We start from the raw sequence: 57,671 nt of genomic DNA, 5'->3' as shown, positions 1-57,671 counted from the left end.
GTCCTGGAACACATAGGCGACGCGGGCCCCGCGGCAGGAACTGAGCTTTGCCTCGGGCATTGAGAGCACGTCCTCCCCATCGAGATAGATCGCGCCGTTTCGGATAAGCCCCGGCGGCGAGGCGACGAGGCCCATGATCGAAAGCGCGGTGACGCTCTTGCCGGAGCCGCTTTCGCCGACGAGGCCGAGACACTCGCCGCGCCTCAATTGAAGCGACACGCCGTTGACGGCGGGAACGAAGGAGTCTCCACCGGTAAAACCCGTCTCCAGCCCTTTTATGGCGAGCGCAGCATCCGGCGCCGAATTGGCTGGCGCCTGTCGATCCTTCGCGATCGCCGTCATCGGCCCGGGACGGGCGAGCGTACCGGATCTGAGGCGCGGGTCGAGCACGTCGCGGATGCCGTCGCCGAGCAGGTTGAGGCTGATGACGATAAGGAAGATCGTCGCGCCCGGCACGATCGAAACATGCGGAGCAGTGAAGAGCTGGGCGCGTCCTTCGCCGAGCATCGAGCCGAGATCGGCCTGGGGCGGCTGCGCGCCGAGGCCCAGAAAGCTCAAGCCCGCCGTCTCGAGGATCATCCAGCCGGCGGTCGTCGATATGGTGATGACGATGACCGGCAGCACGTTCGGCAACACCTCGGTCAAGACGATCGAGAGCTGGCCCTTGCCGGAAAGCCGCGCCGCGTCGATGAACTCGGCATGGGCAAGCCCCAGCGTGACGCCACGGACATTGCGCGCGAAGAAGGGGATGTTGACGACGGCGATCGCATAGAGGGCATTCATCAGCCCCGGTCCGAGTGCTGCTACGATCGCAAGCGCCAGGAGCAGGTAAGGAAAGGCCATCAGCATGTCGACCGCGCGCATCATCAGGTTGTCGGCCCGCCCGCCGGCATAGCCGGCGACGATGCCGATCGTGGACCCGATCACGGCGGCGATCAGCGTTGCGGTGAAGCCCAGCGCCAGCGAGACGCGCGTGCCCCACAGCAGCCGGCTCAGGATGTCGCGGCCGAGCTGGTCGGTCCCGAGAAGATGGCCGGCGGTCACCACGGGCTGCAGCCGCTTGGCCGGCGCGGTGGCATCCGGGTCCGGCAGCGGCAGGAGCGGCACGAGCAGGATGAGCAATGCGATCGCCAGCAGCAGGAAAAAGCCGGCGGCGGCGAGTCGGTTCTTCATGAGCAGCCGCCAGGACGTGAGCCGCTCCGCGGCCGCGGGCCTTGTCGTCATTTCGGCAAGCGCGCTCACATGCGGATCCTCGGATCGAGCATAGACTGGACCACGTCCGCCATGAGGTTGAAGAGGACATAGCTGGCGGCAACGATCAGCACGCCGCCCTGCACGAGCAGGATGTCGCGGGTCGAAATGGCTTTGACCAGCATGGCGCCGATGCCGGGCCATTGAAAAACGGTCTCGATATAGACCGCTCCGCCCAGCACGAAACCGGCCTGGATGCCGATCACCGGGATGACGCTGACAAGGGCGGCACGGAAGGCATGGTTATAGATGACACGGCGTTCCGGAAGCCCCTTGGCCCGCGCGGTGCGCACGAAATCCTGGCGCAGGACCTCCAGCATGGCGCCACGCGTCAGCCGTGCGATCACGCCCGCAGCCACCACCGCGAGCGTCGCTGCAGGCAGGATCAGATGGATAAGAAGGTCCTTGAGATCGCCGCCGCCATAGACCGCATACATGCCGGAGGCCGGCAGGATGCGCCAGTGGACGGCGAAGAGATAGATGAGCAGCAGACCGAGCCAGAAGGACGGCGTGGAGATGCCTGCGAGCACGACGAGGGTGACCACGCGATCGGCCCAGCTGAACTGCCGGACGGCGGAAACGATGCCGGCAAGAAGCCCGACGAAGGAGGCAAGCACGAGCGATACGCCGGCCAGGATCAGCGTCGCTTGAAACCGCTCCAGCACCTCATCGAGAACGGGCCGGTTGAGCGCGTAGGAGCGGCCGAAATCGCCCTGCAGCACATTGCCGATCCAGATCAGGTATTGCTGCAAGAGCGGCTTGTCGAGCCCGAGGTCGCGGTTGATGCGCTCGACATTCTCCGGCGTCGCATAGGGGCCGAGGATCGCCGTCGCCGTGTCTCCCGGGATCATCGCCATGACGAGGAAGACGATGACCGAGAGGCCGATGAGCACGGGGACGACGGCGATCAGCCGCTTCAGAATGTAGGTCTGCATGGAGCTCCTCCGCCGCCGGCATCGCTGCCGGCAGCCGATTGCCTCGAATCCTACTGCTTGGCCACGCCACGAAGATGCAGGAGAAAGGATGGCTGGAGCTTGAAGCCTTCGACGGCCGCGGTCGTCACGGCATTCTGCTTCCAGTTGGCGACGAAGAGCCAGGGTGCGTCCTCGTGCACGATCGCCTGCACCTCGCCATAGAGCTTGCCGCGCTCCGCCTGGTCCGTGGAGGCGCGGGCCTTCTCCAGAAGTTCGTCGACCTTCGGATTGGAGTAATAGCCGGAATTGAAGCCGCCCTTGTCGGGCATGGCGTCGCTCCTGAGCGTCAGATAGGGAACCGTGTCCGGATCATTGGTCATCCAGGCCATCTCGGCCATATCCGCCTTTTCTTCGAGCCCCGGGTTCACACGGCCGAGAAAGCTGTTCCATTCGTAGGTTTCGATCTTCACGTCGAAGCCGACAGCTTCAAGGTCTGCCTGGATGGCTGCACCCATGGTGACCGGATCGAGCATGCCGGACCCTCCTTCGGTGACGTAGAAGGTCACAGCGGGACTTTCGGCGCCGGCCTCCTTGAGCAGTGACTTCGCTTTGGCGGGATCGTAGGGATAGGGCTCGACAGTGCTTTCGACCCAGTTGAAGGCCGGCGGGATCGGGCCGGCCGCAACCGTTGCCGTGCCCTGCAGCACGTCGTTGACCAACGTCTCCTTATTGACCGCGTAATTGGCAGCCTGGCGCACGCGCTTGTCGGCGAAGGGGCCTGCCTTGGCGTTCAAAATGGCAAACCAGACATGCGGCCCCGCTTGTTCGACCACCGCGAAATTGTCGTCCTCCTTGAAGGTGGCGAGATTGTCCGGCGGTACCTCGACCATGACGTCGATACCGCCCGCCATCATCTCCGCGACCCGCGTGTTGGCGTCGGTGATCGGCCTAAAGACGACCGCCTCAAGGCTCGCCGGGCCGCCCCAATAGTCCGGATTACGCTCGACGACGACGCGCTGGTTGGAGACCCATTCGACGAATTTGAAGGGACCGGTGCCCGACGGATGGCGACCATAGTCCTTTCCATGCTGCTCGACCGCTGCCGGCGAGACGATCAGGCCGGTCGGATAGGCGAGATTGGAAAGGAAGGGGGCAAAGGCTCCATCAAGCCTGAACTCGACTGTGCGATCGTCGATGACGTTCACGGCTTCGATCGAGGAGAAGTTGAAGGAGAGCGGGAATGGACCGGTGTTGTAGAAGGGATGATCCTCCTTCAGCATGCGGTCGAAATTGAATTTGACGGCCTCGGCATTGAAGGGCGAACCGTCATGGAATTTGACGTTCTCGCGCAGCTTGAAGGTGTAGGTCCTGCCGTCCTCGGAAATCTCCCAGCTCTCGGCAAGCGCCGGCTCGACCTCCAATGTCCCGTCCTTGAACCGGACAAGCCCGTCATAGACGTTGACGAGAATGCGAAAATCATTGGTGGCGGTGACCGTATGCGGATCGAGCGATTGCGGCTCGGCGATCTGACCGACAACCAGGACATTGGGGGGAGTCTGCGCCTTAACCGGCGTTGCCGCGGCGGCGAGAAGAACGGCAGCCGCCGCTATGGCGCCCCGAAATAGCCTCTTCATGGGGAAGATCCTTTCGATTTGGCTGAATTCGTGAGAGCGCAGTTAATACTGACAAATGTTACAGAAGCAAGAATTTATCATTATTAATTTGGGCGCGGCGGCAGGAGGCACGGCAACAGCCGGCGCCGGAGCCTGCGTAGGAGGGCTGCCCTCCCGCCGGTCGCGGCCATCGATGATCGAGATGGCCTTGCTAACTCTCCTGCCCATCCTCCGGCGTCAGGGCCTGTTCGGCTTCTGGGACCTTCTGGTGCGTGAAGCCCTTCAGGCCGACTGCCGTTTCTTCGGCGTCCCGTTCAATCTCGATCTGGCTCGCGAGATAGTGCACCACCAGCTTGGCGACGGAAATCAGCGCGTGCAGGTGGATGCGCTCGTAGCCGTGCGAAGCGTCCACCCCGAAGGCGAGGAGGGCGGTGCGCACGTCATGGCCGGCCTCGACGGCGGACGCGGCATCGGAGCGGTAATAGCGGAACACGTCCTTCTGGACGCGAATGCCGTTCGCGCCACAAAGTTCGAACAGCTTCTTGCACAAATGATAGTCGAACGGGCCGGTTTGGTCGGCCATGACCAGCGTGACGCCGAATTCCGAGGAGTTCTGGCCCGGCGCTGTGGTGCCGTTGTCGACGGCAACGAGCGAAGCGATGTCGGGCGTGACCACGGCCGAGGCGCCGACGCCGACCTCCTCGCCGATGGTGAAGAGCCAATAGGTGTCGACCGGCGTCTCCACCTTTTCACGGTTCATCGCTTCCAACGCCGCCAGCATCACCGCGACCCCCGCCTTGTCGTCGAGGTGCCGCGAGACGATGAAGCCGTTCTCCAGGAATTCCGGCGCCGGATCGATCGCCACGATATCGCCGACGTCGATCCCAAGCTGTGTGAGGTCGTGTTGATTGCGCGCCAGCGCGTCGACGCGCAGCTCCACATGGCGCCAGCCGCTCGGCTGGGTGTCGACCTCTTCGTTGAAGGTGTGACCGGAGGCCTTCAACGGCAGGATCGAGCCCCGATAGGTGCCTTTGACGGAAAAAATGGAGGCCCGGGCGCCTTCGGCAAAGCGGGCCGACCAGTGGCCGATCGGCACCAGTTCGAGGCGCCCGTTCGGTTTGAGCAGCTTGATCTGCGCGCCGAGCGTGTCGAGATGCGAAACGATGCCGCGTGCCGGCCGCCTTGCCGCGCCGGGCCGGCGGGCGCGAATGGCGCCACGCCGTGTCAGCACCACTTCCAATCCCAACCGCTCGAGTTCGCGGGCCGTGTGGCGAACCGCCTCGTCGGTGAACCCGGTGGGACTCGGGATCGCCAGCAGGGCTTTCAGGCGAGCAACCAGGTAGTGGGGGTCGATCGATATGGCCGAACTCATGCCGCCTTTGTCGCAAGATGAGGCCGAGGCGTCAACCTTGGGTGCTGCCGCCGAAAGCAGGTTTCCAAAAGGCGCCCCACGGCTTTGCAATCGAAACTGCGACAAAACCAATGCGCCGCAACTGATCGTCAGCGTCGGTTTTTGCGTGTAGCGACCGCGCCGATCGCCTAACGCGTGCAGGAATTTCTTGCGGTGCAGCAATTCTCTGATAAGCTGCGCTAGAGTCGATATGCGCCTATTGGATGTATCAGGGTCTGCCCGCTGCGCACCGACGTCGAGCTTCGCGATGCCGACGACGGCTGGCCATTGCCTCCGTTGAAGGCCGGCAGGCTGGTTCCAAGCCATGGAATTGACCACTCGTCGCTTATAAGCGGTTCCGGTCGAATTCGTCATGGCGTGGAGAGTTTGCCGCGCCCGAATTCGAGTTGTGCTGCTTTAGAGGAGAGAGTCCCATGGCAGAAAGCCTGTTCTTCGGCGGTCCGGGCCGGGACGTTTTCTATGACGATGATGCGCCGAACTCGTTCAATGGCGGCGGGGGTGCGGATACGGTCAGTTATGCTCGCTCGTCGCGCGGGGTCGTGGCCGACCTTCAATCCGGTCAAGCTTACAAATTGCTCTCGATATTGCCTTTTGGCGATTCCATCACCTACGGCGTGATCGGCAGTACGACCGATACCGAGAGTGGCGGATACCGGAAATTCGTGCTGGATCACCTGCACGCGCTCAATGTCCACGTCGATTTCGTCGGATCGCTCGCAAACGGTCCCGCCGATATGGAGGACCGTGACCACGAGGGGCACCGCGGCTGGACGCTCAATCAGTTGAATGGCATCGATGAAAGCGCCCTGGCCTCGACCGCGCCCGACGCGGTGCTTTTGATCGCGGGTACAAATGACAGCAAGAGCGACAGTGTGCAGGCGATGGTTCAAGACCTGCGCAACCTTCTGCTCAGCATGACAGCCGCGGATCCCGACGTGACGGTCTTCGTTGGTTCTATCCCACCCGTGCGGGTCGGGCAGCAGTCGCAGGCGCGGGCTGACACGGTCGACGCCTACAATGACGCAATGCCTGCGCTCATTGAAGAACTGGTTGCGCTGGGGCTCGATGTGGTCTTCGTCGACATGCGGGGCCTGACGCCCGACGACATCACGGCGCCTCCGCTCGACAGCGGCTTACATCCGACGGCCGAAGGTTACGAGAAGATCGCCGCCTACTGGCTGCAGGCGCTGGAGCAGCATTTCGGCCTGGACGATGGGGGCATCGGCAGCGACCGCGACACCTTCATCAGTATCGAAAACCTGACCGGCTCAGCCTTTGACGATCGGCTGGCCGGAAATGATGGGACCAATACACTGGAAGGCGGTGACGGGAGCGATGTGCTCGAGGGACGCGGCGGCGCCGACGTGCTGATCGGCGGGACCGGCGCTGACGTAATGATCGGCGGCGCGGGCAACGACGTCTATTATGTCGACAGTTCCGGCGACAGCACGATCGAGGAGGCCGGCGGGGGCATCGACGAGGTGCACGCCTATGTCGACTGGACGCTTCCCAAACACGTTGAGAACCTGTTCTTGCGGTCGGCGGCCGGTCTGGCTGGCGTCGGCAATGCCGGAGCCAATACCATTATCGGCAACAGCGGCGCGAACAGGATCGAAGGACGCGATGGTGATGACACTCTCGACGGACGCGGTGGCGCGGACCGTATCATCGGCGGTACCGGCAACGACACCCTGACGGGCGGCACGGGCGACGACACATTCGTCTTCGCGATCGGCGACGGCCAGGACGTCATCACCGATTTCAACCTTTCGGGAAACGATGTCCTGGAAATCTCCGGTTACCAGAGCTACAGCGAGCTCCGCCAGATGGGGGCCGACACGCTTGTCGTCTTCTCTGCCAGCGACAGTCTACTCCTCAAGGGGGCCAATAGCGCTTCACTGAGCGCCCAGGACTTCGTCTGGGCGGATGGGTCCGGTGGCGACCAGCCCCCGCCGGGTGCGATCGTCGGCGGTGCGGGGAACGATACGCTTGTGGGCGGCAGCGGCGCAGACCAACTCTACGGCATGGGCGGAAACGATGTGCTCGATGGAAGGGCCGGTGCCGATAGGCTCGTCGGCGGGATCGGCAACGACGTCTACTACGTCGAGAACATCGGCGACGAGACCCTTGAGGAGCCGGGCGGCGGGATCGATGCAACCCATGCCTACGTCAACTGGACGCTGGCGGACAACATGGAAACGCTCTACCTGCGCTCGGCCGCCGGGCTGAATGGCCGGGGCAATGCGCTTGCAAATACCATGACCGGCAACAGCGGCGCCAACGCGCTCGAGGGGCTCGCCGGCGACGACATCCTGGACGGGCGCGGCGGGCATGATAGGCTCACCGGCGGAACCGGTGATGATAGTCTGGCGGGCGGGACGGGTAATGACGTCTTCGTCTTCGCCGCTGGCGACGGTCGCGACACGATTAGCGACTTCGACCTTTCAGGCGACGATCTGATGGAGATATCCGGCTATGTCGGCTATCAGGAGCTGCGCCAGATCGATGGCGACACGCTCGTCGTGCTCTCCGGCAGCGATACGCTCCTGTTGAAAGGCACGCTTGTGGCGAGCCTGTCGAGCAGTGATTTCTTCTTTGCATAGCCGCGTCTGAATTCCCCAAATTAATGAGGGTTGCTAATCCTTTTGGGCTACCCACAATCCTGCTGGCCTTAAAATCGTCCATCGAACGACTTATTCGATCGGGGCACTGGAGGCTAGCAATGCGTCAGACTTGGCTCGACGTGGCCAAGGGCGTGGGCATCGTTCTCGTCGTCCTGGCCCACGTCCTGACCCACAGCAAATGGCAATGGGCACCCGAGGTCTTTTTTGCGATCTCGTTGTTCTATATGCCTTTTTTTTTCGTGATCTCGGGATATCTCTTCACCGCGTCCGACCGACAGACCCTGCTCTCCAAGCGAGTACGTGGTCTCATGATCCCGTATATCGCCTTTCTCGGCCTCCTCATCGCGGGCATGCTGCTCGTCGACCTCCTTCACGGCGAGATACCGGCTCCCTGGCAAGTCAGGGAACTGATGACCAACGCCGCTTGGGGTGGACGAAACCTTACCCGCGAACTCGGTGTCTTCTGGTTCGTGAGCTGCCTCTTTGCGACCCAGCTTCTCTACAATGAGGTTGCGCTGCTGACCAAAAGGCCCACCGATCCTGTGATGCTGATCTTCGTGGCAGGCGCTGTCGCCCTTGCTTATGTCATCCAAACCTCCTGGCCGGATATCCGCTCGCCTCTTGCCCTCAGCAATGTGCCTCTCGCCATCGGCGCCTTCTGGTTCGGGCACCTGCTGCGTGAAGAGAGGCTGGGCGCCATTGCGATTGTCCTGGCTGCTCTTGCCGTTTTCGGCATCTCGAGTGCCGCTGCCTTGGCAGGCTCCGACTTTACCTTCAGCATGAAGAACACCAAATTCGGACCGCCGATCCTCGGCCTATTGCTCGCGCTTGCCATCTCCGCGACCCTGCTCGGCCTCGTACGCCTGGTCACGCGTGGTCTTACTGAGCCGATGGCGCCGGTCGCTGAACTCGGCAAGGCTTCACTGGTCATCATGTTCGCTCACCAATTCGTGCATTTCACTTTGCGCGAATCGGGACTGACCTCGGATATTCCGCTGATTGTTCTTTCGGTCGGACTACCCTATCTCCTCTATCGGCTGCTGAAGACGTCGGCGGTTCTGTCACCCTGGTTCCTCGGGCAGGGATCGCTGTCGCTCAGTATCGACCGAATGCGGCGGACACTCGCCAGCCGCGCGAGATGAGATTGGCGGCGGCGAGGTTCGCGATTGCGGGCAACAATCGCAACCTGGGGTGGATTGCTCTTGACCTTCGCACCGCTTTGAGCAAGATTGTGCAGCGCACAAGGTCAGCGGCGGGCGCTTGGCTGCCGTTTGCCTCCGATGGCACCAGATGCCTCGACTCAGCAGGGGAACGAACCGGATGTTTCGGGAGATGCCTGTTTACAAGAAACTGATTGCCCTCGGTGCGATCCTCCTCACCTTCGTCGGCGTTCTCGATGCGCTCGCCAACCTGCCCGTCGTCTCGGGCTGTTCGTTCTACGGCAAATGCGCCTTGCGCGACGCCTCGACGCCGCCGACGGACCTCGGCACCGATCCGGTGGCGCAATGAGCAGCCCGGAAAAAGCGGCACTCATCGTGTATGACGGCGAGTGCGTGTTCTGTCAGAATTACGTGCGCTTCTTGCGGCTGCGCGAAACCGTGGGTCCGGTCGAACTACTCGATGCCCGCTCAGGCGATCCGCGCGTCGCGGCTTTTCAACGTGAAGGCTATGATCTGAACGACGGCATGCTCTTCGTCTTCGACGATCGCGTCCATCACGGAGACGAGGCCGTCAATCTGCTGGCAATCCTCAGTTCCCCGTCTTCACTGTTCGGCCGACTCAATCGCGTGATCCTTTCAAGCCGGGTGGCCGCGCGGCTGATCTACCCCGTGCTCAAGCTTGGGCGCCGCATCACGCTTCGTCTGCGCGGTCGGCCGCTTATCCCCGCCGATCTCGATCGCTCGCCCGAACGGGGCTGGTGACCCGAAACGGACTGCGGGCGACGTGCAGTCGAGTCATGGCAGCACTTCGCCGGGATAAACACCCCAGATGTCCTGCTGCCTGACATAGCCGCTCCACCCGCCGTTCTTTCCTGAGACACGGCACCAGGTGCCACTGCAGGACCGCAGACGAACGACAAGTCCCGTCTGCAATCGAGCGGCGACGGGCGCAATCGACGAAGCATGATCGCGCATGGGAACGTAGCCCTCTTTCCAAGGAGCGATCGCACCGGTCCGGCGACCCGACAGCAGTCCGTGATACATCCACCCGACCGTGCCGTCCTGATCCCTCACTTTTCGCCAATTGCCATATTCGGCAAAGATCTCCAGCGGTAGACCGGGCGAAAGGTATACCCATTTCACCATGTAGTCCGTTCCGGGCCCGACGCGCATGTTTGCACGCTGGGCGCCGAGCGAGACGTAGCGAGGTAGGGGCAGACCCGTTACGCGGCCTGTAATGGGAGTGGCACTCGCAGGTACGGCGGAGATGGCAGCAAGGAATAGGAAAACAAACACTCTGAACAAGGCTGTCACTGGGCAATCAAGGATTTGGTGTCAGGCAACGGCACGTCCCCGAGCGGGACGAGGAGAGGGTGCCTCAGTTTGTTAGCGCGGTTGGGGGCTTCAGAACACGGCTGGTGACGTGGTGTCAATGCTCACAGTCCACAGGTGCTTCAGCTTCGGTGCGGTGAATTGCGGCGCGGGCAAGTCGTGCAGGTTCCAGTCGGCTCGGCCCGCACCTGGTTTGGTCCAGGCAGACGTGTGGCTCAAAGCCGGTGTCCTGCATCGGGCGACGAGCCTCAATGCGTGCAAACCTTCGGCCGCGAGAAGTCCACCAGCTTGAAGATCAGCAGCTTGCGCTCGAGGAGGTTCGGCATTTCGTCGGCGAGGCTGGCCGCCGTCGCCCGTGTGACGATGGCGCCGTCCTTCTCGTAGGTCACCCATGCTTCCGGCTTCCAGCGGAGCCACAGCTTCAGATCATGCAGGATGTGATGGTTGCCGGCCTGCGACTGACGCACCCAGAATTCCTTCGAGGAATCGACGACCTTCACGACCTCGTTCTGATAGTCGAAGAGATAGGGCGGCTTGGTGAAGAGCAGGTGGTTGGTCCGGCCGGCCTCCGTGTGCAGGTTGCTGAACATGTTGATCGAGCTTTCCGTCTTCAGCCCGACATAGGGCGAAAGGCAGGAGAGGAAGAACAGGCCGGGCACCACATAGATCCAGGCGGGCGCGCGCGGCGCGGCAACATTCTCGCAAGGCAGGTTTTCGAGCGCCACATAGGTGAGCACGACCATGGCCGCTCCGCCCACGACCGCCCACACGAGGATCCAGACGGAATGGACGACCATTTCGAAGGAGCGCTCCGGGAAGACAAGAGTCAGGAGCATGACGATGGCCGCCGCAATGAGCATGAGAGCGAGACCCGGGAAGATCGTCCCGATCCGCCCGTAGTTCTCGCGTAGCCTGTTGGCCACCTTCAGCGAAATGCCATAGAGCATATGGCTCGCGGGCTTTGGGATGCTCAGCACGTAGAGCGCGAAGACCAGGCTGGAAAAGTCCATATACCAGGAATAGGCGGAAATCGGGATAATATAGTGGAAGACCAGCGCCAGGATGAAGCCCACGGCGAAATAGCGCTTCCAGTAAAGCGATATGATGGCGATCCCCTCGATGATGAAGGTCGCGTAAATCGCCAGATATCGGCCGAACAAGTTGTCCTCTAGGCCGAACGGTCGGGCGAGCGGCACGTAAAGCCCCACCGCGCAACTGACGGTGGGATCGAGAAAGTCCGTGTTAATCTTGTGGAAGATGCCGTAGAAATACATGATCGCGAGCAGAGCGCGGGCAACGATGCGTACCTGGTCGTAAAGGGCAACGCGGTCGATCGGACCGCGACCGGCCCTCAGGTACAGCACGGCGGCGCTGAGCAGGATTGCGCCGTCCATAACGGCGGTAATCGTCTTGTTGTTGGACGCAACCGGCAGGCGAAGGGCGAATAGTGCCACCGTTGCCCCGGCAAGAGCGACGAGAACCCAGGTACGACGCGGGTACAGGAAAAGCAGGAGGCTGAACAGGACGATCGCCCACGCGAGCGCCATATAGATCTGGCCCTTGTAGCCGATCAGCCCGTAGGTGTCGCCGGCGATGCTGAAGATTGCGGCCATGGCCCAGAAGGGCGTGAATGCGGTCAGACCGTCGTAGCTGTAGGCCAGTTCTCTGATGTTGGTGGCCTTGCCGCGGCCTATATTCCAGAAAGGTATCGCATCTGCCGTCATCATGAGTTCCACTTCAAGTGACCGTGGGTTGTCCGAACGCGGAACGCAGCCAAGGCTTGGCGCAGGCAGTCCAAAGTGCATGCGCAGCCATGCGGTGCGTCACGACAGTGTCGCCGTCCGGCGCGGCTGCCGCGTATTGGGAAAATTGCCCGGTCCTTATGTCTCCCGCTTTTCATCTTCGACGTGACTCGCCACCGGCGAAAAACCTTCCGGAGAGGTGTGCCCTTGACAGTCCGCGGCTGGGTTTGGGTCTAGCCTATGCTGCAACGAAAAATTGTAAACAGCCTATCTGCCACCATTGAATTCGTGTGTCAATTACGTGGGAGCGCCCCTCGCCGGCTGTCGACGACGAGCTACCTAGCCGCTGGACATGCTACGGTCAGTACGACCTATGGTTCAGTTGCGGCGAATCTACTACGCATGATGCTGTGTTGCAACATGGATTGTGCGGCGCATCAGAGGTTGTGTATTTCTGTTGCGCTGCAAAAAATATCTCGTTATTGCAGGTGCTCGTGGAAACCGGGAATGAGGGTAGGGACTTGGACGCCAGCCCATTCGATCCGCCCGAGGGTTCGCTTCGCAGGTCCGTCGGCCGCGGCGCCGTCGCAACCGGCATCGCACAAGCCCTCAAAGTCGCGACCCAGATCCTGTCTGTCATCGTTCTTTCCCGTCTGCTGTCGCCTGAGGATTTCGGTATTGTCGCCATGTGTGCGCCGGTGCTCGCCTTCATCGCGCTCTTTCAGGATTTCGGCCTGACGCAGGCCACCGTGCAGAAACACGCGATAACGCATGATGAGGTGAACTACCTCTTCTGGGTCAATGTTGCCGTCAGCACGGCGCTCGCCTGCCTGATGGTCGGTGCGGCGCCGCTGATCGCTCGCTTCTATGGCGAGCCGCGGGTCGGCCCGCTGATTGCTGCCATGGCCGTGCAGATCGTCGCTTACGGCCTGGGCGCCCAGCATCTCGCCCTCCTCAACCGACGCATGGCCTTCGGTCGTCTCGCATTGATTGAAGTCGCAAGCGCCGTCGCCGGCTTTTCTGCTGCGGTCGCCTGGACGCTGATCGACCGGTCCTATTGGGCGCTTTACGCGGGCACCCTCACGAGCTCCCTGCTGCCGAGCCTTTGCTACTGGGCGAATTCGCATTGGCGCCCGGGCGTGCCGCGAAAGGTCCAGGGAATCGGCGCGCTGCTCAATTTCGGCGCCGGCATTACCGGATTCAATTTCGCCAATTTCTTTGCCCGCAATCTCGACAACATCCTCATCGGTCGCTACTGGGGCAATACGGAGCTTGGCCTTTACGACCGGGCCTACAAGCTTCTCCTGTTCCCCCTGAGCCAGATCGCAAACCCGCTCTCGAAAGTGATGGTGCCGGCGCTCTCACGCCTATTGGGCGAGCCCGACCGCTACCGCAGCGCCTATCTCCGCGTGATCCCCTTGATGCTGGTCGTCGCGCTGCCGGGGGTGGCGACCGCCGTGGCGACTGCCGATCGGCTCATTCCTTTCGTGCTCGGCGAACAATGGCGGGAAAGTGCCCACATCTTCCAGGCGCTCGGCTTTGCCGGCCTGCTGCAGCCTCTCAACAATCCGGCGGGCTGGCTGTTCATCAGCCAGGGCCGGTCCGGCGACTTCATGCGTTGGGGAATTGTCACCGCCGCAACCTCCGCCCTGGCCTTCATCATCGGCTTGCCTTATGGGGCGCTCGGTGTTGCGGTCGTTTATGCCGCGAGCGAATATTTGCGAACGCCCTTCCTCTGGCTCTATATCGGCCGAAAGGGTCCCTTGGGCGCCCGGGACATGGTCCGCGCCGCGGGCCCTTTCCTTCTTGGGGCGCATATCGCGCTTGCCGCCCTGTGGCTGGTGCGGTCGCATCTGCCCGATCAGGCGATCGTCGCCATCGCAGGTGCGGCGATGCTTTCATACGCGGTGACGGTTGCCGTGGCGCTTCTCTTCCCCTACGGCCGCCGTTCGCTGCGCGAGGCGCTCGATCTCCTGCCAAAGAGAAGAAGCGGCCAAAGCTGAGAGAAGCTATCGCATGTCTCCTTACAGCGCCGCGCGTCTATTCAGACGCTTTCAGACGCGCAAAGGTTGCTGCAACTCGTTAATCTGCGCATCGAGCTTTCCGAAAATCGGGTACAATACTTGGCCGATGCGCGAGATTGGGCGGAACATGCAGCAGTTTGAAGGTCTCTGCACGTAACTGAACTCGCCGTTCAGGCCGGCTTCCTGACCTTGCTCTTCAATGCATTGTAGCCTCTTTCCCCGAGCATCGCGCGGGCCGCTGCCTTCAGCAGCGCGTGCCTACCCTCTGCCGTCTTCGCCTGGTTCAGCCGCTCGCGCACCAGGGCCGATGCGGGTGTGATGATCTCGTGCGTCTCCACGCAAAGGACCGGCTTGCCTGAGACCTTCGCGATGTTGACGGCCTGGCCGTGTTCGCTTTCGATGAACAGGACGGCATTCGAGCGCCGGTAGACCTCTGCCTTGAAGCGGCCGTGTGCGGTGAGGCGCTGGCGCTCTTCCTTGCTCGGCAGGTCGAGCATGACGAGCTCGTCGTACTCGATGCCCCGCTTCGCCAGCCAGGCCTCCGTCTCGGAGCGATATTTCTCCAGCCGGCTGGTCACCAGAGAGGCGATCTTGCGCGTCGGTACGTAGAGAGGGTGTGCTTCCGCGAGAAAGCGAAGATAGGCGGGGCCGTCATCGTTTTCGTCGTTCGTCGGGTCGAGGCACAGAACGCCGTCGATATCGACGCAGCTCTGCCCAAGGAACTTGTGGTGCATGAAGTTCCATTGGAACAATCGCGGTTGCTGGACGAGCTCGAACACGAAGTCGGTCTCCTCGTAACGCTCGTAGCTGCCGTAAACGGCGGCGAAGATCAGCCGGTCGCGCGGAATGCCCGCCGCTGCCGCCTTCACCCTTGCCTCCCTCATGGCACTGCCGCCATTGATGCTGTCGTCGAGGATGAGGATCCTTCGCATTTCGGCCATGCTGCGTCCGAGCGCGGCGGAACGCTTGGTGATCCCGCTCGAGAAAATCTTGCCGGCGACGAAGCTGTCGAGATCCGTCATCTGGATATTTGCCGTCAGGCTGAGGAGGTTGGCGGCCAACATGCCGCTACGCGGGATGCCGACGACCAGATCGATATCGCCGGGCAGGCGATGCAGGTTTCTGGCAATCGTGGCATTCATGTCGGCGATCGATCGATACTGCATCTCGTTGCACCTCTGAGTGGTATTTGCGGCCACGCTAAGCCGATTCGAAATTTGCAAATGGGTTTACGCAGTGCTGGCTCCCGGCATAGGTGATGGGATCGTCCGGCCCGCGCCGCCATGCATAGTCGGTCAAAAGATGAAAATCGGCGAGCAGCAGGCGTTCGAACCGCTCCAGACGGTGCGCGGGATCGTCGGGCAGGAGAGGCCGCGCCACGTCTGCGATGTGTAGCCTTTCGAACAGCGTCGTCGCGTCTGCCAGTTTCGCCGTCGGGAAATCCCATGGGTTGCGTCTTTGGAACTCTAACACAAAAGCGCGCAAGTGGTCGTCCGTGATATTGAGCTTGCCGAGGTATCGCTCGAGCGTAGCGCGAGCCGTGTCCAGATCCGAAAAGGATCGCATGGCGGCATAGGCAAGGCCGGTCGATGCGAGCCCGCCAGCAGCAAGCGCGAGCACGGTGCGCCTCGAAACTCCCCTCATTCTTCCCTCCTTCACGCGATGTGACTGGCGGCTCTCAGAGAGAGTGCCGCCGCGGTCAGGCTCGGATTGGCGCAAGAGCAACTGGGAAAGGTGCTCGTGCCGACGATCACAAGGTTGCGGAATTCGTGATGAACCAGGCCCCGGTCGACGACGGAGTCGCTTCGATCCCGGCCCATGCGAAGCGTCCCCTGGACATGCGATTCCGTGCCGCGGATGCCGCGATCCATGATCTTCTCCACTGGCAGCGGCGCCAGAACTTCGGGCAGCTTCTCCAGCGCCCGCGCCATGCCCGCGACCGCATAATCAGCCGCTCCCTTGTAGTTGATGAAGGCGTTTTCGCTCTCGTCGAGACTGACGAAGTTCTCCGCTTCCAACAGGTCTTCGGTGACGATCACAAGCGGTAGGGTCTGGCGCAGCCGGCCCTTTTCGGCCCGCAAGCCATGCTGCCAGCGATTTTCGAAATAGACGAGCGCGGCGCCTTGTTTCGACCGGTGTTCTCCGTCATAGAGGCCGAAATTCAGGCCCGTGGTGATCGTACTGCCATCGAAATTATCGACGCCATCGAGATAGGCCTCGAGGTTGCGGCCATAGGATTCGTGCAGGCCGCGCCCCACGAATTCGCCGCCAAGGCCGGACCTGAGCATGATCGCTGCGCTCTGGATTCCATTGGCGCCGAGCACGAAGAGATCGCCGGTGACCACATGCTCCGTGCCGCCATGGCGGAACGTCACCGCCCGGACGGAACCGGCGGAATGGTCCAGCCGGCGCACTTCCGAGCCGAGGCAAACGGATATGTCCGGGTGCTCGAACACATGCATCAGTCCGTTGTTCGCGGTGAATTTTGCATCCGCCGGGCAGAGCCAACAGCGAAGCGAGGCGCAGCAGGCCGATCGCGTTTCCGTCGCGACACGCGCACGCGCCGTCGGCATGACAAAATGCCGATCCGGCTGGGCCGCCTTCATCAGGCGATCCGGCGTCGACATGCGATGCGGCGGCTGCGGGAAGGGCCTTGATCGCGGCATGATCGCGGCCATGTCAGGATCGCCCGATATGGACATGACCGTTTCCGCCTCGCAATAAAACGGCTCGAGGTCTTCATAACCGATCGGCCAATCCTGGCCGACTCCGTAAAGGCTCTTCAGCCGAAAATCATTCGGATGCAGCCGGGGCGTCTGTGCGAACCAACAGTTCGTTCCGCCGCCAAGTCCGATCGTATAATTCCACGGCTTTGTCGCGTTGCTGCTATAGGTCTGCTCGTCCTTGAGGTCGGTATTGGCCCCATGTTCGAGCTGCCACGCATGCGAATTGTGGCGCCCCCACTCGAGGAGGAGAATGCGCGCTCTGCGTCGTTGGAGAAAACCGTGCAGGAAAAAGGCCGAGCCAAAGCCGGAGCCGATCACGATAACGTCGAAATGCTCTCCGGCGATTTTGTCTGGGCGGATTTCCAGGACCATTGACTAGCCTTCTCTTAATCTCGGAGCGCACTCGGTTTTATTGGATCACCGCCAACCTCATCTAGGCTAAGCCGTGCGGGCAAGCGTGGGAGCGGGCCGCCAGCTGATTCACGTCCCCCGGCTATTTCAGTTGCTCCGCGTCAAGCAGGCCGCCGTGACCGATTTGGCAATGATACGCAAATCGTTGAAGAACGACCAGGTCTCGACGTAACGCCGGGTGAGGGTCGGCCGATGCGCGGGGGCGTTCTCCTCGCTCGCGCCCGCCCGCCATGGCCCCGTCATTCCCGGCCGTGATTCCAGGTAGAACTCCCCGGCGCTTCCGATGAGTTCAGATGCCCCCGGTGCAACCGGCCGTGGCCCGACGAAGCTCATGTCTCCGCGAAGGACATTGATGAACTGCGGCAGGTCGACGAGCCCGAGTCGTGTGAGCACCGCACCGACCGGAGTAAGGCGCAAAGCGTGTTCTGCGTGTTCGGCCGGGCGGTGCGACTGTGGGCTCGTCGGCCCGGCTTCCCCCTCGGCCGTCGTGGTGCGGAACGTCAGGCAGGTAAAGATTGAGCCGCCGCGCCCGACCCGAAGATGTCTTTGCAGCGCGGGCCCACCGTCGGAAAACATGACCAGGCAGGCAAGCAGAACGAGCAAAGGGGCCAAGAAGACAAGTCCCAGGGAAGCGCCGCCGATGTCGAACCCACGCTTCGCAAGTCTGTCGACAGGGCGCTTTTTTCTTGCGGCGGTGCGTTGGAAATTGCGGTTGTCTGACCAGACAGAATCCTTCATGGCACAACCTCTAGAGGTGGTAAAGTGAAGCATGCACCTTAGCAAAATACTACCGCATTGCAACATACGAGTGAAAGTTTTTATGACTTCGCGGGGCTACTTTTCAGGAGCATTGCACGAAGCGGTCGCCTGCGTGCTTCTCCCGCGGTCGCGGCTGCCCGCGCAATTCCCGGATTTGAGCGCGTGGAGATCCTTTGCCAATGCCGCTGGCATGTGGTCGTGGTGCGGGTTATCTGTATGACGTCAGCGATACGTGAGATTAATATGAGCCGCCGGCCCGTCGAACCCCATCACTTCTGGCGCGATCGGGCGCTTCCCTTTCTGGAGGCGCGCCAGATCGCCGATGGGCGCAATGCCTGCTATGGCGTGCACAGCCATCCAACCTTTTCAATCGGCGTGGTGACGGCCGGACGGAGCAGCTACCGGAATGGATGCCTGCGGCACGAAGTCATGGCGGGCACGGTCGTACTCATGAATCCGGAGGAGGCGCATGCCTGCAATCCGCTCAAGGGATCGCCCTGGGCCTATCGCATGCTCTACGTGGATCCACACTGGCTGGCCGACCAGAACGAGGCTGCGGAGTTTCGGCCCTACGCTGCGGCGACGAGCGCGGACCCTGATGTCTATCGCCGCCTCGACGGCTTGTTCGACGTGCTCTTCGACATAGATGCGGAGACGCTCGCCAAGGAATGTGCGGCGGCCGCCTTCTTTGCCGAGCTGCATGGCTGCCTGGAGCGCATCGACGCGCGCGTGCTGCCGGCACATCCGAACCTGGCGCGTGCCGCTGCCTTTATCAGCGACAATTGCACCAGCCGGCTGCGGCTGAAGGACATCGCCGACGTCTCGGGGCTTTCTCCGAGCTATCTGGTCCGCGCCTTCAGGGCCCGCTATGGGATGACGCCGCACGCCTATCAGGTCAACCGACGCATCCGGTTCGGCCAGAGCGAATTGCGCCGCGGCAGGCCAATCGTCGACGTGGCCCTGTCGGCGGGCTTTGCCGATCAGGCGCATTTCCAGCGGGTCTTCAAACAGCATGTGGCGACGACGCCGCGCCGATATGCACAGGCGTGGCGCTCATCCAATCATCCTCCGAGGGCCAGGTAGGCAGCGCTGAGCGCGAGCAGCGCCGCCATCGCCCGATTGAAGGCCCGCACGCGCCGGGCGTCGTCGAGATAATGGCGCAGGCGGGCGCCGGCATAGGCCCAGGCGGCGATCGAGGCATAGCAGATCGCAAAGTAAAGTGCGGCGAACAAGCAGATCCGCAAGGTGCCGCCGCCCGTTCCAAAGGCGCCCATGCCGGCAATCGCCGCGATCCAGGCTTTCGGGTTGAGCCATTGTTGGGTGAAGCCGGCCGCGATCGACGGCGGCTGCGTCGCGAGGCCCGCCGATGTCCGCCCGTCGGAGACCCAAAGGTTCCATGCCAGATAGAGAAGGAAAGCCACGCCGGCGCCGCCGATGAGACGGGTTGCACCCGGCCATCGCAGCAGCACTTCCGCAATGCCGAAACCGCCGAGGAGCAGGAGCGCCGTGAAGCCGACCGTCGCGCCGGTGACGTGCCGCAGGCTTGCGCGGAAACCGTGATGCAGACCGGTCGTGAGCGCAACGATGTTGACCGGCCCGGGCGAAATCGAGGCGGCAAGGGCGAAGGAGGACATGGAAAGATAGAGCGCAAGGGACATCGGCATACCTATCGCAACAACGGCAGGTCGCCTGTCAGCGAGCGCACCAGCGCGGCCGGCCCGTGAAGGCAGAGGCCGAGATAGCGCAGATCGTCACGCCGCATACGACCGATGCGGATTTCATAGGCCTGATAGTCCTTCGCCCGCTGTGCCGCCTCCGTCACATCGACGAGACACAGACCGGCGGGCTCGTTCGAGGCGGCACGGCCACGTAGTGCCGCGAGGCCGTTGGCATCCGACATCAGGATCGGCATGACGATTGTCGTGATCCCCTCATGGCGAATGCCGTCGGCGTCGTGGACCGCATGCCCCACGAGATCAGGCCGATCGCGGCCGAGCGTCATCGCCAATATGGCGGCGGTATTGGCGATCAGCCCGCGCGGCAGGTTTTGGTCGATTACGAAAGCGCAACGGGTCACGGATGGTCCTCAAGCATTGTCCTCGGGACTGCCGGAATAGGGACGAAGGGCCGGCGCGGTATTGAAGGAAATTGCCCTTGAACGGCTCCAGAATTGGCTGGTTGCCGGAAGCAACCTACGCACGTCAAGGGCCGCCGACTTCGCCGCTTGGATGAATGCACGCAATGCGGGTTGTAGTCCACATTGCGAACAATCATCCATATTGCGCATCCAAGGCTCGGCGTGTTCGAGAATGCAGCGCTTTATTAATCTCCACTCACATATGTCTAATGCGCTGCGGCCCCCAGTATCGGAGATGCGGGGCCGGTGATGCACAGGCTTTCTACCCGCCCGAATGAATTGTGCGGCCATTCCAATGCCGACCGGATGCATGAAACCTCCCGTCGCCGCTGCCGTCAGGAGAACCTGCGTGAAGTTGCGATCCCCCTCGCCAAAAGCGTCACTCAGGAGAGGCCAGGACTTGTCGCGTGGGCGAGCGAGATTGTTGCGGCGGAACGGGGAGGAAGGCCGGAGCGGCGTCTCCGCCTGCGCGGAGGCGTCACCAGGATCGGAATACGTCGCGATTGCGCAGGACGTTGCCTTGCTCCTGGGCCTCGGCGATCGCGATGATGTCGTCGCGCTACTTGCCGGATTGCGACGATCCTTGCGGGAAGGGGGCGATGTAAGCGTCACTGTCAGTCTCGCTGCCGATGGAGGCAAGGAGATCGCGTTGGAATTCAAGCGATCCGCGCCCGGCGAGGCAGGTGCATCGCTCCTCGCTCGAAACGGCGTCACCCACGATCAAGCCGGGCGCAGTCAGGGCGGCGATCCCTTCGAATCCCTGCTCGAGGCGCTTCCCGTTCCTGTCTTCTACAAGAACCGGCAAGGACGCTATATGGGCTGCAACCAGGCTTTCGAGAATTTCCTTGGCGGTACAAGGGATCAAATCATCGGGAAAAGCGTCTTCGATATCAGTCCTCAGGATCTCGCGGAGACGTATTCGGCACAGGATGCGGCTCTCTTCAGAGAGGGTGGCATCCAGCAATACGAATCGACGGTCTCGACCGCTGGCGGTGACCAGCGCGACGTCGTCTTCAACAAGGCCGTCTTTACCAACGAACAAGGTGAGCCGGCCGGTTTGATCGGCGCCATGCTGGACATCACCGAGCGCAAGCAGACGGAACAGAAGCTCAAGCAAGCGCTGGAATTTGCCGAAGGGGTGGTCGCAGCCATTCCCGACATCCTGTTCGAGGTGGACCTGGAAGGACGTTACCTCCAGGTCTGGACGAAGAACCCGGAACACCTGGCCCAGCAAAGGGAGACGCTGCTCGGCAGGACGATCGGAGACGTCCTGCCGCCGGACCAGGCCGCCATTGCCATGGAGGCCATTCGCGAGGCGGATGAAGGCGGTGCCTCCTATGGCAGCTGTCTGCGCATCATGCTGCCGAGCGGAGAGACGCGCTGGTTCGAGCATTCCGTGGCGAAGAGGCCCACGACCGACCCATCCGCGAGTACCTTCCTCGTGCTGTCGCGTGACGTCACCGAGCGCAAGCGAGCGGAAGAGGCGGTCAACGAAGTGCGCACGCAGCTTCTCGGCGTGCTCCAGACTATTCCGGACATCGTGTGGTTGAAGAGCATCGAGGGCGCGTATCTTCTGTGCAACCACGCATTCGAACGATTGTTCGGCTACGCGGAAGCGGACATTGTCGGTAAGACGGATTACGATCTGTTCGACGCTGAAAGGGCGCAATTCTTCCGCGAAACGGATAGAGCGACTGTCGATGCCGGTCGCATCATCGTCGAGGAGGAATGGGCCACGCACAGGGATACCGGCGAGCGCATCCGCCTCGAAACGCGAAAGGTGCCGGTACTCGGTCCCGACGGCCAGGCAACGGCGATCCTTGGCGTTGCGCGCGACATTACGGAGTTGAATGCGTCGCGCCAGAAGATCCACCAGATGGCCTTCTACGATCCGCTCACCGCCTTGCCGAACCGAGCGCTTTTCAACGACCGCCTCCGGCAGATGATCGCCGATGCCTCCTCGAACGACCGGCGGTCGGGCGTGATGCTCATCGATATCGATCATTTCAAGGCGGTCAACGACACAATGGGGCATCCCGTGGGGGACGAGTTGCTCTGCCAGGCCGCCGAGCGGCTCAAGGCGAGCGTGCGCGATCGCGACACCGTTGCGCGGCTCGGCGGGGACGAGTTCGCGATCCTGCTGCCGGAAATCCGGCAGGAAGAGGATATCAGCCGTATCGCCGGCAGGATGCTGGAAAAGTTCAACGAGCGCTTCCTGCTCGACGGCAAGGAGGTCTTCGTCTCCTGCAGCATCGGCATCGCGTTCTATCCCGACGACAGCACAGATGCCGATGATCTGGTGAAATATGCCGATTCCGCCATGTACTTGGCGAAGCGCTCCGGCCGTAACGACTTCCGCTTTTATTCCAAGGACCTGACGGCCAGCGCCGAAGAGCGGCTCACGCTCGAATCGGAACTGCGGCGCGCTATCGAGCGCGGCGAACTGGAGTTGCACTACCAGCCGAAGGTGCATCTGCAGAACGGCACCATCTTCGGCTCGGAAGCCCTGCTTAGATGGCGCCACCCGAAGAGGGGGATGATCCCCCCGGATCAGTTCATCCGAATAGCCGAAGAGACGGGGTTGATCACCGAACTGGGGCATTGGGTGCTGCGCGAGGCCTGCGAGACCGCCACCGAGCTGAACGCCGACGGTCTGCCGCTGCACAAGGTGGCGATCAACCTCTCCGCCAGGGAGTTCCAGTGCCAGGACCTGTCAAAGACGGTCGCCGACTGCCTGGAAATGACCGGCTGCCGTGCGGAATGGATCGAAATCGAAATAACCGAGAGCCTGCTTCTCAACGAGAAGGACGGGACGCTGGAGACCCTTTCGAGGCTGCGGTCCATGGGGATTTCCATCGCCATTGACGACTTCGGTACCGGCTATTCGGCGCTGAATTATCTCTCGCGTTATCCGATCGACACGCTCAAGATCGACCGGTCGTTCATCAACAGCACCAACAAAAGCAGTGCCGAGCTGGTGAAGGCCATCCTGTCGATTGCCCGATGCCTCGGTCAGAATGTGGTTGCGGAAGGCGTCGAGACCGTCGGGCAGGCGGCGTTTTTGGCGGCGAACGGATGCGAGGCCGCCCAAGGTTTCCTCTATAGCAGACCTCTGCCGAAGAGCGAGATCATGAGACTGCCGCGGCGTGTTGGCGACACTGGCCTGACGGTCTGACGCGAGCGGACTTGCCCGCTCCCAAGCGCCGTGCGTCATTGGACGCCCAAACGAGGCTATAGTCTTTCGATCTACGCATCGCGCTTTCGGACGCAATTTCATGATGCCGCGCGTTCAAGCACGCCGCCGGCTTTGCGCCAATGGACCCGGCTTATTCGTGCTGATCGCCCGCCAGGCCGTATCTTTCAAAGAGACGTTGCTGCGTGCCGTCGGCGATGATCTTGTCGAGGCTCTTTTGCATTCGGCCGATCAACGCGTCGGGGACGGAGGGATTGCATGCGATCGAATAGACATCTTCGGCGAGGACCAAGGCGGATTCGATCGGCTGACCCTCGCGCGTGAGCCTGTCGTAATATTTCTCCGAGATCGGCATCAGGTCGATCCGGCCCGTCATCAGCTTCTTGAGCGTCAGTTGCAGATCCGTGGCGAGATCGATGCGCGGAAACCCGTTCTGCTCGAGGATGGTCTGGGTGAAGTCGTCACGCTGCGTTCCAACCCGGAAAGCCTTCGCCTCTTCCAGACTTTTCGGATTGGCCTGCGAGCCGGCCTTGCGGATCAGGACGGTGCGGCTTGTCAGAAGGGGCTCGACCCATTTGAAGCGCCGATCGCGCTCCTGATTATGAACGGTCGTGAAGACGCAATGCATCTGGTGGTTTTCGGCGAGAAAAAGCGCCCGCGCCCACGGCATCATCTCCATCGTGTGATCGATGCCCGCGTCCGACATCAACAGTCTCACCTGGTCGACGGAGGCGCCCTTATAAGTGTCACCTTCTCGATAGTTGAAGGGCGGATAGGATTCCGTCACCATTTTCAGCTCGGCAGCTTGCGCCGCGAGCGGGAGGAGAGCCGCAAGCAGGGAGAGAAACCGTTTCATCCTATGGTCCTTGGCAAAGCGCGTTTCAGTTCGGCTTCGATGGTCTCGACGGGCTGAGGCCGTCCGAGATGAAAGCCCTGTCCGTAGCTCACGCCCATCGCACGGAGTTCCTTCAACTGGCCTTCCGTCTCGATTCCCTCGGCGATGATCCGGCAGTGCAGTTCGTGCGCTACGGTGTTGATGCCCGTCACCAGCATGCGTACCTTTTTGCGAACGGCTTGGTCCTCGTCGGTCAACGAGCGGGTGAAGGACTGGTCGATCTTGATCGTGTTGACGGGGAAATGAAGCAGATAGCTGAGCGAGGAGTAGCCCGTGCCGAAATCGTCGAGGGCGATTTTGATGCCCGAGGTGCTCAATGCCTCCAGAACCTCCCGCACGTCCGGACTGTCGTGCATCAGCACGGCTTCCGTGATTTCAATCACGATGCGCGAGGGGGTGATGCCCCATTTCATCAACACGGCAAAGGTGCTCGCCGGTAGTTCCGCGGAAAACTGCAGGGGCGACACATTGACGGCCAGATAGGCGTCTTCCAAACCGGGCAGTGCGGAAAGGCGCGCGAGGTGGGCCACCGCCTTTTCGAATACGCGCTCGCCGATCTGCTTGATCGTGCCGGTCTCCTCGGCAACGCGTATGATGTCTCCCGGGGGCAAAAGACCGTGATCTGGATGATTGAGGCGCATTAGCGCTTCGAAACCCGCCACCTGCCCGGATTCGAGATCGACGATCGGCTGGAGATGGGCCTCGAACCAGCCTTCGCTGAGCCCTGTTTCGATATATCTCTCAATCTTGAGCCGCTCCTGCGCGAGGCTCGCCATGACCGGATCGAACAATTTCGTCCCGTTCTTGCCGTTGTGCTTGCGGGCATACATCGCCAGGTCGGATTTCTGCAGTAGTTCCGCGGCGGTTTTCGCCTGCGACGGGTAAAGTGAAATGCCGATGCTGGCGCTTAGCGAGAGGCGGTTGCCGTCGACGAAAATGGGTTTCGTACAGGCCGAGGCGATGCGTTTGGAGATTTGAAGCGCAGCTTTCTTTGCCTTTGCGGCGGGAATGAGCACGACGAATTCGTCGCCGCCGAGTCGTCCCACCTTGTCCTCCGAACGCACCTGCGCCCGAATCCGGCCGGTGATCTGCCGCAGGACTTCGTCGCCGACCGCATGGCCGAGATTATCGTTGATCGGCTTGAAACGGTCGAGATCGATGAGGAGGCAGGCGAGTTCCCCGCCGTCCTCGGCGGTTTGACGGAGGGCACGGTCGAGCGCCGCCTCAAAGCCCGGGCGGTTGAGGAGCCCGGTCAGATGATCGGTGATCGCCTGAACATGGTTGCGCTCTTCCGCTGTCTTCAGCTCCGTGACGTCCGTCATAACGGCCAGCGAGAGCGTTTCGCCCGCTTCCACCGCCTGCACCTCCTTGATCAAGATGTCGATCACGCGGCCATCGGCACAGCGGAACTTGACCGTGACATTGTCTGACTCCACGTCCTCCATCGCGTGCCGCCTGCGGCCTTCGTAGATGCCTCGCGTCGCCTCGTCGAGAAAATCGGCGAAGGGTCGGCCGATAACGCTTGCGCGATCGTATCCGGTTGCAAGCAGCCAATAGTCGCTGACTGCCGTCAGCCGATCGTCGTCGTCGACGGAATAGAGTTTCGCAGGCGTGAGATTGTAGATCCGCGTTGTCCTCGCATGGGCGCGCTTGAGGTCGTTTTCCTCCTGGGCGAGCCGCGCCTGCATCTCGTTGAAATTGGCGGCGAGCGTGCCCATTTCGTCGGCGGACACCCAGTCGACCAGATGGCGCGAGCCGAGCCGCCGGGTCGCCTCGATCGCATGGGTGAGCCTGAGCAGCGGCCGTGTCACCATCATGCGATTGCCGACGATGGCTGCGGCCGTGATGATCACGATCGAAAAGAGGAAGATGCCGATATAGACGGCATCATCGATCTGGAAGTACGCGAGCAACTCGCGGCGCCTGATGGTAACTTCGAGGCTGCCGACCGTCTTGATGCCATCGACCGAGTGGTAAAGGACCGGCGTGGAGAGAAGCAGTCCCGACGCGTCTTTCTCGTCTGCACCGTCCGGAAGTCTGATGTCGAGCCCGCCGGAAATCTCGTGCACGCGCACTGCGGCGACCGATCCGTCCGCAAGAATTGTTCTGGCGATTTGGCGGACGCTTTCTTCATCGAAATCCCAGAGCGGCTTTCCAAGCGCGAGCGAGTTGGCCTTGAGCAGTACCTGTCCGTGGTCCACGACATCGCGATAGGCACGCTCATTGGAGAGATGGAAGAACAGCACGAAGAGAGGCGCGATCAGCAGCAGCAGGACGCCGGCGACGATCAATATGAAGCGGCTCTCTACCGAATGCGTGTTCATCAATTCGCCCTGGACTCCCGCCGCACCGCGGACCGGTTCCCGCATAGCCGCCGTGGCCGCTGCAGGCTGCGCAGTGCACCCTTCGGCTACGGGCCATTGGCGGAAACTGAAGGCGATCCTGCACAAAAAAACATTAGTAGCGGGTAAATGATCTGCAGATCCGAATAGCCGGATTGCGCCGTGCTATCCGGATTGCGCAGCAAGCGTGCAACGACCAACTCGCCCGATTGTGGGACGCGCTGCGCGTTCGCTTTTCGCCTACACCCGGTCGGAGCGCCGTGCCAAACTCGGCCCCAGAATACGAATCCGAGAAAGGAGATGAGATGGTAAAGGACAAAGTCGCGATCGTAACGGCGGGCGGCAGCGGCATGGGTGCCGCGGCGGCACGCAGGCTCGCCGCTGAAGGCTACCGGGTGGCGATTCTGTCGTCCTCAGGCAAGGGCGAAGCGCTGGCCAGCGAAGTCGCCGGTGTCGGCGTCACCGGCTCAAATCAGTCGAACGAAGACCTGAAGAGGCTCGTCGATCTCGCCCATTCAACCTGGGGGCGGATCGATGTGCTCGTCAACAGCGCCGGCCATGGACCACGCGCGCCGATCGTCGAGATCAGTGACGAAGACTGGCACAGGGGACTGGACACATATCTGATGAACGTTGTCCGTTCGGTGCGGCTGGTCACTCCGATCATGCAGGCTCAGCAGTCGGGCTCGATCGTCAACATCTCGACCGCCTGGGCTTTCGAGCCCTCGGAGATGTTCCCGACCTCCGCCGTCTTCCGCGCCGGTCTCGCTGCCTACACCAAGATTTATGCGGATACCTATGCGAAGGACAATATTCGCATCAACAACATCCTTCCGGGCTGGATCGACAGCCTGCCGGCGACCGAAGCCCGCCGCGAGAGCGTTCCAATGCAGCGATACGGGACGAGCGAGGAAATCGCCGCGACGGTGGCCTTCCTCGCCTCCGAAGGGGCGGGCTACATCACCGGCCAGAACATTCGCGTCGATGGCGGGCTGATGCGTTCCGTCTGATCCGAACCGATAGCGCTCTTTCTGTTACTAGCTTGCGGCGTCCTATGCGTCCTGAAGGACGGACGGCGCTGTGAGGCGAGGGGTTCAGCGCCCGCTTCTGGCTGGCGCAGCCAGCAGCGTCCGCATGGTAGTTGAATCTCAAGCGTGACCTGCAACAGCTAACTCTTCCGGGAACGTCTGCAAGCCTTCTCGGTTTGGCGGGCGGCTGTGTTCACCAGACGAAGATTGGAGCAGAAAAAGGGTTGACAGAAACAGGCGAAACGAAGATCCGGCAGAAGTCTCGCGCGAGACCGTTGAACGCGAATTGAAATGGACCGAGCAGCGCGGGAAGGAGACGGATTCCGATAAGGACCGACGTCGGAGTAGCAACCGAGCGACGAACGGCAGCACCAGCGACAGTCGCGACACCAGTTCTTTTTGCATGTTCTCGTTCCGGAGCCGATTTGGGCGACACGCACGAGGCTCGGCGGGGGATCAGTCTCCGCAGCAGCCGATCCGCTTGCCGAGATCGCGCATGAAGGCGACGAGCGCATCCTGCGCATTCTGGCCTTCGCCCTTGATCACGCTCACGCCCCAATTGCTGAGGACCGCCTCCTGCACGGGATTGGGCCGGAACATGAAGACATAGGATTGCGGTCGGTCCCCTTCGTATTCGGACTGCTGCCAGGTGCTCCAGATGCGGTGAAGCAGCAGGCGTATGTTGATGTCCGACATGCTGTAGCCAACGAAGAGTACCGTTGCGCCGAGAGCGTCGCTTCGGAAGCGCACATCGAGCGGTGAGTCGAATGACAGCCTGTTGAAATAATCGGTTTCGGTCAGCACGAGCGTGTCGGCGTCATCGAAATCGCCGTGATATTTCACAAGCTGAGTCACACCCGCCGGTGCACAGGCAATATCTCGCGCGTGGCTGATTTTCGCATAGGGCTTGCCGTAGACCTCGTAGGCAGTCTCGAGGTTGGCGTCGTAGTTGGTGGTATAGATCACCGGAAAATTCAGTTCGACGATCAGCCGATGCAATTCGGAATCCCGTACGCGCTCCGGCGACACGCGCCACGTCTCGCGCATCCATTCGCAAAGGGTTTCGATGCTGCCGTGTTCGAGACGGTAGCACTCGGCAATCGCCTGATAGGTGATGCTCGGGTCCTGCATCAGCGATGCGTCGATGTGCAGGTCCTTCAGCATGTGGTCGATCAAGGTTTTCCAGGAGGGCAGTCCGACGCTCATCGAGATGCCCGCGCCGGCGAAAAGCACCGCGTGCCGGCGTTTCAATGCGGTTGCGATCGCCTCAATTTGCTTCTCCATGGTCGCTCCTGTGCTGGAGCGCTCAACACGCCGCGCGGCAAGATTGTTCCCCAGTTTCGTGCCGATCCCGCCGGTATGCCCTGCAGCCGCAGAGGGAACAAAGCACGATATCCCCTCGTTGGATCGCGGAAGGGACATTCGAACTGGAGACTTTCCATGACAAATATCCTCATCAGGAGTGCGATTGCCTTGAGCCTCGGGGTAGCCTTTGGGCCGGCACTTGCGCAGACGGAGCAGCCCGCGCAATCGGCCGAGTGTCCGGCCGGGACGGAATGTCCGCAGCCGGGCGGCGGTGCGGAGCAGGGCATGCAGCCCGATGCACAAGGCGGCGCAGCCGGCCAGACGACCGAACAGGCGCAGCAGCCCGAAACCGATGCCGCGCAGCAGGGCCAGGCCGGCGCCGAAACGCAGTTAGAGGGACAGGCTGGAGCCGAGACGCAGCAGCAGCCAGAGGGCGAAGCGCAGCAGCAGGAAGGCCAGACCGGCGGCGAAGCGCAGCAGCCCGAGGGCGAGGCACAGCAGCAGGAGGGCGCCGAACAGCCTGAGGCCGAAACTCAACAGACCCAGGAAGGCCAGACAACAGAGCAGACAACGGAGCAAACCACAGAGCAGACGACCGATGTCGACGTGACCGTGGAGCAGAAGACCGAAATCACTCAGGTCATCCGGGAACAGAACGCCGACCCGATCGATGTCGATTTCGAGGTCTCCATCGGCACTGCCGTCCCGGAGACGGTCAAGGTCAAGCTGCAGCCGGTGCCGCAGCGCATCGTGCAGATCGTGCCGGCCTACGAGGGCTATCTGTTCTTCGTGCTGGCGGACGGTCGGATCGTCATCGTCCATCCGTCGACGCTCGAGATCGTGTTGATCATCGCGTGATCGATGACTGATCGGGATGCGTCTGCCAAGGCGAGGCCCGCTCCTTTGGGGCGGGCCCTCTGGTGGGGCATTATGCTTCGCGCGTCCTTTCAGACGCGCAAAGGTCGGCAATTCTTTGAATTTGCGCGTCGAGCTTTCCGAAAATCGGGTACGATTTTCGGGCTGATGCGCTGAGGGGCAATTCTGCCCGAAAGCATTTGCGTCGCCGGTGCGATCGGAGCCCCTGGCGTACCGCTGAAGGCGCTCGCTTCGTTCTATTCCACCCGCGGCGTCTCCCCGGCAAGAACCTTTTGGAAAATATCGGCGTCCACATTTGCACCGCTTAGGATAAGGCCAACCTTTTTGCCGCGCATGGCAGCGGCTTCCTTGAGGAGCGCCGCAAGTGGCGCGGCGCCGGCGCCCTCGGCGACATTGTGGGTCGTGCGGTAGATGACGCGCATCGCTTCGGCGACCTCCTCGTCGCTGACGGCGATGATGCGGGAGGCGCCTTTCGAGTAGATTGCGAAGGCTTCTTCGACGGGAATTCGCACGGCCATGCCGTCGGCGAAGGTCAGCGCCGTTTCGGTTTCGATCAGCCGTCCGGCCTCGAAGGAGAGCTTCGCGGCCGGCGCGTGCGTCGAGACGACGCCGATCACTTCCGTATTCAGGCCCAATGCGTCGCGCGCGGCGACGACGCCGCAAATCCCGGAGCCGCAGCCGACAGGCACATAGACGGCATCGAGATCGGGCACCGCGATAAAGAGTTCCAGGCCGTAGGTCGCGACACCCCGGACGATCTCCTCGTGGAAGGGCGGCACAAGGAGAAGGCCGGTTTCGGCGGCAATGCGCCGGGCTTCAGTACGGGCCTCGTCGAAGTCGCGGCCGTACTCGATGACCTCGCCTCCGAAGGCGCGCATGGCTGCGTTCTTCTCGACGGAATTGCCGTGCGGGACAACGATTTTGGCGGCAAAACCGGCTGCCCGCGCGGCACGAGCCTGGCTCTGGCCATGATTGCCGCGGGTTGCCGTGACGATTCCGCTGGTCCGAGGCCTGCTGCGGTGGAGCCAATCCATGAAGGTGATTCCGCCGCGGACCTTGAACGCGCCGGCCGGCGTATGGTTCTCGTGCTTGATCCAGACCGCGGCCCCTGCCTTTTCCGAAATCTGCGGCCATGCATATTGCGGGGTGGGTGACATATGCCGATAGACGAGTCCGGCCGCCCTTTCGAGGTCCTTGCGTTTGAACAGGTGCATGCCTTGCTTCCATGTTTCTTCGGTGCCTACTCTCTCATGGCGCGGTCTGTGGCGCTTTCACAATCCTGACGTAAAAGGCGTGGAATGCCAGGAGTTTTCGAAGCATGAAGGGAGCGGCAACGATGGTGCGGGAGCCGATACGGCGGGTAACGGTCGGGCGCTGGTCGGCCGAACTGCTGCCGCGCCAACCTTACGAGGCCCAGTATGTGGCGGATCGCCCGATCCTCGGCTTCGCCTTCGAAAGCCAAGCGGGCGCGCATGCCTATGCAAGCGACCGCATTCGGCCGTTTCGAGCGAGGCCCAATGGCCTCGCCTATGTGCCGAAAGGATGCGATGTTTTCTCCCGGTCGTCGGCGGGCGGGGAATATCTCATTCTCAGAGGCTTCGAGCTCAAAGGACCGAGCGGCGTTCCCTTCAGCGACCGGAGCGATTCCGCTGCCGCAGCGGCCGCGCATGCATTGCGGCGTCTCGTTCTGAGCCACGCGCCCTGCGACTCGCTCAGCTATGAAGCGCCGATCATCGCTCTCGTGGAGAGGCTTCAGTCGCACATGGATCAGGAGCCGGATCGGCGCGGTGCAGCGGACTCGATGACGGCCGCCCGCCTGAAACGAATCGAGGAGATGATCGAAGCTAGGCTCGGTGGTGCCCTCACGGTGCAGGAATTGGCGGACGAGCTCGGTCTTTCCACGGGCTTTTTCGCGCGTGCGTTCAAGGCCGCCGCCGGCCGTTCGCCCCATGCTTATATCCTCGATCGCCGGCTGGCGCGGGCGCGTGCTCTGCTAGCCTCAGGTATCAAGGACTTGTGCGCAATCGCGCTTGCCACGGGCTTTTCTTCGCATGCGCATCTGACGACGGCCTTTCGTCAAAGGTTGGGGATCAGTCCCAGCGCATACCGCCGGGGTCTTGCGGCTGCAGCAGTCGGCCATCCTTGAAACGATCTGGCGGATTCTTGCCGGCGATCGCGGCGATGTGGCAAGAATCCGCCAGAGTCCCCCGCGCATTTTCTTTCCGTCCTTGCAAATTCAAGCATTTAGACTTGGCCCGCCTCTTGCTACTCTAGAGGGGCGCGGTTCGGTTTCGGGAGAACGGTGTACCGCGCGGTCATGTATGAATGGGAGGATTCTCTGTGAATCGGATTCTGAAACGCGCCGCCATCGCGGCAATTGCAAGCACGTCTATCGCCCTTTCCTTCGCTTCAGCGAAGGCGGACGAGTTCATCAACGTCCTGACGGGCGGCACCTCGGGCGTCTATTACCCGCTCGGCGTTGCGCTTTCCAAGATCTACGGCGATAAGATCGAAGGTGCCCGCACGCAGGTGCAGGCGACGAAGGCATCGGTCGAGAACCTCAACCTGCTGCAGCAGGGTCGCGGAGAAATCGCCTTTGCACTTGGCGATTCTGTCAAACTCGCCTGGGAGGGCGACACCGAAGCCGGCTTCAAGGCGCCGCTCGACAAGCTTCGCGGCATCGCCGCCATCTACCCGAACTACATCCAGATCATGGCCTCGAAGGAATCCGGCATCACGACTGTTGCGGATCTCCAGGGCAAGAGCCTCTCGGTCGGTGCGCCGAAGTCCGGGACGGAACTGAATGCGCGCGCGATCCTCTCGGCAGCCGGCATGAGCTATGACGATCTCGGCAAGACGGAATATCTGCCCTTCGCCGAGTCCGTCGAACTGATGAAGAACCGGCAGCTCGATGCGACGCTGCAGTCCGCCGGCCTCGGCGTGTCGTCGTTCAAGGACCTCGCGACCTCCCTCGACGTGCAGATGGTTGCAGTCCCTGAAGAGATCGCCGGCAAGCTCGGGGCGCCCTATATCGCCGCTACCGTTCCGGCCGGCACCTATCAGGGTCAGGATAGCGACGTGCCGACTGTCGCCGTCGTCAATTTCCTCGTCACCCACTCGGAAGTGTCCGACGAGACCGCCTATCAGATGACGAAGCAGCTCTTCGAGAACCTGCCGGCGCTCGTGGCGGCGCACAAGGCGGCGGAGCAAATTCGCGTCGAGGACGCGCTCAAAGGCATGCCAGTGCCGCTCCACCCCGGAGCAGAGCGTTACTACAAGGAGAAGGGCCTGCTCTAACCGCAGAAAGGGCGGCGCCATCCGGCGGTCGAAAAGCCGCGGCAAGGGATGGGCGCCGCCCGCGCATGGTCGGATTTTCGGGAGGAATCCATGCACGACGACATCAAGACACACGAACAGGCAACGGCTGCGGAGCTCAGCAAGCATGACGCTCTGACGCAGGCTTTTCCGAAGACCTGGGACGGGCGGATTCTATTTGCGATCGCGCTTGCCTTCTCCATTTTCCAGATTGCGACCGCTGCGCATCTCATCGACATGCCGAGCCAGATCGTGCGCGCCGTTCACGTTGGCTTCGTCACCGTTCTCGTCTTTCCGCTGCTGGCAGCGATGGCTGGCAGCAGCGGCTTCGCGAAGGCCATTGCCTGGGGCCTGGCGCTCCTCGGCGCGTCCGTCGCCTTCTACCAAACGTATGAATATGCCGACCTGCTCGTGCGCGCCGGCGATCCTCTCCCGCGTGACATCGTCTTCGGCGTCGTCGCTCTCGGCGTGGTCTTCGCCGCCGCCTGGGCGCTGATGGGGCCAGCGCTGCCGATCATTTCCGGCCTGTTCCTCGCCTATAGCCTGCTCGGCGAATATCTTCCGCCGCCGCTGGATCATCGCGGTTACGATTTCTCCCAGGTGATCGACCATATGGCCTATGGAACGGAAGGCATCTACGGCATCCCGACCTTCGTTTCGTCCACCTATATTTTCCTCTTCATCCTCTTCGGCGCCTTTCTCGAAAAGGCCGGCATGATCAGGCTCTTTACCGATGTCTCGCTGAGCTTCGTCGGCAGCCGGCGCGGCGGTGCGGCCAAGGTGGCGATCGTCTCCTCCGGCCTCATGGGCACCATCTCCGGGTCCGGCGTCGCGAATGTGGTGACCACCGGTCAGTTCACCATCCCGCTGATGAAGAGCTTCGGCTACCGGCCAGCTTTCGCCGGCGGCGTCGAGGCGACGGCATCGATGGGCGGGCAGCTCATGCCGCCGGTCATGGGCGCAGTGGCCTTCATCATGGCCGAGACGCTCGGGGTCGAGTATCACGAGATCGTCAAGGCGGCGATCATCCCGGCAGTTCTCTATTTCGCCTCGGCCTTCTGGATGGTGCATCTGGAAGCGGGCAAATATGGGCTGCTTGGCCTGCCCAAGGCCGATCTGCCATCCGCCAAAGCGGCGATCGCCGAACAATGGTATCTGATCCTACCCTTGGCTGCACTCGTCTGGCTGTTGTTCTCGGGCTACACGCCACTTTTCGCCGGAACGGTCGGCCTTGCCTTCACGGCATTGTTGATTCTCGGCAGCTCCATCGCCCTTGGCCTTCCCTCGAACATCATTCGGATCATATTCTGGATCGGCCTCGGCCTGGTGGCAGCGGCCTTCTTCCAGTTCGGCATCGGCGTGATCGTCGGCGCGATGGCGCTCCTGATCGCGGTCAATGCGCTCTCGAAAGGCGGCCGGGAGACCCTGGCGATGTGCCGCGACGCCCTTGCCGAAGGCGCCAAGACCGCCTTGCCGGTAGCCGTCGCCTGCGCGCTCGTCGGCGTCATCATCGGAACGATGACGTTGACAGGAGCAGCCAATACCTTCGGGCAGTTCATCGTCTCCGTCGGCGGCAAGAGCCTGTTCCTGTCGTTGCTCCTCACCATGGTGACCTGCCTCGTACTTGGCATGGGCATACCGACAATCCCGAACTACATCATCACTTCCTCGATCGCCGGACCGGCGCTCCTGGAACTCGGGGTACCGCTCATCGTCAGCCACATGTTCGTCTTCTATTTCGGCATCCTGGCCGATCTGACGCCGCCGGTCGCGCTTGCCTGCTTCGCGGCGGCGCCGATCGCGCGCGAAAGCGGGCTGAAGATAGCTATCCAGGCCATCAAGGTGGCCGCGGCAGGCTTCGTCATTCCCTTCATGGCCGTCTATTCGCCGGCGCTCATGCTGCAGGATGGCGGCGCCACGGCAGCGGCCATCGGCTATCCGGCCGCCGTCGCCTACATCATCTTGAAGACGGGACTTGCGATTGGCCTTTGGGGTGCGGCGGTGATCGGCTTCGTCGTGGTCCGCCTCGGCGTCGTCGAGCGGCTTCTCGCGGCCGCAGCCGCGTTCACGCTGCTGGCGGCCCTGCCGCTCACCGACGAGATCGGCTTTGCGCTTGCGGTCGTGTTCGGACTGCTGGTCTGGCGGCGGGCGCGCACGGCGGGGGAAAAGCCGGCGCCGAAGGTCGCATGAGCGCGCTGCTCTGCATCGTCAGCGGCAAGGCTGTTGCCGTGGCCGCTGGCCTCTTCACCCTCGGCTGGACCCACTCGGTCGAAAAGACGGAATGGCAAGAGCGCTGGGCGGTCACGCCCGAGGGTCTCGTTCTCAAGGAGGCTCGGGTGCAGGGCTCGGGTGCGGGCATGGATCCGGGCGAAGGCGCCCGCCCCATAGGGGCCTGGTGGGTCTGGACTCCGGACCTGCCGCCGCTTCCCGAACTGGTGCTCGCGGCATCCGGGGCGACGATTTCCGGCTGGAGGCTATGCGACCGGGATGGCTGCCGTGAACTGGGCGGGCGGAGTGAGGATCCGATCATCCTCAGGCCGTGCCGCGGCTAAACGGTCGAGATCTCATGTTCTCCCCGCGGCCAAGAGACGCTACAGTCGACGCATCGGACCTGAACCGGTCCCGGTTCAACGAAACATGTGGCAGGCAGGTCGGCCCGGAAATGATGCGCAACATCGGCAGAATGACGATCCTGATGCTGGTCGTGACCTGTATCGCACCCTTTATCGCCTATCATCTGGCCAACGGTGCGGCGATCGGCGCGCTCGAAAAGCAGCTCCAGCGCAGTCTGGTGCTGACGAACCGGGCGATCGCCACGGAGATCGAGCGGTTCCGCTACCTGCCGCTGGTTCTCGGCGAGGACGCCCGCATACGCGCCCTTGCCGGGCGCGAGCGAACGCGGGACGTGCTCGAAGCTGCCAACCGCTACCTGCAGACCGTGGTCAGGCAGGCGGGTGCGGCGGAACTCTATGTGCTCGACGATCGCGGCATCGCCCTTGCATCGAGCAATTTCGACACGGCCGAGAGCTTCGTCGGCCACGATTACAGCTTCCGCCCTTATTTCCAGGACGCGCTCCACACAGGCGAAGGGCGCTATTATGCGATCGGCGTCACAACGCGAAAGCCCGGCTACTTCCTGACGTCGAGAATCGATGTTCCGGGTCAATCTCCGATCATCGTCGTCGTCAAGGCCGACCTGCTGCCGCTCGAGGCGACCTGGAAGGCTGCGGGCGTGCAGACCGCTATTGCCGACCGTTGGGGCATCGTCTTCCTGTCCGGCAACCCGGACTGGAAGTATCGGCCACTTGCAGCGCTTTCGGCCGAAGCCGTCGCGCAGCTCGCGAGGGAGCGGACTTATCATGGCGCAAATCTCGCCGCGACTAAGCCGATCCTGCCTGAAGGCATCGCGCCGCCGGTCGGCGAGGCGGAAGCGCCGGCGCTTCATGTCGAGGAGAGTGGCCGGCAGCTTCTGGCGAAGTTCTCCGTCGTCGAGCCGGACGGCTGGCTGGTGCTGGCGGCGACGAGTACCGGGGATATCGGCAAGCTCGCCGGCTTCTGGGCGCTTGCCGCGCTAATTGCCGGGCTGCTTTCGACCGGCACACTCTATTTTCTCCATCAGCGGGCGCTTCTGATCCGAATGCGCCTGCGCCAAAGTGAAGTCCTGGAGCGCAAGGTTGCCGAGAGGACGCGGGATCTCGCCCACGAGGTCGATATGCGCAAGCGCACGGAGGAGGAGCTCCGCCGCGCGCAGGAGGGGCTCATCCATTCCGAGAAGATGGCCGCGCTCGGTCGCATGTCGACCGCGATCGTGCATGAGGTCAGCCAACCGCTCGCTGCGCTCGAGGCGACCTTGGCGACCGCTGGCGTGCTGGCCGATAAGGAGGGCGCAGAAAGGGTCGGCGAACGGGTGCTCGACGCACGCGCTTTGGTGAAGCGGATGCAGCGAACGGTGAAGCACCTGAAGACCTTCGGCCGCAAAGGCGCGTCCGAGCTGGAGGCGGTCAACATCGACACGGTCACCCGAAACGCGCTCGATCTTGCCGCACCACGGGCAAAGGTGCTCGGCGTCGCTCCGCTGCTCGAGGCAACCGATCCCTCACCCGTCGTCATTGCCGTCGCGGTGAAACTGGAACAGGTGATGCTGAACCTGGTCTTGAACGCACTCGATGCGGTCGAGGGCAGGGAGGATCCTTCGATCACCATCCGGCGGACAGTGGAGGCCGGGCGCGTGTCCGTCACCGTCATCGACAACGGATCGGGTATCGCGCCGGAACACCGCGAGCGCATCGCCGAGCCATTCTTCACGACCAAGCTGACGGGCGAGGGGCTCGGCCTCGGTCTTTCCATTGCGACCGCCATCGTCCGCGAGTTCGGCGGTGAGATCACCTTTGCGGAGGCCCCGGGCGGCGGCACGATGGCGACCGTCTCGATGCCGTTGGGTGAACAAGCCACATTTCCGCTCGAGGCAGCGCAATGAGCCGCGGAAGCATCCTTCTCGTCGACGATGATCACGACCTACTGAAGGCTGCAGCCGATTGGCTGGAGATCAATGACTTCTCTGTCCGCGCCTTTCATCGGCCCGAGGAAGCATATCAGCAGGTAATGCGGGAGGAGCCGGATGTCGTCGTCACCGACATTCGCATGCCGGGAATCGACGGCATGACGCTGCTCACTTCGATCGTCAGGCAGCGCAGCGACGTGCCGGTGATCCTGATGACCGCCCATGGCGACGTGACGCTGGCGGTCAAGGCGATGAAGCAGGGCGCGGAGGATTTCATCGAGAAACCCTATGACGCCGACCACCTGCTTTCCATCCTTGACAAGGCGGTCGAGAAGCGGCGCATGAAGCAAGAAATTGCGCGGCTGCAAGGCCTGGTGCAGGCGGGCGACCGCGTCGAGATCGTCGGCGACAGTCCGGCAATCCGTGACCTGCGCCATCGGGTCCAGATGCTGGCCGAGGTCGATATCGACGTCCTCATCATCGGCGAGACAGGAACCGGCAAGGAACTCGTCGCGCAGGCGCTCCATCGGCAGAGCGGTCGTGCCGCCGGTCCTTTCGTGGCGATCAATTGCGCAGCTCTGCCCGAAAGCATCTTCGAGAGCGAGGTCTTCGGCCACGCGAAAGGCGCCTTTACCGGCGCCCTCAACGACCGGCAGGGAAAGTTCGAGCATGCGGCGGGCGGAACCGTTTTTCTCGACGAGATCGAGTCCATGCCGCTTGGCCTCCAGGCGAAAATCCTGCGTGTTCTGCAGGAGCGGATGGTCGAACGGCTTGGCGAAAACCGCCTGCGGCCGATCGATGTTCGCATCGTCGCCGCCGCCAAGAGCGACCTTTCCGGCGAAATCGCGGCCGGGCGCTTCCGAGAGGATCTCTTCTACCGGCTGGCGACCGTGGACGTGCGCATTCCGCCGCTGCGGCAGCGCGGGCAAGATATCGGTCTGCTCTTCGGCCACTTCGCCTCGCTCGCCGCCCGTCGCTATGGACGCGCGGAGCGAATCGTCTCTGCTGACCTCCTGGCGAGACTTGGGCAGGAAGAGTGGCGCGGCAATGTGCGGGAACTCAAGGCGCGCGCCGAGCGCTTCGCGCTTGGTTTCGATGCCGGCGGATCAGAGGATAGCGGCCCGGCATCCGGTGATATCCCGACCCTGCCTGAACAAGTGGCTGTCTTCGAAGCCGAAGTGATCCGCCGGGCCATCGAGCAGAGCGAGGGAAATACGGCGAGGGCGGCGGCAAGGCTCGGGATTCCTCATCGCACGCTGAACGAAAAAATCAGTCGCCTCGGACTACGAGCGAGGTGAGCGGAGGACGAGGCAGCGATGTGAAATGCCTCCTGGATATCGCTTCATGCCGGCTGCCCATGGGCGACGAGGCGAATGAGCATCAGGCCGGCGAAAAGACCGACAAGCGCCAGGACCACGGATGCCACGACATAGATGACGGCAGCCATCCACTGCCCGCGCTCCCAGAGGCTGATCGCGTCGAGCGAGAAGGTGGAGAAGGTCGTGAAGCCGCCTAGCACGCCCGTCGTCAGGAACAGGCGCACCTCCTGCGAGAGTTCGCCGCGAAAAGCGAAATATCCGGCGAGGACACCCATCGCGAAGGAACCGACGATGTTCACCGTCAGCGTGCCGAAGGGAAAGGCAACGCCAAAGATGTAGACGGCGAGCCGGTTGACGCCGTGGCGCATCGCACCGCCCAGTCCCGCGCCGAGGAAGACGATCAGGTAGCTCATCAAAAAACCTTTTCAACATGTGCTTTTGCGTTGACGACCCTCGCGGTTCGTCCAGTCCGGCGGTGCACGCGTCAAGCCACGTCGCGTAGCGTTCCTTACAGCGTCAAGACACGAAGGCTTCAAAACACGGTGGAGGCGGTTCGGTTCGGGCACGACTCTACTCTTTCGCTCAGGCGATCACGAGTAGGAGTCATCAGCTTCGCGGGAAGCGGTTCGGCATTATGCCTGGCAGAATCCATTGCCGAAGTGCCAATTATAAGTAGCCGCGGACCCTGTCAACGCACTCCTGTGATTAGAACTTATAATGCCGCTATTCGCATGCCCTAGCTGACTGCAACCAATGCCCAGGATCAACTCCTCGGCCCCTACCGCGGCGCGCTTCCAAAAGAGACATACCGGAGGCTTCTGCGGAGAGCGGGTGGAGGCGGCATCGAATCTCACCTCTAGGATCAAACGCACTGCGAGCATTCCCCGCTTACTTGCACAATTATGAGTCTATCCAAAACCCGCAGGACGGGCACAAAAAACGCTGAAGATTTTAGAGGAAAACATAGGGGCTGGGGGCGTTAAACCTCCATTAAGCCTCCGGATGAGACTGGTCGAATATTAGCAAACCGGAAAAGTGTTCCCTTGCCAAATACGGCGGCACCTGGGCCGCAAGGAGATCTTATGACCGCCTCGAGCCGTCACACGGAAATGTCCCATCCCCCCGGCGACCGGGGTGGACGAAAGCAGCAGGATATTGGCGGCAGGCTCCAGTTCATGCAGCTCGATGCGAATAGCTGCGCAAGCATCCGCACGCTGAAGAGCCTGGTGGAACGCGAACTCCCGGTCGGCCTCGACAAATTTTATGCGCAGTTGCGCCAAAGTCCCGAAGTCAAGCGGTTCTTCTCCTCAGAGGAGCACATCGCCCGTGCCAAGGGCGCGCAAATGGGGCACTGGACGAACATTTCCAATGGCGACTTCGGCGACGATTACGTCCAGAAGATCCGCACCATCGGCACGGTTCATGCGCGCATCGGTCTTGAGCCGCAATGGTATATCGGCGGCTACGCGATCATTCTCGACCATCTGATTACCGCAGCCGTCGAGCAGAATTACGGCAAGGGCGGCATGTTCTCGAAGCCGGCCATGAAGACGGGCGACTTCGCAAAGGCCCTGGCGAGCCTCGTCAAGGCGGTCATGCTGGACATGGATCTTGCGATCTCCGTCTATATCGACGAGGCGGAAATCGCGAAAAAAAGGCTCAGGAGGAGGCGATCGAGTCCGAGCGCCGACTGGTATGCGGCAGTTTCGGCAAGGCCATGGCCGCGATCGCTGCCAAGGATGTGAGCCACCGCATCGTCGACGATCTGCCGGTCGCCTATCACGCGTTGCGCAGCGACTTCAACAGCGCGCTGGAGCAATTGTCCGGCACCATCGACCAGATCAGCGGCGCGGCTTCGCAAATTCACGCCGGCTCTCGGGAGATCAGCTCCGCGGCGGACGAACTCGCCAAGCGCACCGAGCAGCAGGCCGCCTCGCTCGAGGAGACGGCCGCGGCCCTTGAGGAGATCACAACGACCGTCAAGGACTCCAGCCGGCGTGCGGAAGAAGCGGGTCAATTGGTGAGGAAAGCCAGGACGGGGGCAGAGAAATCCGGCGAGATCGTCCGGCAGGCCGTCGCCGCGATGGGCGCGATCGACACCTCGTCGCGCGAAATCTCGAACATCATCGGCGTGATCGACGAAATTGCCTTCCAGACCAACCTCCTCGCACTAAACGCCGGCGTCGAAGCCGCCCGCGCCGGCGAGGCCGGAAAGGGATTTGCCGTGGTGGCGCAGGAGGTTCGCGAACTCGCCCAGCGCTCCGCCAAGGCGGCGAAGGAGATCAAGGAACTGATCAACAACTCCGGCGAGCAGGTCAAATCCGGCGTTTCGCTGGTCGGCGAAACCGGTGAGGCGCTGACAGTCATCGTCGACGAGGTGAAGGAGATCGATAGCCACATCGGCGCCATCGTCGAAGCCGCTCGCGAGCAGGCCACGGCGCTCCAGGAGATCAACACAGCCGTCAATGGCATGGACCAGAGCACTCAGCAGAATGCCGCCATGGTGGAGGAGTCCACGGCCGCCAGCCACGCGCTGGCGAAGGAAGTCAATCGCATCGCCAGCATGCTCAGCGAATTCAATACGGCGGTCGGCGGCACCGATCGCAAAGCCCCTGCCGGTGCTGCGACTTCATCGGCCCCCACCGCACCATCGCGGAGCGCATCGCCAGCCCGCCAGATGGCCGCCAGGCTCGCAAAAGCCTTCCATGGCAATGCGGCGGTCGCCGACAGCGACTGGGAAGAATTCTGATGGGTGAGGCCGTTCACCAAAACGTCCTGCGTATCAGCGCGGCCGGCGATGTGCGTGCCCAGTGGCGCTCGAATTCCTTCCCGCCGGTCTTTGGCAACCAGCCGGCACCAGTCCGAGTTGTCCGCCTCACCTCAACGCCCTCCGATTTCGTGGAGCTAGCTCACGTGTCTAACGTCATGGTCTTTCCACTCATAACGCCTGAGGACCGCGCATACGCGGCCGAACTGCAAACTGCGCGAGATCGCATGCTGCTGATCACAGCCGAACTCGACAAGATACGCGTGGTCCTGGCCGAAAGGGGCGATGAGATGTCGGAAGCAGAGGCCAAGAGAGCCGGGATGTAAGCAAGAGAGCCGAAAGGTGAGGGGGCGAATGTGGCAAGGATGATTGGGCACCCGGCGGAGAGGCCGCCGTTCCGACGGAAGACGGAGCGTTACGATGCTTAGGCGAACAGAGCCGCGGGCCAAGCCGCTGCAATCCGTCGAGAGATACATCCGCTCGATCGGTCGACACTACGTCCATGCCGTCATCGTCATGACCATGCTCATCGGCGCGACCTATCTGACAGTGGTGGTGGCTCTCGACCGCCACTCATTGCAGCAGAATATCGGTTTTCTGACCAGCAACCAGTTCATTCGCTTTCAGCAGCTCGCCAATCAGACGCGGGCGCTGATGCGCGCTTCGGCCGATCCCAACCTGCCCGACTACATCATCCGCCCAATGCGGGACGATATTCTCCGGGCGATCGGTGAGGTTCGCGCGATGAGCCGGCAACTGGCCGAGCTACATGACGAGATTGGCCGAAATTTTCTCGAGAAGCTCAATCCGCGCGACGACATCTCCGAGCAGTTGCGCCTCGAGCTCGACGCTCGACTTGAGGATTTCCTCGCGCGCGCAGAGCGGATCGCCAATGCCGGCGCGAAAGAGCGGCGCGAACGCTATTCCTTCTGGGGGCCGATCGACTTCGCCGTCTCGTCTGACAGTGTTCTGATGCGCCAGTTCGGCGATCTCATCCGCCGTGCGCATGAGCGCAGCGGCATCAGCATCGACAACGCCAAACTGATCGGTACCGCGCTTCTGGCGCTGATCGCGGCGACCGTCATACTCGCTAGCATTTTCCTGTTCAGCCCGCTTCTGAAGAAACTGCGCAATGAACATCGCCGGACGATGGATTTCGAGGAACGGCTGACACAGCTTGCGCATACCGACGCGCTCACCGGTCTCGCCAACCGTTCCTCCTTCAACCAGGCTCTCGGGAATCTTTTCTCCGACCTTGAGCGGACCGGCACCGGCTTTGCCATGCTGCTCGTCGACCTCGACCGCTTCAAAAGCATCAATGACAGCCTCGGCCACCCGGCGGGTGATGCGGTTCTGGACCATGTCGCCCGCGTTTTGCAGAGGACGCTTCGCTCGACGGACATCGCTGCCCGCTTGGGCGGGGACGAGTTCGCCGTGCTCCTGCCGGGAATGGCCGATTCCGCGCTGCTCGCCACGATCGCCGATCGCGCCGTCAAGGCTATCGCTGCCGAAATCCCCTTCGAGGGGCGCGTTCTCCAGGCCACGGCCAGCATCGGCGGCGCTGTCGTGCCAAGCCATGCGAATGACGAAGCGAGCCTCATGCGCGTCGTCGACCTTGCGCTCTACACGGCTAAGAGCGGCCGCAATACCGCCGTCATCTTCGACGAAGCCGCGCTCGCGCGAAGGCTCGAGCAGAACCAGCTGTCACTGGCTCTGGTTCTTGCCGCCGATCGCGATGAATTCGTGGTGCACTATCAGCCCAAGGTCGATCTCGCGACCGGGATGCATCTGGGGTTCGAGGCACTGGTGCGTTGGCAGCATCCCGAACTTGGCCTGCTGCCGCCCGGAAGGTTCCTGCCGCTTATGGAGGGAACCCAGCTCATCCGCGGCATGACGCGTGCGGTGATTGCGACCGTCGGCCGCGACCTCGACGCCTGGAAGCGGGCGGGGCTCGTTCCCGGCACCATCTCGATCAATTTGCCCGAAGTGCTTCTCGTCAACGAAGAGGGTTACAACCTCTTCGTCGAGACGATCCTGGCAAACCGTCTCGAATGGCACGATTTCGCGGTGGAGATCACCGAGGACGTGTTCCTCAATCGCAGCGCCGATCAAATCCTCGATACGGTGGCGCGCTTCCGCGAGCACGGCCTCTCGGTCTCGCTCGACGACTTCGGCACCGGCTTTGCCTCGCTCGTGCATCTGCGCGACTTCCCATTCGACGAGTTGAAGATCGATCGCAGCTTCGTTACCGGCATCGGTAGCGATGCCCGCTCGGAGCAGATCATCCGCGCCATGGTCGATCTGTCGCGCAATCTTGGCAAACGTTGCGTGGCGGAAGGCATAGAGACGGATGCGCAGCGCCGCTTCCTGCTGGAGGTTGGTTGCGAGGTGGGCCAGGGCTACCTTTTCGGCAAGCCGGAGCCGGTCGACCAGGCGGGCGAGCGGCTTCCGAGGCAATCCGGGGGTGTAAAGCGGCTGGCGGCCGTGGGCAGTGGGCGGCGTGCCGTGGACGGTGCGCTGTAATATGGAGGAGTGTGGTGAAATGACAGTAAAAACGACTCTATTTGCAGCGGCGCTGATGCTGGCGAACCCGTTGAATGTTGCGGCCGCCGATTCGTCGGGAGCGGTCGATGTCGTGCATTTCTGGGTGTCGAAGAGCGAGGCGCAGGCCCTGGACGTCTTCCGGCATGCATGGACGAGGGCCGGCAATCAATGGGCGGACCTGCCGGCGGAGGACAAGGCGGCCGTGCAGAGGGTCGTCAGCGACCGTGTCGCCAACGGCTACGCGCCTGCCGTGATGCAATGGAATGCCAATGAAGGTTCGCGCGAGTTACCGGAAATGGGGATCGTGCTCGATATTGAAGAGGCGGCCGAGGCTGATCGCTGGCGCGATGTGTTGCCGGCAACCGTGCTCGACCGTATCAGCTACAAAGGCAAGATCTATTTCGCGCCCACCAACATCCATGCGGAGAACTGGCTCTGGACAAGTGAAGCCATTTTCCTGAAGGCTGGCCTGAGGGCGCCGCGGAGCTGGGATGACATCTTCGCGGCGGCCGAAAGGATCAAGGAGGAAGGACACCTGCCCATTTCGCTTGGCGGCGGGAAGTGGGAGATCTCATTGATCTTCAACAATATCATGCATTACAAGCTGGGTTCGGAGGGATATGTCCGCATCATCAGCGGAGATGCGGCGGCGGTGCAGGATCCCCGCATGGCCGAGGCGCTCGGGATGCTGAGGCGGCTCTCCCGCTATGCCGAACCTGCGTCGGTTCGCGCCCCCAAAACCTGGGCGGATGCAACGGCCGCGGTCGGGAAGGGCGAGGCCGGCATGCAGTTCATGGGGGACTGGGCGAAAGGTGAACTGATCGCCCGAGGCTACGCCGTCGACCGGGATTTCGGCTGCAGTCTGGTTCCCGGAACCGAGATCGCCTATTTCATGGTCATAGACGCTTTCGCCTTCCCGATCACCAATCGTCCGGATGCTGCCGAGGCGCAGCAGGCTTTTGCACGCATGCTGCTGGACCGGGACAACCAGGTCGCCTTCAGCCGCATCAAGGGCTCACTTCCCGTGCGCACTGACGTCGATCCGAGCGGGCTTGATCGCTGCGGGCGGCTGGGCTTGGAGATGATTGCTGAGAAGAGCGGAGTGAGCGCGCAATCCATGGCCATGCCGACGCAGATGTCGGACGGCTTCATCGCCGTGCTCGCGGAGTTCTTCAACGACCAAAGCATGTCCGTCGAAACGGCGCAGCGGCGCCTGCACGAACTCCTGCAACAGAATTGAGCGGAACTGGCCCGGCTCGGTCCCGCTCAGCGGATCCATGCAAGGTGATCGCTTGACCCATATCCGCGAAGGCGCAAGCGCATGCGTGCGAATTCAGCTCTACCGTCGGCTTGCCGGGCCGGAATGGCCCGGCCCGACACCGTTGGGTACTTCGACGGGCGGACATATACCTCCGCCCGCTTGGGTTGCCCAGATCCGTGGTTTGCCGGCTGGTTTGCTGGCGTTGACGCGCGAGCGCGCAGCCAGGTCCGCTTTTCGGGGTGTTTCCTCCACGCGGTCGCGACCGCGGAGGCCCGGAAGCGCATGGTAGATATCCAGATAGTCGTGCGTCATACGTTCCACGGTGAAGCGGCGCTCGAAGGCCGCCCGCACCTTGCATCTGTCGAGCGAGAGGACGCGGTCCAGCTTCGCAACCGCCTCAGCGACCGAGTCGACCAGCACGCCCGACACTCCGTTCTCGATCACTTCCGGCGCCGACCCGTACCGGAAGGCAAGCACTGGCGTGCCACAGGCCATGGCTTCGATCATCACGAGGCCGAATGGTTCCGGCCAGTCGATCGGAAACAATAGCGCCGCTGCGTCGCCAAGGAATTTCGCCTTCTGGTTCTCGTCGATCTCGCCGATGAATTCGACGTTCGGATGGCTCGCAACGAGGGGTTCGACGACCGCCTCCCAATAGGCGCGGTCCTTGGCATCTACCTTTGCCGCGATCTTCAGTTGCCTTCCGACCCTCGTCGCGATTTCAATCGCCCGGTCCGGTCCTTTTTCCGGCGAAATGCGCCCCAGGAACGCCAGATAGTTGCCGCCGGGCTTTTCCTTGAATGGCAACAGCTTGGGATCGAGCCCGTGATAGACGGTGCCTCTCCAGTTAACCGGCGGAATAGGTCGGCGCTGGTCGTTCGAGATGGATACCACGGGAATGTCGGAGAAAGCGCGATAGAACGGCTTCAGATCCGGCTCGTCGAGGCGCGTGTGCAGGGTCGTCACGGTTCGGTCGGCGAAATCGCGGATCAGCGGAAAGTGCAAGAGATCGATATGGAAGTGCAGGACGTCGAAATGATGCGCGCGTCGGCGTACCTCTTCCAGCATGACCAAATTATGGGGAAGAAAATCGCGGACCTCCGCGTTGAGCCTGAGTGCGACTGCGCTGCAGGGCACCAGTTCGGCCGTGGTGATCGAATCTCCGCTCGCGAACAGCGTGACGTCGTGGCCGAGCCTAACGAGCTCTTCTGTAAGGCAGCCGACGATCCGCTCAGTCCCGCCGTAAAGCTTCGGGGGAACCCTTTCCGCAAGAGGGGCGATTTGCGCAATTTTCATTGCAGTACTCCTGTTGTCGGGCCGCGGCGAAGGCGGGATGCATTCGCTCGAATTGCCGGCGCGAGCTCACCTGCAACAATTGCCGAAACTGCCTCTTGTTCCCACGATCAGCGGGGTGCGCCGCGGATGAGACGGAACATTCCCGTCTGATGCGACGTTTGCGAAACAAACTCCCGCGAAGGTTTGTACATGCCCGAAGAGACCAATCGTCCGACTGTCCTCATCACGGGTTCGAGCGGCTTTCTTGGACAGGCGATCGCCCGTGGTTTGCGAAACCGATACCAGGTGATCGGGCTCGACGTCGCCGTGCCCAAGGGACAGTCGGAAACGATCGCGACGATCGAGATCGATCTGACGTCGGACGAAAGCGTGAGAACGGCACTGGAAAAAGTGCGCCAGCGCAGCGGCGGGCGCGTCGCCTCGGTCATTCACCTCGCTGCCTATTACGACACGACCGGCAAGAGCGATCCCAAATATGATGCCGTCAACGTCGAGGGAACACGCCGGCTGCTCTCCGCCTTGCGGAGCGTCGACACGGAACAGTTCATCTTCTCCAGCACCTTGCTCGTGCATGCGCCAAGCCCGCGCAAGGGTATCGCCATCGACGAGGACGACCCGCTTGATCCGACCTGGGCCTATCCGAAGTCGAAAGCAGAGACGGAAGCGGTCATCGCGAAGGAGCGCGGCAGCATCAAGACCGTCGTGCTGCGCCTCGCCGGTGTCTATGACGAGGATTGTCGCGCCGCCTTCGTCGCGCAGCAGATCGCCCGCATCTTCGAGCGACTGCCGACGGCCTATCTGTTCAGCGGCGATCTTGGGGCGGGGCAGCCATACCTGCACAAGGACGATCTCGTCGACGCCTTCGTGCGCGCCGTCGAGCGTCGTGCCGAGTTGCCGGACGAAACCGTCATGCTGATCGGCGAGACGGTGACGCTCTCCTATGGCGAAATGCAGAAACGCATCGGCAAACTCGTCCATGGCGAGGATTGGCAAACTTTCGTCCTGCCAAAGGGGCTCGCCAAGACTGGCGCATGGATGCAGACCGAAGTCCTCGAGCAGGACACCGATATCAAACCCTGGATGGTCGAGACCGCGGACGATCATTTCGAGATCGACATTTCGCGAGCTCGACGCCTGCTTGGCTGGGAGCCGCAGCACAGCCTTGCCGCAACCTTGCCGGAAATGATCCGGCGGCTGAAAGAGGATCCGACCGACTGGTACCAAAGGAACAAGCTCGAGCCTTCGGCCGTTGCGGCGACCGAGCCGGAGCTCGATCAGGCCAGGGAAAGGCTTCGTGGTCCGCTCGAACGCAGCGAGGCACAAGTCGATGCCGCCATCGAGCGCCACCGCCTGTTCACGCTCTGGGCGCCGCTGGCGAATGTCGCCCTCGGGCTGTGGCTTCTCGCTTCCCCGATGACGCTCGGTCTTTTCGATCCCGTCGCCGCTCCTGCGCCTCCAGCTCTTGGGCACGAGATTGCCGAGGCTTCCATCCGCAATGCGCGCCTGGGCATGAGCGAAATCGCCTCTGGCCTGCTTGTCATCGCTTTCGCCCTTGGCGGCATGTACCGCCGCTGGTCTTGGCTACAGTGGATCACCGCCGCCGTCGGCGTCTGGGTGATGTTTGCTCCGCTCGTCTTCTGGACGACGAGTCCAGCCGCCTATGCCATCGACACCCTCGTCGGCATGCTGATCCCCGTTTTCGCCGTCACGATCCCGCCAACGCCTGGCATCAGCCGACGGGCGCTTGCGGCCGACGACGATCGCCCGCTCGGCTGGAGCTATTCGCCGTCGTCCTTCACCCAGCGCATGCCGATCGTTGCGCTCGCCTTCGTCGGTCTGTTCGTCTCGCGCTATCTGGCGGCCTACCAGCTGGGCCATGTCGACGGCCTCTGGGATCCGTTCTTCGGACCGGGCGGCGCTCCGACCGACAATGGCAGCGAGGCCGTGGTCACCTCCTGGGTGTCGAAGGGCTTCCCGATCGCCGATGCCGGACTGGGCGCCTTCGCCTATGGGCTCGACATCCTCGCCGGTGCGATCGGCGACCGCCGCCGCTGGCGCACCATGCCCTGGATGGTATTTCTCTTCGGGTTGCTGATCATTCCGCTTGGCGCAGTCAGCGTTTCCTTCATCATCATCCAGCCGCCGCTGATCGGTGCGCTGTGCACGCTCTGCATCATCCAGGCCGCCGTGACGGTCGTGTTGATCCCCTATTCAGTCGACGAGGTCCTGGCGACCCTGCAATATCTGTGGCGGGCCAAGTTGGCAGGCGAGCCGTTCTGGCGGACCTTCTGGAAGGGTGGCCCGGCGCTCTCCGAGGATCAGACGCCGGAGCCGGACCTCGACCGGCCGGCTTCCCAGGTGCTGCGAGAGTTCATCATAGGCGGGGTCAACTTCCCCTGGACGCTGGTGGCAAGTGTTCTGGTTGGGGCCGTACTGATGTCGACGCCGCTCGCCTTCGGCACCGAGCCGCCGCTCTACCACAGCGATCATATCGTCGGTTGCCTCGTCATCATGATCGCCGTCATCGCAATGGCGGAGGTCGTCCGGCCATTACGCTTCCTCAATGCGGTCTTTGGTGCCTGGGTCGCGGCATCGCCATTCCTGCTTTCGGGTGGCACGACGATCGGCACCATTGCGGATCTGGTGATCGGTCTGGCGCTTGTTGCGCTGAGCCTGCCGCGCGGCACGCGCAGCGAAGAGCATTACGGTGGGTGGGATCGGGCCATCATCTAAGCGGACCCGGCCGCGGGGACCTGGACCTCACGACAGTTCCGAGAGAGCCTCAACGCGGCGAACTCCATACCAGCCGCCGATCCAGGCCGCTACGGCTCCGAGGACCAGCGAAAAGAAGCCGAAGAAGGCGGCGGTCGAGACGACAGCCGCAGTCGTCGCCGCCATCTCGTGAGCCTGCTTACGGGCTGCCGCGACCGCCGTTCGGTAGGAGCGCTCATACGCCTCGACGCGCGCGCGTGCCTCCGTGACGGGAATGCTACGCGCCTGCGCGAGGGCATCGACGGCTCGGGCACGGGCGTGGTCGGTCTCCGCCTCATCGCTGGTGACGAGCATGCGCACCGCCGCCACGGTGGCGTCCCTCATCGCCGCCGGATCATTGCCGCCGATTCCATCGCGGATCCGGTACTCGATTTCGTCGAATGGGTCGGCGGCTATCGCAGGAGCGGAGGCGGCGATGCGCCCGCTCGCCGCGGACGAGAGGCCGCCCAGTGCTCCGCCGATCAACGCGCCGGCGGAGGTGGTCAACAGGTAGACGACGACCAGCGTCGTGACCGCCCACGACGTCAGGCCATGATAAACACCTGTCGTCGTGCCGGTGCGGCCCGACAGGCGGCTCGCCGCATAGCCGCCGGTAAAGCCCGCGATCACACCTGAAAACGCAAACCAGAGCCCGCTCGCGATCGCACCGGGCCCTGCATAAGCATCGCCACTCGGAGAGAAAGTGGCCGCGCCGATGCCGACGCCAAGCAGATGCAGGAGGAGCTGTACCGTCAGCGCCAGCGCCACGCCGGCGAAGACTGAGGCCCAGGAGATCCTGGTGGTCGCAACGAGCACCGACGGCTCGGTGTCGGTCCTCGGCGATGGCGTGTAAGCCGTTTCGTTCATCGATTGCTCCGACGATCACGCGTGGTGCCACAACCTTGCGCGGGCGAATTCGTTCCCCGCGTGGCGGACCGAGGGCAGTGGAAATCTCTTCACACCGATCAGCGATTCCTGCGCGATCGAAATTCAAGCTTGGCGGGCGACACCCGTGCTTGCCGGTGGCTGATCGATGAGAGAATGCAATTCGTCCTCGCTAATAGTCTCCCGTTCCAGAAGCAGCTTCGCCGACCGCTCCAGCAGCGGACGCCGCTCTTTCAACAGCGCCTCCGTCCGCTCGAAGGCACCGTCGACGATCCGGCGGACCTCCTCGTCAAGGATGGCGGCGGTCTTTTCCGAATAGTCGCGCTCGCTGGCGCCCTGATAGATGGGGTCGGGCGTCAGCAGCGAACGGCGATCTCGCTCCAGGGCGACGTGACCGAGCCGTTCCGTCATGCCGTAGCGCGCGACGATGGCGCGTGCGATGTCGGTCACCTTGACCAGATCGTCGGAAGCGCCCGTTGAAAGATGGCCGAAGACGATCCACTCGGCGGCGCGCCCGCCGAGCAGCACCGCCATCTTGTTCTCCAGTTCCTCCTTGGTCATCAGGAACCGGTCTTCCGTCGGCCTCTGGATCGTGTAGCCGAGCGAGCCGATGCCGCGCGGAATGATCGAGACCTTGTGCACGGGATCGACGCCCGGCAGTGCCATTGCGACGAGAGCGTGGCCCATTTCGTGATAGGCGACCACCTCGCGTTCTCGCGGATTGAGCAGCCGGTTGCGCTTCTCGAGTCCGGCGATGATGCGCTCGATGGCATTGTTGAAATCGTCCATGGTGACGGCGTCGGCATTGCGCCGGGTGGCAAGCAGGGCTGCCTCGTTGACCAGGTTGGCGAGATCGGCGCCAGTGAAGCCAGGCGTCAGTGCCGCGATTTTCTCCGGCTCGACGTCGGTAGCGAGCTTCGCCTTCCTCAGATGCACGTTGAGGATCTGCACGCGACCCTGCTTGTCGGGGCGGTCGACGAGAACCTGGCGGTCGAAGCGCCCGGCGCGCAGGAGCGCCGGATCAAGGATCTCCGGCCGGTTGGTCGCGGCGAGCAGCACAAGTCCGGTCGACGGATCGAAGCCGTCGAGTTCGACCAGCAACTGATTGAGCGTCTGTTCCTTCTCGTCGTGGCCGCCGGCCATCGGGCCGATGCCGCGCGCGCGGCCGAGCGCATCGAGCTCGTCGATGAAGATGATGGCCGGCGCTTTCGATCGGGCTTGCTCGAAGAGGTCGCGCACTCGGGCAGCCCCGACGCCGACAAACATCTCGACGAATTCCGAACCGGAAATGGAGAAGAATGGCACCCCGGCTTCACCGGCGACGGCTCTTGCCAACAGCGTCTTGCCGGTGCCGGGCGGGCCGACGAGAAGGATGCCCTTTGGCATCCGGCCTCCGAGGCGGCCATAGCCGCTTGGATCTTTCAAGAAGTCGATGATCTCCTTCAACTCGTCCTTGGCCTCGTCGACACCGGCGACGTCCTTGAAGGTCACGCCCGTGTTCGTCTGCACATAGACCTTTGCCTTCGACTTGCCGATCTGCATGAGGCCGCCGCCCATGCCCCCGGCCATGCGGCGCAGCATGAACATCCAGATGCCGATGAAGAGGACAACCGGAAGAATCCAGGACAAGAGGTCGCGCAGGAAAGTGCTCTCGACTTTGCCGGTGACGACGACTCCGCGTTCCTGCAACTGCTGGGCAATGTCAGGCTCGACGCGGGTGGTGATGAACATCGGCTTGCCGTCCTGCGGGGTCTTGAACGTGCCCTGGATATATTGGTCGGAGACGGCGACCTCGGAGATCTTGCCCTCTTCGAGATAGGTTTGAAACTCACTGTAAGGAATCTGCGCCACCTGCGTGGCGGTAGTGAAAATGTATTGAAACAGCATCAGGGCAAAGATGGCCGCGACCCAGTACCAGATATTGAACTTCATCTGCTTGTCCATTTCGCTGGCTCCTGGCTGGTGGCGCATCGGATCGGCCGGGAAAGCGGCATCGCCGTCCCATCCCGAAACGCGGCGGGATGGTGGCGGTTCCCGTCCAACGTCACTGAACGGCGTCACCTCCCAACGCTGGCACGAACCTGCTCTCCATTACAATCGACTGGACCGAAGGCGAGCGCGGTCCCCGCTGGCTCCTTCCGCCTATTCGCAGTCCCTCATCGATTTACCAGCCAGAGGATCACCGAAAGAAGGACGCTGAGGAGCAGCCCTGTGGTGATCGGGACGTAAAACGTGAAATTGCCGCGTTCGATCATGATGTCGCCAGGCAGCCGACCAAGACCGATGCGCGAAAGCCACGGCCAGAGAAGACCGACAGCGAGGATGACGAGACCGACGATGATCAAAAGCCGCGACATGATGGCCATCCTACCGCACTCTGGCCGGCAATTTCTACGGCCCAGGAGCGAGGTAGGGCTATGCCGTCTCCGGCCACGTCAAGGCGTTCCGGGCGCGAACCTCTGTCCTTACGGTAGTCATGAGCATGACGCCGAGCAGGCAATAGGCGCCCATGGCCGCAATCTGCCAGGAATAGGGCACGCCCGCATCGATGAGAAAGCCCGTGATCCCGGGTCCCATTGCCGTGCCGAACACCATCAGCGCGACAATAATTGCGCGAATGCTGCCCAGATACTTGACGCCGTAAATCTCCGGCCACAGCGCGCCGAATAGGGTCGTCGAAGAACCAAGGGATGCCCCGAGCAGTGCCATGAAGACGAAGGCGCTCCATTGCGCGTCGACAAAAGCAAGGACGAAGCAGGCGGCCGCGAGCGGCAGGAGGTAGAAGGGCAGAATGGCGACCGCTGAGTAACGGTCCACCAGGTAGCCGGTCGCGAGCGATGAGACGACAGTCATCGACGATGAAACGATAAAGGCGCTCGCGAATATCTCGATCGACCATTGGCGCAGTTCCACGAGATAGACCTGGTGGAAGAAGATGGTGGTCGCGATGAAGCCCGGCGCAAGCACGCCGGAAAGCGCCAGCCAGAAGGTCGTATCGCGCAAGACCTCCGACCGCGACCAGTCCCGGACCGCGAACCGGCGTTCTGGCCCATCATCGGCGCTGGGCGTCCGTTCGACCCGCAGAAGCAAATAGATGGCCGGAAGGCCGACGAAGAGAATGGCAAGGGACGAGAAAAGCCAGGTGTTTCGCCAGCCGACAAGGGGTGCGAGCGCGACGAAGGCTAGCGGGAACAGGGCCTCGCCCGCCTGGTTCCCGAGGCTTGCGAGAGAGATCGCACGGCCGCGCTGCGCGGAAAACCACCGCGCCATCGCCGTCATGGCATTGTGGGTCATCATGCCCTGGCCGAACAGCCGCAGGAGGTAGATGGTGGCAAACAGCCAATACCCATCGTAAGCATATCCCATCGAGATCGTTGCGATCGCCAGAAGTGGCAGCGTCAGCAGAAGGACGTCGCGGGACCGCACATGATCCACGATCCGCCCGAGCTGAGGGAGGGTCAAAGCGCTGAGGAGGGTCGCGCCCATATAGAGGCTGCCAAAAGCGCCGTGACTGAGGTCGTATTCCCGGCGGATATCGCCTGCGGACAGCGATATGAAGAACGTCTGCCCGAACGAGGAGAAAAAGCAGAGCAGGAACCCGCCCGCCAGCCATCGGCAGTTTTTCACGAGGAAGGTCGTATATGGCATGCCGGGCGTCCCGTTTTGCGAATGCGGGCGTTCGCAGAGGCGCGCCCCGCAGGCGCGCCGGCGCGGATGCTGGAGAACCATTCGCGTTTGTAGCTGGCAATTGTCAATTTCATGGTATTCTTCGCAAAAGTAGCACACCCAGGCCGGCGGGGTGGTCCGGCATGTCTTGGTTTGATGCTGTTGCGTCGTCTGGCGGATCGGCGGCCAGAAGAGCCACCCGGAGTTTCACCGGGGCCGGGGTGCATGCCGCCATATAGGAAACAGGCCGGCCGGAAGCAACGGTCTATTGTGCAGTGCGGCAATTTACATCCGTGCCGTCCCAGAATGCCAGCTTATGTGTTCGTCGGCCTAAATGGACCGTGCCGCAATAAAATCGTGCCATTCCCCCTCGCTTCCATGGAAGACGTTGAGGTCGATCCTGCCGTCGACGCCGCGTGAAAGGCCGGATCCCGAATATTGCCAGAAGAGCCACTTGCGGCCGGGATAGACCTTGGAGGGGTGCGCGGCGACCGAACGCAGCCAGAAGGGATAGTTTGGAAAGGCGCCCTCGAGATTGTCGCGATAGAAGTCCGGCGCGGTGTAGATGATCGGCCGTTGACCGTAGTGCCGCTCCAGCTTGTCCATGAAGACCTGCATCTTCTCCCGCACGCGCGCGGGTGACGGACGCCGCTTACAGCTCGATTCGCCGTTCCACTCGACATCGATCACCGGCGGCAGGGCATCGGGCGCGCGCGGTACATTGCGGATGAACCAGTCGGCCTGCTCCCCGGCAGTCCGGCACCAGTAAAAGAAGTGATAGGCACCGCGCTTCAGACCGGCCGCCTGGGCGCGGCGCCAGTTCTTCTTGAACATCGGGTCGAGATGGTCGCCACCATCGGTCGCCTTGATGTAAGCGAAGTTCGCGCCCTGCGTCCGCAGTTTCGCCCAGTCGATATCGCCCTGCCAACGCGACACGTCGACGCCGTGGACGGCGAGCTTGTGCGGCGATCTCCTGCCGAAGTTGATCGGCTTGGCATCCCGGAAACGGTGGCCGTACACGTGCGTACGCGGAGCCGCGCCGCTTGCGGGATTTTCCGGCGCGACAAATGCGATCGGCCGTTCAATCGGGACGGGCATGCCGGCTTCCCGTTCCATGGGCGCGAAGGCCTGCGGCTCCGAAACCGGCCCGGCCCAGGCGAGTGCTTCCTGCGATTCGGGAGGCGTGGCTGCAGGTCCGACCGCGGTGGCGGGAACGGGTGCAGCCGGTCGGATGACGGAACTGGTGGTTTCACCGGAAGGCCGTGGCGCAAGCACGCTCTCCGGGCTGGAACTCGATGCGCAGCCCGCGAGCGTCAGGCAGGCGACGAAGAGTGCTGGCGCGGTTGGAAAACGCATTGGGAACCCGTACGCAAAACGATTGTCGACGGTGGAGTGCGACGCCGTCGCACCCCACGAAAGGCAAATCCTAACGGGAACTTACCAAGAAAGATTGAATCCGATATTAACGGCGGCCGGTTTCAGCCGCCGGCGGAGCGTTGAACCGGACACCTGGGGGGCTCTGCTCACAGGGGCGCGACCCACACTGTCGCCTCTCAATGAATCTCGGGTTCCGGCAGCTTATGCGGCGATTGGAGGAAGGTGAAGTCGCAGCCGTCCGGGGCCTGCTGTATGTGTTCCGCATGCATCTTCAAATAGCCGCGCGAATAATCGCGCTCAGGTGGTGTCCACGATGCAAGGCGGCGCTCGATCTCCGCCGGATCGACCTCGAGCGTGAGCGAGCGCCTCGCGACGTCGAGAGCGATGATGTCGCCGTTGCGCACCGCGGCGAGCGGTCCGCCGACATAAGCTTCCGGCGCCACATGCAGGATGCAGGCGCCATAGCTGGTGCCGCTCATGCGGGCGTCGGAGATACGCACCATGTCGCGCACGCCCTGCTTCAGGAGCTTTTTCGGGATCGGCAGCATGCCCCATTCGGGCATGCCCGGCCCACCGACCGGGCCAGCATTGCGCAGGATCATAACGGTTTCGGCGGTGACGTCGAGATCCTCGTCATTCACCGCCCGCATCATGGAATCGTAATCGTCGAAGACGAGCGCCGGCCCTCGGTGATCGAGGAGCGACGGGTCTGCGGCGGCTGGCTTCATCACACAGCCGTCCGGCGCCAGGTTGCCCCTGAGGATCGCCGTCCCGCCGCGCGCCGCGACCGGTTCTTCGAGCGGCCGGATCACGTCCGGCAGATGAACTTGTGCCTGATCCAGAGCCTCGCCGATCGTGCCGATGACGTTGCGCTCCTGCCGATGAAGCAGCGGCTCCAGACGCTTCCAGAGTGCGAGCAATCCGCCGGCGTAATAGAAGTCCTCCATCAGAAAGCTGCCCGTCGGCCGGACATTGCAGAGCACCGGCACCTTTTCGGATATGCGGTCGAAGTCTTCGAGCGTCAGGCGGATGCCGCAACGTCGCGCCATTGCAATCAGGTGGATCATGGCATTCGTCGAGCCCGCCATCGCCATATGCACGACCAGCGCATTCTCGAAGGCCCTGGCTGTCAGGATGTCCGACGGCTTGAGGTCGTCGAACACCATCTCGACGATGCGTACGCCGGAAAGCGCGGCCATTCGTGAATGGCCGGCATCCGCAGCCGGGATGGCGGAAGCGCCGGGCAGGCAGAGCCCCAGCGTATCGGCAAGCGCCGTCATCGTCGAAGCGGTGCCCATGGTCATGCAGGTACCGAAGGAGCGGGCGATGCCACGCTCCATTTCGTTCCACTCGAGTTCGCTGATGAGGCCGGCCTCCTTTTCCGCCCAATACTTCCAGACGTCCGAGCCGGAACCGAGCGCCTGTCCGCGATAGTTGCCGCGCAGCATCGGCCCGGCCGGAACGAAGATCGTCGGCAGATCGACCTGTATGGCGCCCATGATGGTTGCAGGCGTGGTCTTGTCGCAACCGGCGAGCAGAACCACGCCGTCGACCGGATGCGAGCGGATGATCTCCTCCACCTCCATGGCAAGGAAATTGCGATAGAGCATCGTCGTCGGCTTCACATAGGTTTCGGCAAGCGACATCACCGGCAACTCAACCGGGAAGCCGCCCGCTTGCCAGACGCCGCGCTTGACCTCCTCGGCCCGGGCACGCAAATGCGCGTGGCATGGATTGATGTCGCTCCAGCTATTGATAACCGCAATGACAGGTTTGCCGGCAATCTCCTGTCGTTCATAGCCCATCTGGTAGAGGCGGGAGCGGTGGCCGAAGGAACGCAGGTCCTCCGCGCCGAACCAGCGAAAGCTTCTAAAGTCTTCTGGGGACTTGCGTTTGGCCATCGGCGCCTCCTTTGCATTCCCGATCGGCTCGGCTAAATTGGGCCTGTTCAGAAAAGTGACAGGCGAGACCAAGCGATTGAATGATGTAATGTTGAAGCTGAAGCCGGCGCGGCGCGAACGTCTTGCCGATGTTCTTTATGGTCAGATCCTCGAGCAGATCACCAGCGGTGAACTTGTCGAGGGTGCGAAGCTGCCGTCCGAAGCCCGGATCTGCCGCGACTTCCAGGTTTCCCGGCCGGTCGTGCGCGAAGCCCTGATGCGGCTCCAGGCGGATGGTCTGGTCGTGTCGCGCCAGGGGGTAGGCACTTTCGTGAAGTCGCGCCCCTCCACAAGGCTCACCGATTT

Annotated in this window: 45 protein-coding genes, 1 pseudogene, 1 riboswitch and 1 other annotated feature (2 of these 48 only partly in view); of the genes and pseudogenes, 22 read left to right on the top strand and 24 right to left on the bottom strand. The window is 62.4% G+C overall.

Translation table 11 applies throughout. The features are described 5' to 3' along the window. The 4 genes from SJ05684_RS25675 to SJ05684_RS25660 form a co-directional block, all read right to left on the bottom strand. Positions 1-1,242, bottom strand: the 5' portion of a protein-coding gene (locus tag SJ05684_RS25675) for a dipeptide/oligopeptide/nickel ABC transporter permease/ATP-binding protein (protein ID WP_374188716.1). Its footprint begins 561 nt before the window's first position; only the first 1,242 of its 1,803 coding nucleotides appear in the window; it begins with the start codon at positions 1,240-1,242; the stop codon falls past the left edge of the window. Continuing rightward, the gene (locus tag SJ05684_RS25670; RefSeq protein ID WP_034856883.1) at positions 1,239-2,186 is read right to left on the bottom strand and encodes an ABC transporter permease; all 948 of its coding nucleotides are present in this window, start codon (positions 2,184-2,186) and stop codon (positions 1,239-1,241) included. Before SJ05684_RS25670 ends, SJ05684_RS25675 begins: the two co-directional genes overlap by 4 nt. Positions 2,187-2,236: 50 nt before the next feature. Then, entirely contained in the window at positions 2,237-3,799 is a 1,563-nt protein-coding gene (locus SJ05684_RS25665) for an ABC transporter substrate-binding protein (RefSeq protein WP_095694384.1), read from the bottom strand. Between the two features lie 190 nt (positions 3,800-3,989). Further along, positions 3,990-5,150, bottom strand: a complete 1,161-nt coding sequence (locus tag SJ05684_RS25660; protein ID WP_034856874.1) for an osmoprotectant NAGGN system M42 family peptidase — start codon at positions 5,148-5,150, stop codon at positions 3,990-3,992. Positions 5,151-5,602: 452 nt separating this feature from the next. Here SJ05684_RS25660 and SJ05684_RS25655 point away from each other — a divergent pair, with 452 nt between their 5' ends. From SJ05684_RS25655 to SJ05684_RS25640, 4 genes are all read left to right on the top strand, one after another. Next, complete coding sequence (locus SJ05684_RS25655; RefSeq protein ID WP_034856790.1) at positions 5,603-7,792, top strand: GDSL-type esterase/lipase family protein; 2,190 nt, start codon at positions 5,603-5,605, stop codon at positions 7,790-7,792. Between the two features lie 119 nt (positions 7,793-7,911). Continuing rightward, entirely contained in the window at positions 7,912-8,955 is a 1,044-nt protein-coding gene (locus SJ05684_RS25650; protein ID WP_034856788.1) for an acyltransferase family protein, read from the top strand. A 190-nt stretch (positions 8,956-9,145) separates the two neighbouring features. Continuing rightward, positions 9,146-9,322 (top strand): hypothetical protein, encoded by a 177-nt coding sequence (locus SJ05684_RS25645; RefSeq protein ID WP_157211991.1) that lies wholly within the window; start codon positions 9,146-9,148, stop codon positions 9,320-9,322. Beyond that, a complete protein-coding gene (locus SJ05684_RS25640) occupies positions 9,319-9,735 on the top strand; it encodes a thiol-disulfide oxidoreductase DCC family protein (RefSeq protein ID WP_034856783.1) in 417 nt (138 codons plus the stop codon). Before SJ05684_RS25645 ends, SJ05684_RS25640 begins: the two co-directional genes overlap by 4 nt. 33 nt (positions 9,736-9,768) lie before the next feature. Here the strand turns inward: SJ05684_RS25640 and SJ05684_RS25635 are convergent, their stop codons facing one another. Next, positions 9,769-10,146, bottom strand: coding sequence for an SH3 domain-containing protein (locus tag SJ05684_RS25635; RefSeq protein WP_050980091.1), 378 nt, complete (start codon positions 10,144-10,146; stop codon positions 9,769-9,771). Positions 10,147-10,553: 407 nt separating this feature from the next. Continuing rightward, complete coding sequence (locus SJ05684_RS25630; protein ID WP_034856871.1) at positions 10,554-12,029, bottom strand: hypothetical protein; 1,476 nt, start codon at positions 12,027-12,029, stop codon at positions 10,554-10,556. Between the two features lie 539 nt (positions 12,030-12,568). On the opposite strand from SJ05684_RS25630, the gene SJ05684_RS25625 reads away from it, so the two are divergent. Beyond that, positions 12,569-14,050: a lipopolysaccharide biosynthesis protein gene (locus SJ05684_RS25625; protein WP_034856781.1), complete on the top strand. Its 1,482-nt coding sequence runs from the start codon at positions 12,569-12,571 to the stop codon at positions 14,048-14,050. A gap of 191 nt (positions 14,051-14,241) precedes the next feature. Here SJ05684_RS25625 and SJ05684_RS25620 read toward each other — a convergent pair whose 3' ends face one another. The 4 genes from SJ05684_RS25620 to SJ05684_RS25605 all read right to left on the bottom strand — a co-directional run bounded on the left by SJ05684_RS25620 (position 14,242) and on the right by SJ05684_RS25605 (position 17,946). Then, positions 14,242-15,237 (bottom strand): phosphoribosyltransferase family protein, encoded by a 996-nt coding sequence (locus tag SJ05684_RS25620; protein WP_034856780.1) that lies wholly within the window; start codon positions 15,235-15,237, stop codon positions 14,242-14,244. Between the two features lie 34 nt (positions 15,238-15,271). Continuing rightward, the gene (locus SJ05684_RS25615) at positions 15,272-15,715 is read right to left on the bottom strand and encodes a hypothetical protein (RefSeq protein ID WP_034856778.1); all 444 of its coding nucleotides are present in this window, start codon (positions 15,713-15,715) and stop codon (positions 15,272-15,274) included. A gap of 11 nt (positions 15,716-15,726) precedes the next feature. Further along, positions 15,727-17,169: a GMC oxidoreductase gene (locus tag SJ05684_RS25610; protein WP_034856776.1), complete on the bottom strand. Its 1,443-nt coding sequence runs from the start codon at positions 17,167-17,169 to the stop codon at positions 15,727-15,729. Between the two features lie 126 nt (positions 17,170-17,295). Continuing rightward, positions 17,296-17,946, bottom strand: a complete 651-nt coding sequence (locus SJ05684_RS25605) for a sugar transferase (RefSeq protein ID WP_034856774.1) — start codon at positions 17,944-17,946, stop codon at positions 17,296-17,298. Between the two features lie 264 nt (positions 17,947-18,210). Here SJ05684_RS25605 and SJ05684_RS25600 point away from each other — a divergent pair, with 264 nt between their 5' ends. Beyond that, positions 18,211-19,050, top strand: a complete 840-nt coding sequence (locus tag SJ05684_RS25600; RefSeq protein WP_083846199.1) for an AraC family transcriptional regulator — start codon at positions 18,211-18,213, stop codon at positions 19,048-19,050. Here the strand turns inward: SJ05684_RS25600 and SJ05684_RS25595 are convergent. Further along, positions 19,029-19,625: a LysE family translocator gene (locus SJ05684_RS25595; RefSeq protein ID WP_034856867.1), complete on the bottom strand. Its 597-nt coding sequence runs from the start codon at positions 19,623-19,625 to the stop codon at positions 19,029-19,031. The two genes, SJ05684_RS25600 and SJ05684_RS25595, sit on opposite strands and share 22 nt — an antisense overlap. Positions 19,626-19,633: 8 nt before the next feature. Next, positions 19,634-20,044 (bottom strand): DUF2000 domain-containing protein, encoded by a 411-nt coding sequence (locus tag SJ05684_RS25590; protein WP_034856773.1) that lies wholly within the window; start codon positions 20,042-20,044, stop codon positions 19,634-19,636. A gap of 580 nt (positions 20,045-20,624) precedes the next feature. Between SJ05684_RS25590 and SJ05684_RS25585 the strand changes: the two genes are divergently transcribed. Continuing rightward, positions 20,625-23,279, top strand: coding sequence for a sensor domain-containing protein (locus SJ05684_RS25585; RefSeq protein ID WP_244426667.1), 2,655 nt, complete (start codon positions 20,625-20,627; stop codon positions 23,277-23,279). A 151-nt stretch (positions 23,280-23,430) separates the two neighbouring features. Here the strand turns inward: SJ05684_RS25585 and SJ05684_RS25580 are convergent, their stop codons facing one another. Together SJ05684_RS25580 and SJ05684_RS25575 are read right to left on the bottom strand one after the other, a co-directional pair. Then, the gene (locus SJ05684_RS25580) at positions 23,431-24,153 is read right to left on the bottom strand and encodes a substrate-binding periplasmic protein (RefSeq protein ID WP_034856771.1); all 723 of its coding nucleotides are present in this window, start codon (positions 24,151-24,153) and stop codon (positions 23,431-23,433) included. Beyond that, complete coding sequence (locus SJ05684_RS25575; protein WP_034856849.1) at positions 24,150-26,516, bottom strand: putative bifunctional diguanylate cyclase/phosphodiesterase; 2,367 nt, start codon at positions 26,514-26,516, stop codon at positions 24,150-24,152. The genes SJ05684_RS25580 and SJ05684_RS25575 overlap by 4 nt, the downstream gene beginning before the upstream one ends. Positions 26,517-26,839: 323 nt before the next feature. On the opposite strand from SJ05684_RS25575, the gene SJ05684_RS25570 reads away from it, so the two are divergent. Continuing rightward, entirely contained in the window at positions 26,840-27,544 is a 705-nt protein-coding gene (locus SJ05684_RS25570) for an SDR family oxidoreductase (protein ID WP_034856768.1), read from the top strand. A gap of 474 nt (positions 27,545-28,018) precedes the next feature. Here the strand turns inward: SJ05684_RS25570 and SJ05684_RS25565 are convergent, their stop codons facing one another. Next, on the bottom strand, positions 28,019-28,846 hold the full coding sequence (locus SJ05684_RS25565; RefSeq protein ID WP_034856766.1) for an SIR2 family NAD-dependent protein deacylase: 828 nt from the start codon (positions 28,844-28,846) through the stop codon (positions 28,019-28,021). Positions 28,847-29,002: 156 nt separating this feature from the next. On the opposite strand from SJ05684_RS25565, the gene SJ05684_RS25560 reads away from it, so the two are divergent. Further along, complete coding sequence (locus SJ05684_RS25560) at positions 29,003-29,725, top strand: DUF1236 domain-containing protein (protein ID WP_034856765.1); 723 nt, start codon at positions 29,003-29,005, stop codon at positions 29,723-29,725. A gap of 254 nt (positions 29,726-29,979) precedes the next feature. Here SJ05684_RS25560 and SJ05684_RS25555 read toward each other — a convergent pair whose 3' ends face one another. After that, positions 29,980-30,957 (bottom strand): threonine dehydratase, encoded by a 978-nt coding sequence (locus SJ05684_RS25555; protein ID WP_034856763.1) that lies wholly within the window; start codon positions 30,955-30,957, stop codon positions 29,980-29,982. 104 nt (positions 30,958-31,061) lie between these two features. On the opposite strand from SJ05684_RS25555, the gene SJ05684_RS25550 reads away from it, so the two are divergent. The 6 genes from SJ05684_RS25550 to SJ05684_RS25525 all read left to right on the top strand — a co-directional run bounded on the left by SJ05684_RS25550 (position 31,062) and on the right by SJ05684_RS25525 (position 38,857). After that, positions 31,062-31,889, top strand: coding sequence for a helix-turn-helix domain-containing protein (locus tag SJ05684_RS25550; RefSeq protein ID WP_034856761.1), 828 nt, complete (start codon positions 31,062-31,064; stop codon positions 31,887-31,889). A 206-nt stretch (positions 31,890-32,095) separates the two neighbouring features. After that, positions 32,096-33,040: a TAXI family TRAP transporter solute-binding subunit gene (locus tag SJ05684_RS25545; RefSeq protein ID WP_034856847.1), complete on the top strand. Its 945-nt coding sequence runs from the start codon at positions 32,096-32,098 to the stop codon at positions 33,038-33,040. A gap of 90 nt (positions 33,041-33,130) precedes the next feature. Beyond that, a complete protein-coding gene (locus SJ05684_RS25540) occupies positions 33,131-35,248 on the top strand; it encodes a TRAP transporter permease (protein ID WP_034856838.1) in 2,118 nt (705 codons plus the stop codon). Next, positions 35,245-35,610, top strand: a complete 366-nt coding sequence (locus SJ05684_RS25535; RefSeq protein ID WP_034856759.1) for a DUF1850 domain-containing protein — start codon at positions 35,245-35,247, stop codon at positions 35,608-35,610. Before SJ05684_RS25540 ends, SJ05684_RS25535 begins: the two co-directional genes overlap by 4 nt. A 110-nt stretch (positions 35,611-35,720) precedes the next feature. Continuing rightward, the gene (locus SJ05684_RS25530) at positions 35,721-37,535 is read left to right on the top strand and encodes a sensor histidine kinase (protein WP_157211990.1); all 1,815 of its coding nucleotides are present in this window, start codon (positions 35,721-35,723) and stop codon (positions 37,533-37,535) included. Further along, entirely contained in the window at positions 37,532-38,857 is a 1,326-nt protein-coding gene (locus SJ05684_RS25525; RefSeq protein ID WP_034856757.1) for a sigma-54-dependent transcriptional regulator, read from the top strand. The genes SJ05684_RS25530 and SJ05684_RS25525 overlap by 4 nt, the downstream gene beginning before the upstream one ends. A 44-nt stretch (positions 38,858-38,901) precedes the next feature. On the opposite strand, the gene crcB is transcribed toward SJ05684_RS25525, so the two are convergent. Beyond that, on the bottom strand, positions 38,902-39,291 hold the full coding sequence (gene crcB / locus SJ05684_RS25520; protein ID WP_034856755.1) for a fluoride efflux transporter CrcB: 390 nt from the start codon (positions 39,289-39,291) through the stop codon (positions 38,902-38,904). A gap of 177 nt (positions 39,292-39,468) precedes the next feature. Then, positions 39,469-39,543: riboswitch (Fluoride riboswitch) on the bottom strand. Positions 39,544-39,960: 417 nt separating this feature from the next. On the opposite strand from crcB, the gene SJ05684_RS30705 reads away from it, so the two are divergent. The 5 genes and pseudogenes from SJ05684_RS30705 (at position 39,961) to SJ05684_RS25495 (ending at position 45,429) form a co-directional block, all read left to right on the top strand. Further along, positions 39,961-40,623 (top strand): protoglobin domain-containing protein, encoded by a 663-nt coding sequence (locus tag SJ05684_RS30705; protein ID WP_309546793.1) that lies wholly within the window; start codon positions 39,961-39,963, stop codon positions 40,621-40,623. Continuing rightward, positions 40,578-41,627 (top strand): annotated as a pseudogene (locus SJ05684_RS25510) (methyl-accepting chemotaxis protein); the annotation flags it as partial. The gene SJ05684_RS30705 and the pseudogene SJ05684_RS25510, both read left to right, overlap by 46 nt. Beyond that, entirely contained in the window at positions 41,627-41,971 is a 345-nt protein-coding gene (locus SJ05684_RS30700) for a hypothetical protein (protein ID WP_034856751.1), read from the top strand. The pseudogene SJ05684_RS25510 and the gene SJ05684_RS30700, both read left to right, overlap by 1 nt. Positions 41,972-42,065: 94 nt before the next feature. Next, on the top strand, positions 42,066-44,168 hold the full coding sequence (locus SJ05684_RS25500) for a putative bifunctional diguanylate cyclase/phosphodiesterase (RefSeq protein ID WP_034856749.1): 2,103 nt from the start codon (positions 42,066-42,068) through the stop codon (positions 44,166-44,168). Between the two features lie 19 nt (positions 44,169-44,187). Continuing rightward, positions 44,188-45,429: an ABC transporter substrate-binding protein gene (locus tag SJ05684_RS25495; protein ID WP_034856747.1), complete on the top strand. Its 1,242-nt coding sequence runs from the start codon at positions 44,188-44,190 to the stop codon at positions 45,427-45,429. 99 nt (positions 45,430-45,528) lie between these two features. On the opposite strand, the gene SJ05684_RS25490 is transcribed toward SJ05684_RS25495, so the two are convergent. After that, positions 45,529-46,746, bottom strand: coding sequence for a glycosyltransferase family 4 protein (locus tag SJ05684_RS25490; protein WP_083846196.1), 1,218 nt, complete (start codon positions 46,744-46,746; stop codon positions 45,529-45,531). 189 nt (positions 46,747-46,935) lie between these two features. On the opposite strand from SJ05684_RS25490, the gene SJ05684_RS25485 reads away from it, so the two are divergent. After that, complete coding sequence (locus tag SJ05684_RS25485; protein ID WP_034856745.1) at positions 46,936-49,479, top strand: NAD-dependent epimerase/dehydratase family protein; 2,544 nt, start codon at positions 46,936-46,938, stop codon at positions 49,477-49,479. Positions 49,480-49,506: 27 nt separating this feature from the next. Here SJ05684_RS25485 and SJ05684_RS25480 read toward each other — a convergent pair whose 3' ends face one another. The 6 genes from SJ05684_RS25480 to araD all read right to left on the bottom strand — a co-directional run bounded on the left by SJ05684_RS25480 (position 49,507) and on the right by araD (position 57,326). After that, a complete protein-coding gene (locus tag SJ05684_RS25480) occupies positions 49,507-50,364 on the bottom strand; it encodes a hypothetical protein (protein ID WP_034856743.1) in 858 nt (285 codons plus the stop codon). 123 nt (positions 50,365-50,487) lie between these two features. Beyond that, a complete protein-coding gene (gene ftsH, locus SJ05684_RS25475) occupies positions 50,488-52,326 on the bottom strand; it encodes an ATP-dependent zinc metalloprotease FtsH (protein ID WP_034856741.1) in 1,839 nt (612 codons plus the stop codon). 212 nt (positions 52,327-52,538) lie between these two features. Further along, a complete protein-coding gene (locus SJ05684_RS25470; RefSeq protein ID WP_034856830.1) occupies positions 52,539-52,739 on the bottom strand; it encodes a DUF2905 domain-containing protein in 201 nt (66 codons plus the stop codon). Positions 52,740-52,797: 58 nt separating this feature from the next. Beyond that, positions 52,798-54,030 (bottom strand): MFS transporter, encoded by a 1,233-nt coding sequence (locus SJ05684_RS25465; protein WP_034856809.1) that lies wholly within the window; start codon positions 54,028-54,030, stop codon positions 52,798-52,800. A gap of 183 nt (positions 54,031-54,213) precedes the next feature. Next, positions 54,214-54,269, bottom strand: a sequence feature (sul1 is cis-regulatory element that is thought to sense ions involved in sulfur or methionine metabolism; They are found in Alphaproteobacteria). A 109-nt stretch (positions 54,270-54,378) separates the two neighbouring features. Continuing rightward, on the bottom strand, positions 54,379-55,404 hold the full coding sequence (locus SJ05684_RS25460) for a glycoside hydrolase family 25 protein (protein ID WP_034856739.1): 1,026 nt from the start codon (positions 55,402-55,404) through the stop codon (positions 54,379-54,381). A gap of 197 nt (positions 55,405-55,601) precedes the next feature. Next, positions 55,602-57,326, bottom strand: coding sequence for an L-arabinonate dehydratase (araD, locus tag SJ05684_RS25455; RefSeq protein ID WP_034856737.1), 1,725 nt, complete (start codon positions 57,324-57,326; stop codon positions 55,602-55,604). Positions 57,327-57,402: 76 nt separating this feature from the next. Between araD and SJ05684_RS25450 the strand changes: the two genes are divergently transcribed. Then, positions 57,403-57,671 carry the 5' portion of a FadR/GntR family transcriptional regulator gene (locus SJ05684_RS25450; RefSeq protein ID WP_034856735.1) on the top strand. 454 nt of this gene lie beyond the right edge of the window, so only the first 269 of its 723 coding nucleotides appear in the window; its start codon is at positions 57,403-57,405; its stop codon lies off the right edge, out of view.

The organism is Sinorhizobium sojae CCBAU 05684 (genome assembly GCF_002288525.1).
GTDB classification, from domain to species: Bacteria; Pseudomonadota; Alphaproteobacteria; order Rhizobiales; family Rhizobiaceae; genus Sinorhizobium; species Sinorhizobium sojae.
The sequence above is the reverse complement of the archived record's forward strand: the minus strand, read 5'-3'. Positions and strand labels throughout refer to the sequence as shown.

Bases quoted from the DNA above. Each gene is read 5' to 3' on its own strand.
- SJ05684_RS25670 (WP_034856883.1), bottom strand. From the start codon at position 2,186: ATGCAGACCTACATTCTGAAGCGGCTGATCGCCGTCGTCCCCGTGCTC.
- SJ05684_RS25665 (WP_095694384.1), bottom strand. From the start codon at position 3,799: ATGAAGAGGCTATTTCGGGGCGCCATAGCGGCGGCTGCCGTTCTTCTC.
- SJ05684_RS25660 (WP_034856874.1), bottom strand. From the start codon at position 5,150: ATGAGTTCGGCCATATCGATCGACCCCCACTACCTGGTTGCTCGCCTG.
- SJ05684_RS25655 (WP_034856790.1), top strand. From the start codon at position 5,603: ATGGCAGAAAGCCTGTTCTTCGGCGGTCCGGGCCGGGACGTTTTCTAT.
- SJ05684_RS25650 (WP_034856788.1), top strand. From the start codon at position 7,912: ATGCGTCAGACTTGGCTCGACGTGGCCAAGGGCGTGGGCATCGTTCTC.
- SJ05684_RS25645 (WP_157211991.1), top strand. From the start codon at position 9,146: ATGCCTGTTTACAAGAAACTGATTGCCCTCGGTGCGATCCTCCTCACC.
- SJ05684_RS25640 (WP_034856783.1), top strand. From the start codon at position 9,319: ATGAGCAGCCCGGAAAAAGCGGCACTCATCGTGTATGACGGCGAGTGC.
- SJ05684_RS25635 (WP_050980091.1), bottom strand. From the start codon at position 10,146: ATGCGCGTCGGGCCCGGAACGGACTACATGGTGAAATGGGTATACCTT.
- SJ05684_RS25630 (WP_034856871.1), bottom strand. From the start codon at position 12,029: ATGACGGCAGATGCGATACCTTTCTGGAATATAGGCCGCGGCAAGGCC.
- SJ05684_RS25620 (WP_034856780.1), bottom strand. From the start codon at position 15,237: ATGCAGTATCGATCGATCGCCGACATGAATGCCACGATTGCCAGAAAC.
- SJ05684_RS25615 (WP_034856778.1), bottom strand. From the start codon at position 15,715: ATGAGGGGAGTTTCGAGGCGCACCGTGCTCGCGCTTGCTGCTGGCGGG.
- SJ05684_RS25610 (WP_034856776.1), bottom strand. From the start codon at position 17,169: ATGGTCCTGGAAATCCGCCCAGACAAAATCGCCGGAGAGCATTTCGAC.
- SJ05684_RS25605 (WP_034856774.1), bottom strand. From the start codon at position 17,946: ATGAAGGATTCTGTCTGGTCAGACAACCGCAATTTCCAACGCACCGCC.
- SJ05684_RS25600 (WP_083846199.1), top strand. From the start codon at position 18,211: ATGAGCCGCCGGCCCGTCGAACCCCATCACTTCTGGCGCGATCGGGCG.
- SJ05684_RS25595 (WP_034856867.1), bottom strand. From the start codon at position 19,625: ATGTCCCTTGCGCTCTATCTTTCCATGTCCTCCTTCGCCCTTGCCGCC.
- SJ05684_RS25580 (WP_034856771.1), bottom strand. From the start codon at position 24,153: ATGAAACGGTTTCTCTCCCTGCTTGCGGCTCTCCTCCCGCTCGCGGCG.
- SJ05684_RS25575 (WP_034856849.1), bottom strand. From the start codon at position 26,516: ATGAACACGCATTCGGTAGAGAGCCGCTTCATATTGATCGTCGCCGGC.
- SJ05684_RS25570 (WP_034856768.1), top strand. From the start codon at position 26,840: ATGGTAAAGGACAAAGTCGCGATCGTAACGGCGGGCGGCAGCGGCATG.
- SJ05684_RS25565 (WP_034856766.1), bottom strand. From the start codon at position 28,846: ATGGAGAAGCAAATTGAGGCGATCGCAACCGCATTGAAACGCCGGCAC.
- SJ05684_RS25560 (WP_034856765.1), top strand. From the start codon at position 29,003: ATGACAAATATCCTCATCAGGAGTGCGATTGCCTTGAGCCTCGGGGTA.
- SJ05684_RS25555 (WP_034856763.1), bottom strand. From the start codon at position 30,957: ATGCACCTGTTCAAACGCAAGGACCTCGAAAGGGCGGCCGGACTCGTC.
- SJ05684_RS25550 (WP_034856761.1), top strand. From the start codon at position 31,062: ATGAAGGGAGCGGCAACGATGGTGCGGGAGCCGATACGGCGGGTAACG.
- SJ05684_RS25540 (WP_034856838.1), top strand. From the start codon at position 33,131: ATGCACGACGACATCAAGACACACGAACAGGCAACGGCTGCGGAGCTC.
- SJ05684_RS25535 (WP_034856759.1), top strand. From the start codon at position 35,245: ATGAGCGCGCTGCTCTGCATCGTCAGCGGCAAGGCTGTTGCCGTGGCC.
- SJ05684_RS25530 (WP_157211990.1), top strand. From the start codon at position 35,721: ATGATGCGCAACATCGGCAGAATGACGATCCTGATGCTGGTCGTGACC.
- SJ05684_RS25525 (WP_034856757.1), top strand. From the start codon at position 37,532: ATGAGCCGCGGAAGCATCCTTCTCGTCGACGATGATCACGACCTACTG.
- crcB (WP_034856755.1), bottom strand. From the start codon at position 39,291: ATGAGCTACCTGATCGTCTTCCTCGGCGCGGGACTGGGCGGTGCGATG.
- SJ05684_RS30705 (WP_309546793.1), top strand. From the start codon at position 39,961: ATGACCGCCTCGAGCCGTCACACGGAAATGTCCCATCCCCCCGGCGAC.
- SJ05684_RS30700 (WP_034856751.1), top strand. From the start codon at position 41,627: ATGGGTGAGGCCGTTCACCAAAACGTCCTGCGTATCAGCGCGGCCGGC.
- SJ05684_RS25500 (WP_034856749.1), top strand. From the start codon at position 42,066: ATGCTTAGGCGAACAGAGCCGCGGGCCAAGCCGCTGCAATCCGTCGAG.
- SJ05684_RS25495 (WP_034856747.1), top strand. From the start codon at position 44,188: ATGACAGTAAAAACGACTCTATTTGCAGCGGCGCTGATGCTGGCGAAC.
- SJ05684_RS25490 (WP_083846196.1), bottom strand. From the start codon at position 46,746: ATGAAAATTGCGCAAATCGCCCCTCTTGCGGAAAGGGTTCCCCCGAAG.
- SJ05684_RS25485 (WP_034856745.1), top strand. From the start codon at position 46,936: ATGCCCGAAGAGACCAATCGTCCGACTGTCCTCATCACGGGTTCGAGC.
- SJ05684_RS25480 (WP_034856743.1), bottom strand. From the start codon at position 50,364: ATGAACGAAACGGCTTACACGCCATCGCCGAGGACCGACACCGAGCCG.
- ftsH (WP_034856741.1), bottom strand. From the start codon at position 52,326: ATGGACAAGCAGATGAAGTTCAATATCTGGTACTGGGTCGCGGCCATC.
- SJ05684_RS25470 (WP_034856830.1), bottom strand. From the start codon at position 52,739: ATGTCGCGGCTTTTGATCATCGTCGGTCTCGTCATCCTCGCTGTCGGT.
- SJ05684_RS25465 (WP_034856809.1), bottom strand. From the start codon at position 54,030: ATGCCATATACGACCTTCCTCGTGAAAAACTGCCGATGGCTGGCGGGC.
- SJ05684_RS25460 (WP_034856739.1), bottom strand. From the start codon at position 55,404: ATGCGTTTTCCAACCGCGCCAGCACTCTTCGTCGCCTGCCTGACGCTC.
- araD (WP_034856737.1), bottom strand. From the start codon at position 57,326: ATGGCCAAACGCAAGTCCCCAGAAGACTTTAGAAGCTTTCGCTGGTTC.